Genomic DNA, 57,671 nt, shown 5'->3' with positions numbered 1-57,671 from the left:
CGCCGGAGAAGGGTGTTAAAGCGCAGGAAGCGGGTTAAAAAGTTTTCGTTTTCAGACATAGTTAAGATCCTCTCAAATTAAGTTATCAAGTACTTGATTAAATTCACTTTAACGCTAGTCGAAAAAATAGTCAAGTACTTGATTAATCGGCTGAGGAATTACTTGAAACGATGGCACCAGTAGGCGATTAGTCCGATAATCAATAAGATGAGAACGAGGCGAATTACCCAGAGGATGACCCATTTGTGTATCGGTCTGGTCGGCAGCGATATTAGGATATTTAAGCTTAGCCGAGTTGGGACAGTGGCCATTGTAGGGGTGCAAACAAGAACGCGGTCAAGAAAACTTGCTAATAGCGGACTCGTTGTTTGCCCGATATTCCTTGCGATAAGATGTTTAGTAACGACCTAATGCATCTTAAATTTAATGTTAATAAAGGACGCCTCAAGATTGGAATTTGTGTCCAGCCTTGGGGCGTCTTTTACGTTGAATTGTCTAGAGTTGTTTAACTAAAATTAGCGTTCATTTCTTGAATGTAGTGGTTACCATTAGCTTTGCGTCGCCGTCTGAAAATCTACCGGGTCACCCGGTAACCGCAGTAATTCTGGCCGGCCGTAGTAGTAACCCTGTTGGAGGTTAATTTCAAAGTCATTGCTCAGTTGAGCGTCGGCTTCGTCCTCGATGCCTTCTAAAATGAGGCGTAGACCGTATTCGTTACTGATTGCCCGCCAGAAATGTAGTTTTTGTTGGATTTGTGGATCCTGAATGCCGGTCCGAAAGTTTTGTAAGGCGAATTTAAGTTCGGATGCCAGTGGCAAGAATTCTTGAATACTCTTAAAGTCATTGATGCCGGTTCCCACGTCGTCCAGCGAAATCTGCATACCGTGTTCGATAAAGTGCCGAAGGTGGGGGATCAGTTTCGTATCGGGATAGCAACCCGGGCCAGTTTCTTCGGTGAGCTCCACGATTAGTTTAGCCGGGTATAGTTGCGTCTGACTTTGAATAATGGCCTTAGCAACGTCAGTGTCGACCAATTGTTCGCGGCTCACGTTGACGGAACAGTACTGAACTTTAAGGCCGAGAATTTTAGTCGTCGCCACTAATAGCTTGGACATGATTTTAGGGTCGATACTGGCAAATGATTCCGGTAAACGCCAACCGGCGGGAGTGAGTTGTTTAATCAGAAGCTCGTAGCCGTAAACGGTGTGCGTACGAACGTCTAGTTGGGGTTGTACAAAATAGCGATAAGTTGGTTGCATATTACCATCACCTTTTACTATGATAATTTAAATAAGTTTACTTTTTTTACAATCGCAGTATACTCATAGTATACTTCAAAATGAGGGGATAGCGATATTACGAATAGGAAAAAATTTATCATGTTATTGAAAGCTGTGAATGAACGATGAAAGTAGCCATTATTGGATGTACCCACGCAGGAATCGCCGCGATGCGGCAGATTCTCAAATATTACCCCGACACTGAAATCACGGTATACGAACGTCACGCTGAGATTTCCTACTTGTCTTGTGCCACTTATTTACACTTGGGTGGGACGGTCAAGAACTTAGACGATGTTTTTTATGCCAATCCGGAAGAATTTAAGCGCCAGGGTGTTCAAATGAACATGCAATTTGATGTCATTCGAATTGATGCGCACGCACACGAGATTATGGCCCAAAATCTGCAAACTAAGGAACTCGTCCATGACCAGTATGATAAATTGATTGTCGCAACTGGTTCAATGACGGCAATTCCCGCAATTTCTGGGATTGAAAGTCCGAAAGTAATGCTCTGTAAAACCTGTGATCAGGCGCGTGAATTATATAGCGCGGCGCAACACGGGCACCGCATTGGTATCGTCGGCGGCGGTTATGCCGGCGTTGAATTAGCGGAAGGGTACGTTAAGTCTGGCCATGAAGTGATTTTATTCCAACGAAACGCCCAGTTATTAGACGAATATATGGATCCGGTCATTGCCAATTCAGTTCAAACCGTTCTAGAGGCGCACGGTGTCGATGTCCATACGAACACGACCGTTACTAAGTTCACGGACCTTGGCGAGGCCGGGCTTCAAATTGGGACCACGGCTGGTGATTTTCAAGTTGACATGGTTGCCATTTGTCCGGGCGTTCTTCCACAAACGGACCTCTTAAAGGGGCAAGTTAACCTAGCTAAAAACGGTGCAATCATTACCGACCCCTACATGGGGACTTCGGATCCTGATATTTTTGCGGCTGGTGATGCGACCGAAGTGCACTATAACCCGACGATGAGTCAGGCGTACATTCCGTTAGCCTCACACGCTGTTCGGCAGGGCACCTTGGCCGGGATTAACGTGCTCGAACGTCGCTTAAAATCAATTGGTAGTCAGGCGACGACCGGGATGCTTGTTTTTGGTCAGACGGTTGCTTGTACCGGTTTAACCATGGCGGCAGCCAAGGCAGCGCACATGAATGCCAAAAGCGTGGTTTATGAAGGAAACTATCGACCCGATTTCATGCCGGCGACCCAGAAAGTTAAAATTGAACTCGTTTATGATCAAAATAGTCGTAAGGTGCTGGGTGGTCAACTCATTAGTGCCCACGAAGTGTCGCAATCTGCCAACACTTTATCGGTTATTATTCAAAATGGGAATACGATTGATGAGCTCGCGTTTATGGATATGTTATTTTCACCTAATTTTGATGAACCGTTCAATTACCTGAATTTAGTTGCCCAAAAAGCCGTTGATCAAGAACACGGTTATTGGCGGACTAATTAATTAAATGCTTATAAGACGACCCCACGAAACTAATCGTGGGGCTTTTTTGCGAGTGTGCCAAAAGTTGATTAGTTGGTGACTTTTGACGCCCGTTTTGACTATTAAGATTCGGCGACACAAGGGAGGCTGTGACTAATACCACAGGCCCCTTTTTTGACGATAGTAGCCGAATATTAATTAAAGGTGGCCGTGTTAATCGGCGAAATCATTCGGGTCGGCCGCTAGCGGCTCGTAGGCGTCCATGTCCGCGTCACGGTAATCCCACCATTCGTTCACGTAGCCCACGAAGCCGGCGGCCGTCATCGCCGCATCAAGAATTTGATAGTAGTATTCTTGTTCCGGGGTCTTAGCGGCGTTGCGGTGTGCCTGGGGGCTAAAATCGTCAAAGCCGGTCGGTAACGGACAGTCTTGTCCCGCGGGGGTCGCTAGCGTTAAATCCAACGTGACGCCCTTCTGGTGACTAAAATTGGGGTTCGGGGGTGCGACAAAATCGGGGTCGGGATAAACTTCGAATAGGCGTCGTTGTGCACTAACGGGGCGGTAAGCATCCCAAACTTTGAGCCGGTAGCCTTGGGCTTGGACGGCCTGACTCGCCGCCGCCAATTTTTGGGCGGTACCCGTGCGAACGATGGCGGTCGTGAAGTCGTAAATCACCTGGTGGGTAAAGTTATTAGTGGTCGCGTAACGCAGGTCAATGAAGATGTTTGGGTCGATGCGCTGAATGGCAGAAAAGCCGGTTAATTGTGGATCCATGTGGGGAGCCCTCCTTAGTAAATTGGTAATTAATTTAATTGTACCGGATGACGGGTTAAATGGGGTTGAAAGCGCTCACCTTTAATCGGAATTTAAGCGGCCGTGTGGGCGCATCGTGGCCGTGGTCTACGCTAAGCTTTGTGCTAGCGTTTTAGGCGCAAGCTTGCTATGATGGACAGCAGTGTGCTAAAGCAACGGTAGCTGATTGCAGTGGTACGGAGAAGCATTACTGAGGTTGCGGTTCACGGTACTTCAATAAAAAAACTAATCGGGGTGATGACGATGGATCGGCAAACACGACGAGCCATTTTTATTTTAATCTTTAGTGAATTTTTAGTCTGTTTGGGAATTAGTCTGGTTATTCCAGTAATGCCGTTTATTAAAAATGACTTACACCTGAGTGCGACCGATATGGGGGTCATGAACGCGTTGTTTGCGTTTGCCCAGTTTGTCGCTTCACCAATTATCGGCCGGGTTTCTGATAAGGTCGGCCGCAAGCCCGTTTTAACGCTCGGTCTTTTCTTATTCATGGCGTCGGAAATTTTGTTTGCACTGACTAACCAGTTGGCCGTTTTTAACGTATCCCGGACGATTGGGGGCTTATCCGCTGCGATGGTCGTACCAACGGCCATGGCGCTGGCTTCTGATATTACGACGAAACATCAACGTGCTAAGGTGATTGGCTGGTTGTCGGCGGCCTTTAGTGGTGGCCTGATTTTAGGCCCCGGCATCGGTGGCATGTTGGCAGCCATTAGCTACAAAACCCCGTTCTGGGTGGCCGGAGCACTGGGCCTAATTAGTGCCATTGTTTTAATCGTGCTCTTGCCAAGTGATCAAGAAATTGACCCGAACCGGGAGGCCCAGGCGGCAGCGGCCCACCAGCAACACCACCCGTTAACGCGGGCGTTTTGGACGGTGCCAATCATCCTCCTCTTCGCGATGATTTTGGTCTCATCGTTTGGATTACAAGGCTTTGAAAGTATCTATAGTATTTACGTTAACGAAGTGTTCCACTTTAGTTTGAATAACATTGCACTCGTGCTGACGTTAAACGGCGTTATTTCACTCTTTTTGCAGGTTGCGTTATTCGATACTTTCGTTCAGCGGTGGGGTGAACAGCGCGTCATTCGGGTGTGCTTCGCGTTAGCTGCCATTTGCACCATTTGGATCACGCAAGCGCATTCCAAGGTGGCCGTCATGGTTGCGACTTTAGTTATTTTTTCGGCCTTCGACTTGCTCCGTCCCGCGATTACGACCTTACTGACGAAGGCGACCGAAGCCAATCAGGGATTGATCAACGGCTTAAACATGTCACTAACGAGTGTTGGGAACATCATCGGTCCAATTATGTCGGGAATGTTGTTAGATTTAAACTACCACTATCCTTACCTGGTGGTGGCTGGTTTCCTAATTGTTTCTTATTTAATGGCGTTTTTATTGAAACTGCCGCAGCGTTCACGCCGAGTCCGGCACTAAAGTTGCGTCTGCCGGGTGGCTTTGCTACACTGAGGTCAAATTGAAGTCTTCAAGGATGGTGATCGTTAATGGGAATGCATCAATATTTGCAAAGTTTGAGTAACTTAGAAACGATTCAGCGGGCCCCCGGGTTCTTTAAGTATCAAAACCATTCGGTCGCGGCCCATTCGTTTAAAGTGGCTGAAACCGCGCAGTTTTTAGGTGACGTCGAGGAAAACGCGGGTCAAACGGTTAATTGGCGGGCGCTGTATGAAAAGGCGCTTAACCATGACTATAATGAGCGGTTTATCGGTGACATTAAAACGCCGGTGAAGTACGCGACCCCGACGCTTCGTTCAATGTTAGCGGACGTGGAGCATAAGCTCTCCCAAAACTTTGTGGACAACGAAATTCCCGCGGAGTTTCGGGCGGCCTATTCCAGCCGGTTATCGGAGGGCAAGGACGATACCCTTGAAGGACGGATTCTTTCGGTAGCGGATAAAATTGACCTCCTTTACGAATCCTTTGGTGAAATTCAAAAGGGAAATCCGGAGCCAGTCTTTACCGATATTTACCAGGAAAGTTTGAAGACGATTCTGTCGTTTCAGCAGCTGGCTAGCGTTCAATATTTCTTGAAGGCGGTGCTACCAGAGATGTTGGCGGAACCGTTCACGAATCAGGACCAATTGCGAACGCTGACGCACCAAATTTTGGCGGCGCCCGGCCAATCCGATTAATAGCGAAAGTATGTTCGATGTGCTAAAATATAAGACGGTTTGAAAGTGATAGGGAAGCTTCGGCTTGCCTATTTTTTTCGAGTGAACGTGGCGGTAAAGCTGCGCGTAATGACGGTGATGGTTGTAGTTTTAACCTCGTCGAGTTTTAGTTGAGATAAGTTAAAAAAGGAGGCGGCGCGTTTGATTGATCGAGTCGATGATAATCACTTTGAATTAGTTTCGGATTACCAACCAACGGGTGACCAACCAGAAGCCATTCAAAAATTAACGGCTGGCGTTGAGGCCGGCGAAAAGGAACAAATTTTGATGGGGGCCACCGGGACCGGGAAGACCTTTACGATTTCAAACGTTATTCAGCAGGTTAATAAGCCAACCTTGATTTTGTCCCACAATAAGACCTTGGCCGGCCAGCTTTACGGGGAATTTAAAAAGTTTTTCCCGAACAACGCGGTCGAATACTTTGTGAGTTATTACGATTACTATCAGCCGGAAGCCTACGTGCCTTCGAGTGATACTTACATTGAAAAGGATTCCGCTATTAATGATGAAATCGATAAATTGCGGCACTCGGCTACCAGTTCGTTACTGGAACGTAACGACGTAATCGTAGTGGCGTCCGTTTCGAGTATCTTCGGGTTAGGGGATCCGCACGAATACCAGGACCACGTGGTTTCGCTACGGGTCGGTATGACGATTGAACGCAACGACCTCTTGCGAAAACTGGTCGATATTCAATTTGACCGCAATGACATTGATTTTCAACGGGGGCGCTTCCGGGTTCACGGTGACGTGGTTGAAATTTTCCCAGCTTCCCGGGACGACCACGCGTTACGGGTGGAGTTTTTTGGTGACGAAATTGACCGAATTCGTGAAATTGACGCTTTGACGGGTGAAGTTGTCGGTGACCGCGACCACGTTGCTATTTTCCCAGCGACCCACTTTATGACGAACGACGCTATTATGGAACGGGCCATCAATGGGATTGAAACTGAATTGGACGGGCGCTTAAAGGAGCTGACCAATGATGGTAAGTTACTGGAAGCCCAACGGCTCAAGCAACGGACGACCTATGATATTGAAATGCTGAAGGAAATGGGGTATACCAGCGGGATTGAAAACTATTCTCGCTTTATGGACGGCCGTAAACCGGGCGAACCACCGTACACCTTGCTCGACTTCTTCCCCAAGGACTTTTTAATGGTCGTCGACGAATCACACGTGACGATGCCGCAAGTGCGCGGGATGTATAACGGTGACCGGGCGCGGAAACAGATGTTAGTGGATTACGGTTTTCGGTTACCAAGTGCGCTGGATAACCGGCCGCTTAAGTTAGCGGAAGTTGAACAACACATTAATCAGGTCATTTACATGTCCGCTACTCCCGGCCCCTATGAGATGGACCGGACGAAGCACGTGGTGCAACAAATTATTCGGCCGACCGGCTTACTGGATCCCACCATTGAGGTCCGGCCCATCATGGGGCAAATTGATGACTTGGTCGGTGAAATTAACAAGCGGATTGAGCGTAATGAACGCGTCTTCGTGACCACTTTAACCAAGAAGATGGCGGAAGACTTAACCGATTACATGAAGGATCTAGGTATTAAGGTCCGGTACCTACACAGTGACATTAAAACGCTTGAACGGACTAAGATTATCCGGGACTTGCGCTTAGGTAAGTTTGACGTTCTCGTGGGGATCAACCTCTTACGGGAAGGGATTGACGTGCCAGAAGTGTCGTTAGTTGCAATCTTGGATGCCGATAAGGAAGGCTTCTTACGTAATGAACGGTCACTGATTCAAACAATCGGCCGGGCTGCCCGTAATGAAAACGGGGCGGTCATCATGTATGCCGATACGACGACGGCGTCGATGCAGGCGGCGATTGACGAAACTGCCCGGCGGCGTGAGATTCAGCAGAAGTATAACGAAGTGCATCACATTACGCCGAAGACGATCAAGAAGGCCATCCCAGAACTGATTGCTTCGACCAAGGTTGCTGAAGACAGTGGTAAGAAGGACGACTTCTTAGAAACGGACTTCGACGACATGACGCACGAACAACAATTAGACATGATTGCAAAACTGGAAGAACAAATGAAGACCGCTGCCAAGAAGCTCGACTTTGAACAGGCCGCTACTTTGCGGGATACGGTCATGGAATTAAAAGCACAGATTAGCTAGGAGGCCTTTTTGTGGCAAACGATAAAATTGTAATCCACGGGGCGCGGGCCCATAATTTAAAGAATATTGACGTGACCATTCCGCGTAACAAGTTAGTGGTCATTACGGGGTTGTCTGGTTCTGGAAAAAGTTCCCTCGCGTTTGATACGTTATACGCAGAAGGGCAGCGGCGCTACGTTGAAAGTTTGTCCGCCTACGCGCGTCAATTTTTAGGCCAAATGCAAAAACCGGATGTTGATTCGATTGACGGGTTAAGTCCCGCCATTTCGATTGATCAAAAAACGACTTCTAAGAACCCCCGCTCAACGGTCGGGACCGTTACCGAAATTAACGACTATTTACGGCTCTTATGGGCGCGGGTGGGCGAACCCATTTGTCCAAATGACGGAACGCCGATTGCCAGTCAAACGGTTGAACAAATGGTAAACCGGGTTCAAAGTTTGCCCGAACGGACTAAGCTCCAAATCTTGTCGCCGATTGTTCGTCAAAAGAAGGGCGAACATAAGAAAATTTTTGAAAAAATTAAGCGGGAAGGCTTTGTGCGTGTCCGGGTCGATGGTGAGATTCATGATATCGGGGAAACCTTTGACCTCAATAAAAATCAGCGCCACAAGATTGAAATCGTGATTGACCGGATCGTGGTTAAGTCCGGCATTCGGTCGCGGCTCTTCGATTCCTTTGAAGCCGCGTTACGGTTAAGTGGCGGTTACGCGATTGCCGACGTAATCGGCGGCGACCCGATTTTGTTTTCTGAACATTACGCCTGCCCGGTTTGTGGCTTTACGGTTGGTGAATTGGAGCCGCGGCTCTTTTCATTCAACGCACCGCAGGGAGCTTGTCCGGATTGTGAAGGGCTCGGTGTTAAGCTCGAAGTAGACGAAGATTTAGTGGTCCCCGATAAGCAATTGACGCTTGAAGAGGGGGCGTTATTACCGTGGAATCCGATCAGTTCGCAGTACTATCCTGAAATGCTGAAGCAAGCTTGTGAGCAATTGAAAATTCCGATGGACGTACCTTACGAAAATTTAACCAAGGCGCAACGGCAAACGTTATTGTACGGGTCTGATGGTCAGAAGTTCCACTTCCATTATCAAAATGACTTTGGGGGCATTCGCGACGTAGACGCCGTCTTTGAAGGGGTCATTAATAACGTGGATCGCCGCTATCACGAAACGAGTAGTGACTTTACTCGCGACGTCATGCGGAAGTACATGACCGAATTAACTTGTCAAACCTGTCACGGTTACCGGCTTAACCGCAAGGCGTTAGCCGTTAAGGTTGGCGGGGAACACATTGGTGCGGTTTCCGATTTGGCAATTGGTAAGGAACTCGCTTTCTTCAACGACCTGCAATTATCGGAACAGGACTTGGTGATTGCGAAGCCAATCCTAAAGGAAATTCGCGACCGGCTGACCTTCTTGCAAAACGTTGGTTTGGCTTATTTAACACTGAGTCGGGCGGCCCGGACGTTGTCCGGTGGGGAAGCGCAACGGATTCGGTTAGCGACCCAAATTGGGTCAAACTTATCCGGAGTGCTCTACATTCTGGACGAACCATCAATCGGTCTGCACCAACGGGATAATGACCGACTAATTGATTCGTTGAAAAAGATGCGTGATTTGGGTAATACCCTGATCGTCGTTGAACACGATGAAGATACGATGCGGGCGGCCGATTACATTGTTGACATTGGACCCGGTGCGGGCGAAAACGGTGGTGAAGTCATGGCCGCCGGAACCCCTAAACAGGTTGCCCGGTCACGGAAATCACTAACCGGCCAATATTTGGCGGGCAAGCGGTTTATTCCGGTGCCCGAAACACGCCGTGAAGGTAACGGTAAGAAGATTCGGGTGACTGGCGCCGCTGAAAACAACCTGAAAAATATCACGGTCGATTTCCCACTCGGGGAGTTTGTAGTGGTGACCGGGGTGTCGGGTTCTGGTAAGTCGACACTCGTTAACGACATTTTGAAGCGGGCGTTAGCTCAAAAGCTGAATCATAATTCTGAAAAACCCGGGAAATATAAGTCAATCAGTGGCGTTAAAAACATTGAGCGGCTCGTTAACATTGATCAAAGCCCGATTGGCCGGACGCCGCGGAGTAACCCGGCGACTTATACCGGTGTCTTTGACAATATCCGGGAATTATTTGCTCAGACGAACGAAGCTAAATTACGCGGGTATCAAAAGGGCCGCTTTAGTTTCAATATCAAGGGCGGTCGCTGTGAGGCTTGTCATGGTGACGGGATTTTGAAGATCGAAATGAACTTCTTGCCGGACGTGTTCGTTCCGTGTGAAGTTTGTCATGGAAAGCAGTATAATTCTGAGACTTTGGAAGTTGAATACAAGGGTAAAAACATTGCGGACGTTCTCCAAATGACCGCTTCGGAAGCCCTTGATTTTTTCAAACCGATTCCGAAGATTCGCCGAAAATTACAAACGTTAGTGGACGTTGGCTTGGGCTACGTGAAGCTTGGTCAAGCCGCCACAACGCTATCTGGTGGGGAAGCGCAGCGGATGAAGTTAGCCGCTGAATTGCACAAGCAACAGTCCGGGAAGAACTTTTACATCTTGGATGAACCAACGACGGGGCTGCATAGTGAAGATATTCGCCGCTTGATTGGGGTTCTACAACGGCTCGTAGATGCGGGTAATACGGTTCTGATTATTGAACATAATTTAGACGTCGTTAAGTCGGCGGATTACTTGATCGACTTAGGCCCAGAAGGTGGCGAAGGCGGTGGTACGGTCGTTGCGACCGGGACCCCGGAAGCCGTTTCAGCCGTACCGGCAAGCTATACTGGCCAGTACTTAAAGCCCGTATTGGCGCGTGACCGGGCCCTTCAAGCGCAGCCAAGCAAATAGTTGACCGAGTGTGCTACACTAGGCATGTAATGCAATTTTTTGACAAGAGGAGTGTTCAGATTGGCTAAAGTAGAGAGTTTTACATTAGATCATACGAAAGTACTCGCACCCTACGTGCGGAAAATTACGGTGGAACACGGTCCTAACGGTGACGCCATCACTAACTTTGATTTACGGTTAGTTCAACCTAACAAGGCAGCAATTGATACCGCTGGTTTGCATACGATTGAACACATGCTAGCCGGGTTGTTACGTGACCGGATGGACGGCGTGATTGACTGTTCACCATTTGGCTGCCGGACTGGTTTCCACTTGATTACTTGGGGTGAACACGATACGGTTGAAGTTGCCAAGGCGTTGAAGTCATCCCTTGAATTCATTGCCGGCCCAGCTAAGTGGGAAGACGTGCAGGGGACGACCATTGACAGCTGTGGGAACTACAAAGACCACTCCCTGTTCTCTGCTAAGGAATGGGCTAAGTTAATTCTCTCCCAGGGAATTTCTTCCGACCCATTTGTCCGCAAAGTCGTTGAATAAAATTATTTGAAACGCAATCAATAGACCGCGATTATCTTGCCGATGATCACGGTCTTTTTGATTGCGCTGATTTCCGAGTGCGGTTTGACTAGCAGTAGATGGCGGTGAAATTGGAATTATTATCAGTTTAAGATTAAAAAATAATACATAAAGTTTTGAATAAATGTATAAATATCCGTAAAACGTGTGAATATTTAGCTAATAAAGAATATTTTATAAAAATCATTGCATAAAGTTAAAATGGGTGCTACGATACTGTCATTGAGAAATTCATCAGCAAACATTGACGGAGGTAATGAGAAATGGTTGAACAAAACAAAAAAATTATTTTGGCATATTCTGGCGGGTTAGATACTTCGGTTGCCATTAGTTGGCTAAAGGATAAGGGCTACGACGTGGTTGCTTGTGGAATTGATGTCGGTGAAGGTAAGGACATGGACGCCATCAAGGAAAAGGCGCTAAAGTTGGGCGCCGTTTCGTCCTACATGATCGATGCTAACCAGGAATTTGCCGAAGAGTACGCGTTAATCGCGCTGCAAGGCCACGCCCTATATGAGGGAGAATATCCGTTGGTTTCGGCCCTCTCACGGCCGTTGATTGCTAAGAAATTAGTTACCTTAGCTAAGAAGGAACACGCGGTCGCAATCGCGCACGGTTGTACCGGTAAGGGGAACGACCAGGTCCGGTTTGAAGTTGCGATCCACGCGTTAGCACCTGACATTAAAATTGAAGCGCCGGTTCGGGATTGGCACTGGTCACGGGAAGAAGAAATTGACTACGCTAAGCAACACAACATTCCCGTTCCGATTAATCTTGATAGCCCGTATTCCATCGATGAAAACTTATGGGGCCGGGCCAACGAATGTGGCGTCCTTGAAGATCCATGGGCGGGTGCGCCTGCGGATGCGTTTGACCGGACGAAGGCCTTGGCGGACACGCCGGACCAACCAACGACGTTAGAGATTACGTTTGAGGCGGGCGTTCCGGTGGCGTTGGATGGCGAAGCCATGGACCTGGCTAGCTTGATTATCAAGTTAGATAAAATTGCGGGTGAACACGGAATTGGCCGGATCGACCACATTGAAAACCGATTAGTCGGGATTAAATCGCGGGAAGTGTACGAAGCACCGGCCGCGACCGTCCTACTCAAGGCCCATAAGGATTTGGAAGACTTAACGTTCGAACGGGAATTAGCGCACTTCAAACCATTAATTGAACAGAAACTTGCGGATACGATCTATAACGGCCTCTGGTTCTCACCTTTAATGGACGCGATGGTTGCCTTTATCAAGCAAACCCAACAAGTCGTTAACGGAGTCGTTCGGGTGCAACTCTTCAAGGGGAACGTCATCACTGAAGGTCGGAAGTCACCTAACTCACTGTACGATGAAAACTTGGCAACCTACACGGCGGCTGACTCCTTCGATCAACAAGCGGCCGTTGGTTTTATTAAATTATGGGGGCTCCCAACCCAGGTCAACGCCCAGGTTCAGGCGAAGGTCGCTGCCGATCAAAAGGCTCAAACGACTAAGGAACACGCCTAATGAGTACGCAAAAGTTATGGGGTGGTCGGTTTACGGAAACCGTCGCCAAGTACGTTGATGAATTTGGTGCGTCAATTGGCTTTGATCAGTTACTGGCCGCCGAAGACATTACCGGTTCGTTAGCGCACGTTAAGATGCTTAAAAAGACGGGGATTTTGCCCGCTGAGGATGTTGATCAAATTGTGGCGGGATTAGAAACGCTTGAAAAGCGGCTTCAAGCTGGTCAGTTAGAATTTTCAACCGTTAACGAAGATATTCATATGAATATTGAAGCGTTGTTAACGGCGGAAATTGGACCAGTCGCCGGGAAACTGCATACCGCGCGTTCCCGAAATGACCAGGTCGCCACGGATTTTCACCTGTACTTGAAACACCAACTGCCTAAAATTTTAGCGCGCTTACAGGCGCTTGAAGAAGTACTGGTTGAAAAGGCCGCGGCCAACGTTACAACGGTGATGCCGGGGTATACGCACTTGCAACACGCGCAACCGATTTCTTACGCGCACTATTTATTGGCATATTATCAAATGTTTCGACGCGATATTGAACGGTTCAAGTTCAATATACAGCATACCGATATTTCACCGTTGGGCGCGGCAGCGCTAGCGGGAACGACCTTTCCAATTGACCGTGAATATAGTGCCCAATTATTAGGTTTTAGTCAGGTTTACCATAATAGTTTAGACGCCGTTTCGGACCGGGATTTCGTATTGGAGTTCCTTAGTAACGCGGCAATCCTGATGATGCACTTATCACGTTTTTGTGAAGAACTTGTTAGCTGGAGTAGTTATGAATTTAACTACATTAGTCTAAGTGACCAATTTTCAACTGGCAGTTCAATCATGCCCCAGAAAAAGAATCCAGATATGGCTGAACTGATTCGGGGCAAAGCTGGTCGGGTTTATGGCAACTTGATGGGCCTGTTAACGGTCATGAAAGCGATCCCGCTAGCCTATAATAAGGACTTACAAGAAGATAAGGAGGGGGCCTTTGATACCGTCACGACGGTACTGACGAGTTTGCACGTCTTTACGGGCATGCTGGCAACGCTGACGGTTAATAAGGCGCAAATGGCGCACGCAACCACGAACGATTTCTCAAACGCGACGGAATTGGCGGACTACTTAGCCAATAAGGGCATGCCGTTCCGGGAAGCCCACGCGATTGTGGGCAAGCTGGTCTTAGAAGGCATTCAAAAACACCGGCCGTTGCAGGACATTCCGTTGAGTGAATTTCAGGAAATTTCGCCATTAATTGAAGCGGATGTCTATCACGATTTAGACGCCAAGGTAGCGGTTGAACGGCGGCATTCTCTTGGGGGAACCGGCTTTGACCAAATTCGTCAGGAATTAAAACGCGCACAGGCGCAACTGGCAAAGGACGCTCAGGATTAATGAGGCCAACCATTCTCAAATTAAATAGCTGATGATGAAAAGTGGGGCGTGGAAACGCACCCACTTTTTGGGATCCTATGATATGCGGTGTTGATTTGCTACCAAAGGTGCCGGTTGAGTTTTCAAAAAAATTCATTGTGCTTGTCGGAATGGGGGGACAAGGTTGCGTTTGATTTAGTGAACGTTCAGCAGGACCAGTCTCACCAATTGAGATTTACTAAATTCAACCGATGTATTAAGGCAAGACTAGCCAGTAGCGGGTGTAACTATGGCTCAACTGCGAAATTATTCTTAGTCGGAAGTGAAGTTCTTCCGGCTTAGAATAAGGCTCGAATTTGAGATTGCTCAGTGGTATCCTGAGTGAGCTCAAATCGATGCCCGCAGTGTTCCAGCCAACCGGTTACACCCGCTGCTGGCGGCAGAACAACACCAATTGGTACAGTCCTCCTTTTTTGCACTAGTGCCGTCCGTAACAAGTTGGAAACTCTTACATCAACTGGTATGATGGAGTTAAAGCGGATAGGAGATGTGGTTCAAAATGTTTAATGATCATCGCTGGGGATTTGATTGGACGGAATTTATTACCGGGGTTGTCTTCTTAGTGGCGGCCTACTTTGTGATGAAACAACCGCAGGCAGCGCTATTGAGTTTGGTTTTCTTATTTGCAATTGCGGCCATTATTAGTGGGATTACCACCTTAGCGGGCTACACTAAGTTGAGACGGGAGACCGGCTTGCGAGCCAACGTAGCCCTAGGATTAGCAATTATTGATATTTTGGTTGGTTTGCTGTTTCTATTTAAGGCACCAACCGGAATTTTAGTGTTGGGTTACGTCTTTGCGTTCTGGTTCTTAATTGACTCAATTGAGCGTTTGACGGTCGTTTCACACTTACGGTTTTTCGGTACTGGGTACTTCGTGATTTCACTCATTTTAGACTTACTGAGTTTGGCGCTGGGCGTCATGTTACTCTTTAGCCCGGTCGTGGCGGCACTGACCTTTAACGTACTGGTAGCCGTTTACTTTGCCATTTTCGGCATCAACGCGATTTTAATCGCCTTTGCTCGACGTAATTAGGGGGGCGGTTCAGCGTCCTTTATTCAGTTACTGGGCAAACCAACGCCTGAATTACTAGCCTTGGCGCGTTGTTGAAAAGTCGTTAGTAGCGATGACACGCCCGGTATGTTATACTACCAACAATATGGATTAGAGGGAGAAAACATGGCAGACGCATTACAACTTGTAATTATTTCTGGAATGAGCGGGGCCGGTAAAACGGTCGCGGTTCAGAGTTTTGAAGACCTGGGGTATTTTTGTATTGATAACATGCCACCAGCCTTGCTACCAAAATTTTCTGAATTAGTTGAGGAGTCCGGCAAAATTAAAAAGGTCGCGTTGGTGATCGACTTACGCTCACGAGCTTTTTACGATGAAATCATCGATATGTTGGCAAACCTGGATAATACCGACTTTGTTTCGACGCGGATTCTTTTCTTGGACGCGTCCAATGAAGAACTGGTCTCCCGTTATAAGGAAACGCGTCGCTCCCACCCGTTAGCGATGGAAGGTCGGATTATGGATGGGGTTGTCAAGGAACGAGAATTGTTGATTCCGTTGAAGGACCGGGCGTCCTACGTCATTGATACGTCGGCGTTAACGCCCCGGGAACTTCGGGAATCGATTTTTGATAAGTTTGAAACGAGTCCGGACGAAACCTTCCACATTGAAATGTTATCGTTTGGATTCAAATATGGTTTACCAATTGATGCGGATATCGTGATGGATGTGCGCTTCTTGCCCAACCCGTACTATTTGCCAGAATTAAAGCCGTTAACTGGTTTGGACAAACCGGTGGCCGATTACGTGATGCAACAACCGGCAACTGAATCGTTCTATCAACAGTTCTTACAACTACTGCAAAACATTATGCCGGGGTATGAGGCTGAAGGTAAAACGAGTTTGACGATTGCGATTGGTTGTACGGGGGGCCAACACCGCTCGGTTGCTTTAACGCAACGGATTGGTGAAGCCCTGGCAAAGGACTATAAAGTCCATATTAGCCACCGCGATATTGGTAAACGAAAGGAAACGGTCAATCGCTCATGAGAAAATATACGTTTAAAACGCAGCGACCTAAGATCGTGGTCATTGGCGGGGGCACCGGCTTACCCGTAATCTTAAATGGATTACGGCGGCAGGCCGTCGACATTACCGCAATTGTGACGGTCGCTGATGATGGTGGGTCTTCCGGCATTATTCGCAACTACGTTAACGTGGTACCACCTGGTGATATCCGCAACGTAATGGTCGCGTTGTCGAACTGGCCCGATTTGTATAAGAACGTCTTTCAATACCGTTTCCAAGGTAACGACCAGTTCTTTGCCGGCCACGCTATCGGTAACCTGATTATTGCCGCTTTGACGGAAATGAAATCCGGGGTGTTCGACGCGGTCCAGGAACTTTCCGATATGATGCAGGTGGACGGTCACGTCTACCCGGCAGCAAACGAAGCGTTAACCTTGCACGGCCGGTTTAAAGACGGGACCGAACTCGTTGGTGAAGCGGAAATTACTGCCGCGCACAAGTCGTTGGAACGCGTTTGGGTTACGGACCGCGACGGTAAGGAACCGGAAGCGGTTCAGCCGGTTATTGATGCCATTATGCAGGCGGACCAGATTGTGCTCGGACCAGGGAGCTTGTTCACCAGTATTTTACCGAACTTAACGATTAATAATATTGGCCGGGCCGTTTGTGAGTCGGACGCGGAAGTCGTCTATATTTGCAATATTATGACGCAAAAAGGAGAAACGGATCGCTTCTCCGACGCTGACCACGTCCGGGTCCTCAACCGGCACTTGGGTCAAAACTTTATTAATACGGTCCTCGTGAACACTGAGAAGGTACCCGAGGACTACATGGATTTCCACAAGTTTAACGAAGTGTCACGCCAAGTTAGTCACGATTTTCGGGGCTTACGTGACCAGAATTGCCGGGTAATCTCCTCTAACTTCTTGAAGTTGCGGGATAACGGGGCCTTTCACGATGGCGACCAGGTCGTTGCGGAGTTAATGAACTTAGTCGGCCATTCCGACATTTCAAGATAGGAGGGGTAACCTTTGTCATACGCCAGTGAAGTTAAGAAAGAACTTACCAACCTCGCTGTCCATCGCGAGAATGCCAAAGCCGAGTTAATGGCTTTGATTCGGATGAACGGGACGATTAGCCTTGCTAATCATCATTTTATTTTAAATATTCAGACAGAAAATCCGGCCATCGCGCGGCGTATTTACCGATTACTCAAACAATTTTATGACGTGGCGAGTGAACTGATCGTGCGGCGTAAAATGAAACTGAACAAAAATAACCTGTACATTGTGCGCTTAAAAACGGGAACCGACATGGTGCTCGCTGATTTAGGAATTTTAAAAGATTACCAAATTGTCGAGGTTGCACCGACCGAAGTGTTGACGGATGACGCCGCGGTGCGCTCCTATTTACGGGGGGCGTTTTTAGCGGGAGGGTCCGTTAATAACCCGGAAACGTCCCGCTACCATTTGGAAATTTATTCACTGTACGAAGAGCACAACCGAATGATTTCTGAAATGATGAATAAGTACGGTTTGAATTCGCGGACGACCGATCGTCGCGGGGGCTTCATCACCTACATCAAGGAAGCTGAAAAAATTGCGGACTTTTTGTCGCTGATTGGCGCCACGACCGGGATGTTAAAGTTTGAAGACGTTCGAATCATGCGGGATATGCGTAATTCGGTTAACCGGCTGGTTAATTGCGAAAACGCCAATATGGATAAAGTGGCGAACGCCTCAAGTAAACAAATTGAAAATATTTTGTTGATTGATTCCACGGTCGGTTTAAAGCAGTTACCGCCGAAATTACAAGAAGTTGCGGTGACGCGGCTTGCACACCGGGAAGTGAGTCTCAAGGAACTTGGCACCCTTGTTCCGGGCGGCCCGATTTCCAAGTCGGGGATTAACCACCGGCTTAGAAAAATTAATCAATTTGCGGAACGCTTACAGCAAGACGCCTAAGTTTATTCCGTTCAAGTCACGACTGGTGTCGCTTATACGCGGACTGGCCGGGACTTTTTTTGATTAAGACTTTCTAAAGAAAATTACTTGACAAAAGTAAGTACCAATCTTTATACTTAACTCATCCTAAAAGATCGGAGAGACGTAATCATGCAAATTTCAGCTAACCAAATGATGATGTGCTGCCCATGTTGTGAAACGAACAACATGGTTATTTGCGTTGAATTACAAGCGTCTCTAGTGCATCAAAATTAACGGCATTGAGCTCAAACGTTATTTTTGAAACGCCTGCTTGGAATCTGACGAGATTCTAAGCAGGCGTTTTTTGTTTCCGGTTGGAGTTAGGGTAATTCAGAGGGTCAATAAAGGGGCGAGAATATTGAAAAAGCGATCAGTGTTAACGGTTATTTTTAGTTTGTTATTAGTCACGGTGTTGACCGCCTGTGGAAAACAGAACGGCCAATCAGTTGGCAGCGGTAAGTACGCGAGTGATCAAGTTTTAAATTTATCCTATCAAAGTCCACTAGATTCAATCGATATTTCTAATATGTCCGGTTATGGTAGCACGGGGAACATTTTTGAGAGCCTTTACCGGCTAGGTAAGAACGGCAGTATTACGCCGGGCTTGGCCAAGCAAACACGAGTTTCAAAGGATGGTAAGACGTATACCTTTACGATTCGGGACGCCAAGTGGAGTGACGGGTCAAAAATTACGGCGCAAGACTTTGTTTATTCGTGGAAGCGCACGGTAACGCCGGCAACGAAGTCCCAGTACGCATACCTGTTTTCTGGGGTTCAAAACGCGGACGCGATTGTAGCCGGTAAGAAGGATCCAAGTACCTTGGGCGTTAAGGCTGAAGGGGACCATACCTTTATCGTTACGCTCGAAAAACCAATTACTTATTTTAAAAAATTAATGACGTACCCGCTCTTTGGACCGATTAGTGAAAAGGCGGTTAAGAAGTGGGGCGATAAGTACGCAACCAAGTCCCAATACATGCTGTATAGCGGACCGTTCAAGTTAACTGGTTGGACGGGAACCAATAACAGTTGGCAATTCGTTAAGAACGATCAGTATTGGGATAAAAAGGCCGTTCACTTACAAAAGATCAACTATACGGTTAATGCAAGTACGACAACGACGTTAAACCTTTATCAGGAAAAGAAGTTGGACTTAACCCAGCTTGCGAGTGAACAAGTTAAAAACTTAAAGCACAACGCGGACTATAAAACTTATCCATATTCCATTACGAGCTTTCTAGTTTATAACTTCCAAGATAGTGACGCGACGGTTAAAAAGGCGCTGAATAACCAAAAAATTCGGCAGGCAATTTCCTTATCAATTAACCGGCAAACGCTAGTTAAGAACGTTATCGGGGACGCGTCAACGGTTGCTAAGGGCTTCGTTCCGCAAGACTTAGCTGAAGATCCAAAGACTGGCAAAGATTTTGCGGACCAGGCGGTCGTTAAAAATTCGACGGACTATAATCAAAAATTGGCTAAGCAACTTTGGCAGGAAGGTCTGAAAGAAACGGGATTGAAAAAGCTGACGCTCCGGTTTCTAACTTCCAACGACGAGCCGAATAAGCCCATTTCACAATACTTAAAGTCTGCGCTTGAGAAGAATTTATCCGGCCTGACGATTGATTTATCAAATATTCCGTCAAAAGTGGCCTCAAACCGCGCCCAGTCGGGTGATTTCGACCTGTACTTGAGTATGTGGGGCGCCGATTTTAACGATCCAATTTCACACTTGCAAATTATGACGACTAACAGTGGTTATAATTATGGTAAATATAATAGTAGTGCTTATAATAATTTGGTCTCACAAGCGACGAACCGCGATGCCAACGACGTGAACGCGCGTTGGCAAGATATGTTGAAGGCGGAACGGACAATTATGCAGGATCAAGGAATTACGCCACTTTATCAAACCGTTTATTCTTACCTTGAAAACCCGAAGGTCAAAGGAATCGTTCATAATACGGCTGGAACTCAGTGGAATTACAAGTACGCCTATTTAGCAAAGTAACCACCCTAACATTATATAGTAGAAAAAAGTTTCGCTGGGAACGTTGGTGACTTGAGAAGTGGTTGTTACCAGCACCAGCTAACGAATCAACGTAAATAGCAAAAAAGAAGCACTTAGAGCGGGAATCCGCTCTAGGTGCTTCTTTGGCGTCCGGCCTACAAGGAGGTCAATGATGACGCATTATTTTAAATTGTTGTTTTCCATAATATCGTCGATCAAACCATACTCTTTAGCTTCTTGAGCCGTTAAGTAGTTATCACGTTCAGTATCATGGTTCAGTTTTTCAACGGATTGACCGGAATTGTCGGCTAAAATCTGGTTGATCTTCTTACGAGTCTTCAAGATTTCTTCAGCGGCAATTTCAATTTCCGTCTGTTGACCTTGAGCACCACCGGATGGTTGGTGAATCAAGATTTCGGAGTTTGGTAATGCGAATCGCTTACCCTTCGTACCAGATGAAGCCAAAACGCTGGCCATTGATGCGGCCATCCCCATTACGATTGTTTGAACGTCAGATTTGATGAAGTTCATCGTATCGTAAATGGCTAAGCCGGCAGTGACAACCCCACCTGGGGAATTGATATAAAGGTAGATGTCCTTACCTGAATCTTGGGCATCCAAGAAGAGTAATTGGGCAATGATTGCATTAGCCATGTTGTCTTCAACGGGACCAGATAACATGATAATGCGATCCTTTAATAGTCGCGAATAAATGTCATAGGCACGTTCGCCACGTGATGACTGTTCGATAACTGTCGGAACTGGATACATAACTTGTTAGCCTCCTAAAGTTCAATTTTTATAAATTAGCTGCTTGCTAATATAAATGTAGTTTACCGCTAAGGTCAGTAAAGGTCAAAAGAAAAACCTCGGAATAGGAATTCCCCTTTGATAGAAGACGTGGTATACTTAGGTTTCTATCATATACGGCTAAAGATTGGGAAGGTTCCCAATCTTATTTTTTTGCCGTTGGCCAAACTAGACCGTTACGCTGAACCGCTACCATTATTATGAATGGTCTTTGGTCAAGCCGCAACCTTGTTCTTAAAGAAAAAGTTCGTTAAGATATTAAGTTGTATAAGTTAAAGCGCTTTACTTGAAATTTGGGTATAAAAAAAGCTGAGAATTATCTCAGCGAGTGATGCGCCCGGAGGGAATCGAACCCCCATTTCAAGAACCGGAATCTTACGTGCGATCCATTACACTACGGGCGCCTGAACAACATAAATAAGTGTACCGGATTATGGATAAAAACACAAGGGTTTTACATAAAAATTTATTTGGAGGGAATTATTTATGGCATTAGGACCAGGCTTTCGCCAACAACAGCGGCAATCACAAAAGCTCGCAATGACGCAACGACTGCAACAGTCAATTCAAATGTTACAGTTTAACGTTGAAGAGCTACGTGACTTTTTGACGCAAAAAGCCCTCGAGAACCCCTTGATCGATGTTGATACTAATTGGCGTGATAACCAAACCAGTTTAAGTGCTGCGGCCAACGTCACCACGCGGGCGGATTTTATTGAGCGGGTTTCCACATCTAATAAGCATTCATTATTTGAATACTTATTGGATCAAATTCACCTAACAATGCGGGCGACGCCGCTTCGTCAAATCGTTCTATATTTAATTGAATATGTTGACGTTAACGGTTATTTGAAAATTGATGAAGCGACAGCTCGAGCTGAAACCGGCGCTAGTCCAATTGAATTGCTAGATGCAATTACACTATTGCAGCAACTGGATCCACCGGGGGTTGGTGCCCGCAACCTACAAGAGGCGTTAATGCTCCAGACAGAAAATGATGACCATGCGCCGAACCTGGCTTACATTATATTAGAAGAAAATTTTGATGCGCTAGTTAATCGGCAATGGGAGCGCTTAGCGAAGCAATACGCCGTCGAGTTAGCGGATATTTCAAGTGTCTACGACTACGTCCGTACGTTAAGCCCGGTTCCTGGGGCCGCGGTTGGGCAAGAAACAACCGGTTATATTTTCCCAGATTTGATTGTTAAACGGGTTGGTGCGGAGCTGACGCTTAAAACGGCCTCGATGGCGCAACCGGTCGTCAAGTTTCAGGGGCAGTATTTCGACCAGCTAAGTCAACATGGTGATCAGGAAGTGACGCAGTATCTCAAAGAGAAGAAAGCGGAGTATGAATGGATTGCGACGAGTTTGCAGCAACGCGAAGCCACTATCTTCCGCGTTGGGACGGCAATTGTCCAACGGCAAGCGGACTTCTTTTTAGAAAAAACGACGAGTTTGAAGCCATTGTTGTTGCGCGACGTCGCTCAAAAACTACGGGTTCATGAGTCAACCATTAGCCGAAGTATTAATGGTAAATATATTCAAACTGACTTTGGGACTTTCGAATTGAAACGTTTCTTTTCGCAAGCGGTCACGAAGCGTCCCACCGGGGGTGAACTCGTTTCGGCGGATAGTGTCCAACACCGGATCAAGGCGTTAATTGAAGCGGAAGACAAAGAAAAACCGCTTTCAGACCAAAAAATACTTCAGATTCTTAAGTCGGAAAATGTCGAACTTTCTCGGCGCACAGTCGCAAAATATCGCGAAAAGATGAACATTCCGGGGTCGTCGAAGCGCAAACAGTACCTAAAACCTGAACGGTAATGGTTAGACCAATTTCTAGTAGTCGGGTATTCGTTCGGCTGTTGTTTCATTTGCAACCACTACATGAACCTGTTATAATTCTTGTTGTGGTAAGCGAGGTATGCAACTTCAAGTTCAAATTGAATTAGCGTTGTGTACTTTATTTTTTGAAGTCTTTGGGTCGTTATTCGACATAGCTGGACTGGACCCGTCCCACTAGAGAGCAGGTTGGATGCCATGCATTCAGATATTCAATGGATTGAGGCAATTGCCCCAGATATGGTGGACATGCTGAGTCGTCGTTACTTAGTACTGCGAACCATTAATTGGATGGCCCCGGTTGGGCGTCGATTGTTAGCTCAAACGTTAGGCTTTAGCGAGCGAACGTTACGGACCGAAACGGATACACTGCGTAAGCTTGACTTAATCATGACGAATAAGTCGGGTATGCAGGTTACCCAGCAAGGTCAGGATGTTTTGTTTGGACTAAGCCGCTTTATGGATGAGTTAATGGGAATTCGCCAAAAGGAACGCCAGTTGGCGCAACAGTTTAACATTAAACGTTGCATCATCGTTTCTGGCGATTCTGATCGACAGTTGAAAGTTATTGGGACCATGGGCGAAGAAGTCAATACACTTTTACAGCAATTATTGCCAGAAGGGCGTAATATTATTGCTGTAATGGGTGGACATACCATGGAACACGTAGCAAACCACCTCACGAGTCAATTAGCACATAAACGTGAGTTGCTATTTGTTCCGGCACGCGGTGGTGTTGGTGAATCGGTTGCGATTCAGGCCAATACAATTGCGTCACAAATGGCACAGCACACCGATGGTAAGTTTCGGTCATTGTTTGTGCCAGAGCAGGTCAGTGAACGAACGTATGAGCCGCTCCTCAAGGAACCTAGTATTCAAGAGGTCTTGGCAATCATACGGCAAGCCAACGTCGTTGTTCATAGTATTGGTGATGCCATTTCGATGGCTCACCGGCGGAACATGTCGGAGGATCAAATTAAGGTATTACGTCAGCGTCATGCGATTGGAGAAGCCTTTGGGTATTTCTTCGACCGGGAAGGCAACGTTGTTTACCGGATCCCACGGATTGGCTTGCAAATCGGAGAACTGGCCGACCGGGAGATTATACTCGCGATTGCGGGTGGTGCCTCTAAGGCCACTGCGATTGGCGCGTATATGAAGAACATCGCACCTAAACAGACGTGTCTGATCACGGATGAAGGTGCAGCAAACTTGATTTTAAAAAAGTAATCTTCTATAGTGAAGTTGCTTTTTAAAATAATATTATTTTTATTTCCACAAGGAGGAAATTCTAGTATGTCTGTAAAAATTGGTATTAATGGTTTCGGACGTATCGGTCGTTTAGCATTCCGTCGTATCTTAGAACTTGGTGCAAAGTCAAGTGATATCGAAGTTGTTGCTATTAACGATTTAACTTCACCTGCATTGTTGGCTCATCTTTTGAAGTATGACTCAACTCATGGTACTTTGGATGCTGACGTTTCAGCAACTGACGACTCAATCGTTGTCAACGGTAAGAACTACCGTGTTTACGCTGAACCACAAGCACAAAACATTCCTTGGGTTAAGAATGACGGCGTTGACTTCGTCCTCGAATGTACTGGTTTCTACACTTCAAAAGCTAAGTCACAAGCTCACTTGGATGCCGGCGCAAAGCGTGTCTTGATTTCTGCACCAGCTGGTTCAGACTTGAAGACGATCGTTTACAACGTTAACGATGACATCTTAACTTCAGATGACCGGATCGTTTCCGCTGGTTCATGTACCACTAACTGCCTTGCACCATTAGCATTCTTCGAAAACCAAGAATTTGGTATCAAGGTTGGTACGATGACTACTATCCATGCTTACACTTCAACTCAAATGTTGCTTGACGGCCCTGTTCGTGGTGGTAACTTCCGTGCTGCCCGTGCTGCCGGTGTAAACACGATTCCTCATTCAACTGGTGCTGCTAAGGCTCTTGGCTTAGTTATCCCAGAATTGAACGGTAAATTACAAGGCCATGCACAACGTGTTGGTGTTGTTGACGGTTCATTGACTGAATTAGTTGCTATCCTTGACAAGAAGGTTACTGCTGACGAAGTTAACGCTGCTATCAAGAAGCACACTGAAGGTAACGAATCATTCGGTTACAACGATGACGAAATCGTTTCATCTGATGTTATCGGTACTACTTTCGGTTCAATCTTCGATCCTACCCAAACTGAAGTTACGACTGATGGTGACAACCAATTAGTTAAGACTGTTGCTTGGTACGATAACGAATACGGCTTCACTTGCCAAATGGTACGTACTTTATTGAAGTTCGCTACTCTCTAATATTTGATTAGATAGCAAGAACTTTAAAACCGCATATGGTTTTGACGGCGGGGGGAGGCAAAACTCCTCTTGCCGTTTTTTTATTAAACGATGTCGGCGCTGGCATTTTGTCCGCTGACAATCCGCAACGGTTCTCAAAGTTTGGTCACATGACTGAATGGTTCAAATTTGAACGCACGAATTTTAGGAGGATTTAACATTGGCTAAATTAATCGTTTCAGATTTAGATGTTAAAGATAAAAAAGTTTTAATTCGTGTCGACTTTAATGTTCCTATTAAAGACGGCAAGATTGGTGATGACAACCGGATCGTGGCTGCTTTACCAACGATCAAGTATGTCAGCGAACATGATGGTAAGGCCATCTTGTTCTCCCACTTAGGTCGGATTAAGAGTGAAGACGATAAGAAGGGTTTGAGCTTACGTCCAGTTGCTGAACGGCTCTCAAACTTATTAAACAAGCCAGTGACTTTCGTACCCGTTACGGAAGGCGAACAACTTGAAACGGCAATCAACAATATGAATGACGGTGACGTCTTAGTTGTTGAAAACACTCGTTTCGAAGACGTTGTAAACGGCGAACAAGTTAAGCGCGAATCTGGTAACGACCCTGAATTAGGGAAGTACTGGGCTTCACTTGGTGACGTTTACGTCAACGACGCCTTCGGTACTGCTCACCGTAAGCACGCTTCCAATGTTGGGATTGCTTCTAACATGGACCAAGTTGCTGCTGGTTTCTTAATGGAAAAGGAAATCAAATTCTTAGGTGACGCCGTTGATAACCCACAACACCCATTCGTTGCCATCTTAGGTGGTGCGAAGGTTTCTGATAAGATCGGTGTTATTGATCACTTAATCAGCAAAGCTGATAAGATCATCATCGGTGGTGGGATGACTTACACGTTCTATGCTGCTAAGGGCATGGGTATTGGTAATTCCCTTGTTGAAAAAGACAAGATCGAATTAGCTAAGTCAATCATCGAAAAGGCTGGCGACAAGTTAGTCTTACCTAGTGACTCAGTTGTTGCTGAAAAGTTTGACAACGATGTGGCTCACAAGGTTGTTGAAGGTTCAATTCCTGATGGCTACATGGCCTTAGATATTGGTCCTAAGTCAGTTGAAGAATTCGAAGACGTTTTAAAGGACGCTAAGACCGTTGTTTGGAACGGACCAATGGGTGTCTTTGAAATGAGCAACTACGCCAAGGGTACGCTTGAAGTTGGTAAGTTCTTAGGAACCTTATCCGACGCAACGACGATCGTTGGTGGTGGTGACTCCACTGCTGCTGTTAAGCAATTGGGTGTTGGCGACAAGTTGACCCACATCTCAACTGGTGGTGGCGCTTCACTTGAATACCTTGAAGGTAAGGAATTACCTGGTATCGCTGCTATTTCTAACAAATAATCTGTTCTTCGAAAGGAAGGTTTATTGTGCGTACACCAATTATTGCCGGTAACTGGAAAATGAACAAAACTGCTAGCGAAGCTTTAGCTTTCGTTAACGCGGTTAAGGATCAATTACCAGATCCTAACAAAGTTGAATCCGTTGTTGCTGCTCCAGCCCTTTTCTTACAAGAAATGGTCGAAGCTGCTAAGGGTTCTGACTTAAAGATTGCTGCTGAAAATGCTTATTTTGAAGACGCTGGTGCGTTTACTGGTGAAACTTCACCAGCCGCTTTAGCTGATTTAGGCGTTGACTACGTTGTTATTGGTCATTCAGAACGTCGGGGCTACTTCCACGAAACTGATGAAGATATCAACAAGAAAGCACACGCCATCTTCAAAAACGGTATGAAGCCAATCATTTGCTGTGGCGAATCATTGGAACAACGTGAAGCTGGCCAAGCTGAAGACTGGGTTGCTGGTCAAATCAAGGCTGCTTTGAAGGGCTTATCTGCTGACCAAGTAAGTTCATTAGTAATTGCTTATGAACCAATCTGGGCCATCGGTACTGGTAAGACTGCATCGAGTGACCAAGCTGAAGAAATTTGTGCGGTTGTTCGGAAGACGGTTGCTGGTCTTTATTCACAAGACGTTGCCGACAAAGTTCGGATTCAATACGGTGGTAGCGTTAAACCTGCCAACGTTAACGAATTAATGGCTAAAGCTGACATTGATGGCGGCTTAGTCGGTGGTGCTTCATTACAAGCTGATTCGTTCTTGGAATTAGTTAACTACCAAAATAACTAATTAATTATTGCAAGTTGTTATCTAAACTTCTACAATAAATGTGAACCAACACTAGCAAATTTTTAAGGAGAGAAATTAATGTCTATTATTACAGATATTTATGCTCGCGAAGTCTTAGACTCACGTGGTAACCCAACTGTTGAAGTTGAACTTTATACTGAAAGCGGCGCATTTGGTCGCGGTATCGTTCCTTCAGGTGCCTCAACTGGTGAACATGAAGCCGTTGAATTACGTGACGGTGACAAGAGCCGTTTCATGGGCAAGGGTGTTACTAAGGCCGTTGACAACGTTAACAAGATTATTGCTAAGGAAATTGTCGGCTACGATGTTACTGACCAACGTGCCATTGACCAAGCTATGATCAAGTTAGACGGTACGCCAAACAAGGCTAAGTTAGGTGCTAACGCCATTTTAGGTGTGTCAATTGCCGCTGCTCGTGCAGCTGCTGACGAACTTGAAATGCCATTGTACAACTACCTTGGCGGTTTCAACGCGCACGTCTTACCAACACCAATGATGAACGTTATCAATGGTGGGGCCCACGCCAACAACGACGTTGACTTCCAAGAATTCATGATCATGCCTGTTGGTGCTTCTTCCGTTAAGGAAGCTGTTCGGATGGGTTCAGAAACTTTCCACAACTTGAAAGCGATCTTGAACGAACGCGGCTACTCCACTGCCGTTGGTGATGAAGGTGGTTTCGCACCTGACTTGAAGAACAACGAAGAACCATTCGAAGTCTTAGTTGAAGCAATTGAACGTGCCGGCTACAAGCCTGGTAAGGACATTTCAATTGCCTTTGACTGTGCCGCTTCAGAATTCTACAATACTGAAACTGGCAAGTACGATTTGAAGGGTGAAGGCGAAAACGGTAAGTCATTTACTGCCGAAGAATTCGTTGACTTACTTGACAGCATTGTTGACAAGTACCCAATCGTTTCCATCGAAGATCCTTTGGATGAAAACAACTGGGAAGACTGGCAAATGGCCACTGAAAAGCTTGGCAAGAAGGTTCAAATCGTTGGTGACGACTTATTCGTTACGAACACTGACTACCTTGCTAAGGGGATCAAGATGGGCGTTGCTAACTCAATCTTAATCAAGGTTAACCAAATTGGTACTTTGACTGAAACTGTTGAAGCTATCGAAATGGCTAAAGAAGCTGGCTACACTGCCATCGTTTCTCACCGTTCAGGTGAAACCGAAGACACGACCATTGCTGACTTAGTTGTCGCAATGAACGCTGGCCAAATCAAGACTGGTTCAATGAGCCGTACTGAACGGATTGCTAAATACAATCAATTAATGCGGATCGAAGACCAACTTGAAAGCACTTCAGAATACAAAGGGATCCACGGCTTCTACAACTTAGACGAAGCTGCTCGTGATGCCATTACTAACAAGTAATTAATTCTGAGTTTTCAGTGAAAACGTCGCTCTTTGAGCGGCGTTTTTGCGTACATAGCCAAATCGGTAGCTCGCCAAACAATCAATTCGAAATAATTGAACATAAGCGGGGGAATTACGCCGATTGCTTTCAGTAATTTGCAGTCGGAAATGAATCCACGTGGTAGAATGGAAATACGAGTTTAACATGGGAGGTTAATATGGACGATTTTCAACAGGTCATTAAGGATTGGTCGGCGTGGCGCGCGGTGGCGCAGAATACGACGGCGTTTACGCCCTTAATTCAACGGATTTATTCTAGTGAAAATGAACCGTTTAAGACCCCCGCAGCGGTTGCTAATCCTTATTTAGCCGTGTTTACGGTTGGGACGAGTCAAATCGCTATTTTTCCACCTAGTGAGATTGCGACTGCCACCCGGGATGTCTATCAGACTGAACGGTTTAGTTTGATTAGAATGGCACGTCAGCGGGTAATGGCACCGCAACTAATGCACGCAGGTTTCGTCTTTGACGCGTATCAGTTTTATTATTTAATTTATAAGCCGTTAGCGGGGGTCACGTTGCGTGCCTTTTGCCAAACAGCTGAACCAATTGCTAAAACCACGCTGGGCCGTCAGATTGGCACCATCTTTAATCAGTTGGCTGGGCCGGTTGCTGCTTTTAACCAGCGCGTTAATACGCCTGCTGCTGATGATGCTTGGGCCGCACTGGCCCCGAATTTACCAGCTGAACGGCAACGGTGGTTAGCAGCACACCCAGTAGCAACGGACTGTTTTGTTCACGGCACGCTCAGTGGGGATAACCTCATTGTGACGAGTGGCCAGGTTGGGCTCCAGCGATTTGAGCGCGCCCTTCAAGGTCCCCGGGAGGTTGAGCTGGTTGCGTTGATTGCTAACGTTTTTAATTGGGATGCCGATTTGTTAGCTGGTTTTCAAGCAACTTACAGTGGTGGTCCATTAGTGCCTGCGTTAGTAACGGGAATTTTACTCAGCCCGGACGGACCAGCGTGTTGGCAGCGGCTTTGGCCGCAACAAACGAGCTCGTTAGCTGAATTGAGTGCGCAGTTAAAGTTAAAATTATGTCGTAAGGAGTGAGTCGTCTTGGATAAACAGCCGCAAGCACGTCAGCGGCGAATTGACCTGACGCGCTTGAGCGCGATTGGCCGGGGTCTGCTAGTTGGATTATTAGCTGGAATCGTGGTCAGTATCTTTCGGTTTTGTATTCAACGGGGCGTTCAGTTCGTCCAGTGGGTATATGGGCAAATTTTAGCAACGCCGTGGTTAGTAATCCCGTGGATTGTACTTAGTATTGGCGTTGCCATCCTAGTGGGGCTGTTCGTGAAGCAACAGCCCGATATTAAGGGCTCTGGGATTCCGCAAGTTGAGGGCCAGTTGGCCGGTGAGTTGGATTATCAATGGTGGCCCGTTTTGTGGCGTAAATTTGTTGGGGGGATATTAGGGATCGGTTCCGGGCTGTTCCTAGGTCGGGAAGGACCTTCTATTCAATTAGGTGCGACCATTGGTCAGGGGGTCGCGGAGAAAATGAAGCAATCTGGTGCTGACCGGCGTTCGCTGATTGCTGGTGGCGCGGCCGCCGGACTATCGGCCGCCTTCAATGCCCCGATTGCTAGTACGTTATTCGTATTGGAAGAAGTTTACCATAATTTTTCGCCAATCATTTGGACCACCGCTCTAGCGAGTGCAATTGCTAGTAATTTTATTTCGCTAAATTTCTTTGGGTTGGTACCAGTGTTGCACATCCCATACGGTGAAAACCTTCCTTTAAGCCAGTACGGTAACTTGATTGGTTTGGGGATTTTCTTAGGGATTTTTGGTTACCTGTATCAAAATGTGACCCTTAGTATGCCTAATTGGTACGCGCATTTGCGGTTACCTAGCTGGTTGGACGGCCTAGTACCGTTTTTATTGGTCATTCCAATTGGGCTCCTGTGGCCGCAGTTGTTAGGTGGCGGGAACGACGTCATTTTGAACATTGCGGCGGCGTCCCCAGCGTTGCTTGCGTTAATCGGGATTTTTGTCTTGCGCTTTGTTTTTTCAACGATTTCGTACGGATCGGGCCTTCCCGGTGGGATTTTCTTGCCAATTCTGTCACTGGGGGCAATTCTTGGGGCGATTTACGCCCAAGCAATGGTCGCGCTTGGCTGGATGCCAGCGCACTTTGTTGCGAACTTTATTATTTTTGCCATGGCCGGGTACTTTGCGGGAATCGGGAAGGCGCCGTTTACTGCGATTCTGCTAATTACCGAAATGGTGGGGACGTTGCATCACCTGATGCCCCTGGCGGTAGTCTCAATGACTGCGTTTCTAGTAGTTGATTTGTTAGGCGGGGCCCCCATTTATGAAGCCTTATTAGAAAAACTAATCAAACCGCGCCAAATTAAAATGAGCGGAATTCAGGACCAGCTAGAGGTGCCAATTTTTGAGGGATCGAAGTTAGAAGGCCACCAGGTCCGGGACTTTAAGTGGCCGACGGATTCCTTATTAATTGCCATCCGGCGCGGGGAGCGGCAAGTGATTCCGCATGGTGATACGCTGATGCGGGCTGGCGATACACTGATTATTATGGTTGATCATAATCGGCGCGCCGAAATTCGCCACGCGATTGACCACTTGCTGGTTGCGACACCGTGAAACTTCTGAAAGTAAGGAATTAGTGCCGAGGCTGGAAAAAACTAGTGAAATATGTTAAATTGTTATAGACATAGCGGACTCTTTTAGGAGGCACTTTTATTGTATAATTTACTAATGACGTTAATCTTGATCGTTTCCGTCGTGATTATCATTGCGGTAATGATGCAACCATCTAAAACTAATGATGCCATGTCTTCATTAACCGGTGGTGCGGACGATTTATTCGCCAAACAAAAGCCCCGGGGATTTGAAGCCTTTATGCAAAAAGTCACCGTAGTGTTAGGAACGATTTTCTTCCTGCTGGCGTTAGCTTTAGCATGGTATTCATCGAAGTAACCAACCGTCCTCCTGTGATTTTCAGGAGGCTTTTTTTTAAGGTGGTGTGAATGTGTTTAAGAAACCCGAACCATTTTTGTTTGAAGCGGGTCCAAACGCGGTCATTTTATTACACGCGTATTCCGGGAGCGCAAACGATGTGCGGCTACTCGGTCGGGCGTTGCAACGCGCTGGCTATACGGTTTACGCGCCCCAGTTGACGGGACACGCGACCGGTGATCCCCGCGACATTGTCTTGCAAGGCTCACCAGCAAACTGGTGGCGTGATACGCAACAAGCAATATCATTTATGCGCGAAAAAGGCTATACTAAAATTAGTATCTTTGGCCTGTCGTTAGGTGGTATTTTTGCGACCGCCGCGTTGGAACAAGATCAGCAGCTAGTTGGTGGTGGCACCTTTAGTTCACCACTGTTTCCGAGTGATAAGCAGCGGGTGGCTGAAATGTTTATTAAATTAAGTCGGCAACAGCTAGCGACCAGCGCACTTACGGTTCCAGAACGGCAAGCGGTTTTAGCCGCGCTACCGACGCAGGTCGCCGACCAAATGGCCGCAATCAGTCAGTATACGGCCGCGGTGGTCACCGCCCAATTGTCGCGGTTGACGCGTCCTTTTTTCATTGCTCAGGGGGGCCAAGATGAGTTGATTGATCCGCAAGTTGCCGTTCAGCTCCGGGATCAACTGCAAGCCCAGCAATTACCAGTTAGTTTTCACTGGTATTCGGACAGTGGCCACGTGGTGACCGTTAACACTGCTCACCATCAATTAGAACAAGACGTCTTAACGTATTTAAAAACTATTTATAAATGAGGTAAATAATGTCAGAAATAAACTTACAAGAACAAATCCTGACTTTTCTGCAGGCTCATCCCGACCGCAGCTACAGCGTTGAACAGCTGACGGATGAATTGCACTACACGGGGGCGACCGCGTTCACCTTCTTAGTTAAGGAATTAGCAAATATGGAACGTAAGAAGCTGGTTAGCACCGACGACCACGATCATTTTAAGATCGTTCAGGAAGCTAAAACCGTCGAAGGGTCGTTCCATGGTAATGATAAGGGCTTCGGATTCGTACGCTACGATCCAGATTTGCCTGATATTTACATTAATCCTGATAACACCATGTTCGCCTTTACCGGTGACGACGTTGCGGTGCAAATTATTCGCCCAGCGAAGCCGGGTTCCGACCGCGGTCCCGAGGGAAAGATTACCAAAATTGTTAAGCGCAATTATTCGCAAATTGTGGGCGCCTTTACGCCTTCAACGGAAGTTCCTGGGATGATTGGGACGGTTGAAATCAAGGAAAAGAAACTTTCCAAGTATCAACTTTTTGTGACTGATCAAGGGATTCACCCAACCGAGGGCGAAGTGATCATTGCTGAAATTGCGGCTTACCCGGATGCAGCGCACCCAACCCGAATTGTTGGGATTGCGAAGCAAGTGATCGGGAGCGTTGATGATCCTGGGATGGACGTGCTTCAAGTTGTTTATCAACACGAAGTCCCATCCGTTTTCCCCGAAGAGGTTACGGATCAAGCAAACCGCATTCCGGACTACGTTACCGAGGAAGAAAAGCAGGGACGGGTCGATTTGACCGACCAACCATTAGTGACGATTGACGGCGCTGAATCGAAAGACTTAGACGATGCGGTCGTTGCTTGGAAGTTACCGAACGGTAATTATCACCTTGGCGTCCACATTGCCGACGTGAGCCATTACGTGCCCGAAAACTCCGACTTGGATCGCGAAGCGTTTAAGCGTGGAACCTCGGTTTATTTAACCGACCGGGTAATTCCAATGCTCCCACGGCGGTTATCCAACGGAATCTGTTCATTGAATCCAGACGTTGAACGGCTCGCGATGAGTTGTGAAATGGAAATTACACCAGCTGGGGAAATTATTAATCATAAGATTTTCCAAAGTGTGATTAAATCGCACGCGCGGATGACCTATGATGCGGTCAACCAAATTTTGGAAGCGCACGACCCCAAGACCCGCGAAAAGTATGCCGACTTAGTTGATATGTTTGATACGATGGGTGACTTACACCGGATTCTGTACAAGCACCGCCGGCACCGCGGGGCAATCGATTTTGATGATAATGAAGCTAAGATTATCGTGGACGAAACTGGCCACCCAATTGATATTCAGTTACGGGTGCGTGGGTTAGCTGAACGGATGATTGAAAGTTTCATGTTAGCTGCCAACGAAACGGTTGCTAAGCACTATAGTTTACTAAAAGTTCCGTTTATCTACCGGGTGCACGAAACGCCTGATAGTGACCGGATGCTCAGTTTCTTCGAATTCGTGACGACTTTTGGTGTGAACGTTACTGGGAGTTCTAAGGACGTTAAACCGAAGATGCTCCAAGACGTCTTGAAGAAGGTTGCGGGTAAGCCGGAAGAGGCCATGGTTTCCGTGATGATGTTGCGGAGTATGAAGCAGGCTCACTACGCGGATCAGTCCCTCGGGCACTTCGGCTTAGCGGCACCGTACTACACCCACTTTACGTCCCCAATTCGGCGTTACCCGGATATGATGGTTCACCGTCTGATTCGACACTACGCTGAAAACGGGACCGGTGAAACGGCGCGGGAACGCTACCGGGATGAACTCCCAACGATTGCGGAAACGACGTCGGATAACGAACGTCGTGGAATCGATACTGAACGGGAAGTTGACTCGATGAAGAAGGCCGAATACATGGCCGACCACGTTGGCGAAAAGTTCGATGCCGTGATCGACTCCGTAATGAAATTTGGGCTCTTCGTTGAATTGGAAAATACGGTTGAAGGGCTTGTCCACATTAGTGTGATGGACGATGACTACTACGAATACGTTGAAAAACAACTCGCCTTAGTCGGCCGGCGCACGAAACGGACCTTCCGGATTGGCCAACCCGTTAAAGTGGAATTAATGCGGGTTGATAAGGACCAACGAGAAATTGATTTCAAGTTGTTAAATCCAGAAGAAGCGCCGAAGACGGACTTGTTGCCTAAACGGGAACACCATGATAACTACCGGGGCAATAACCGCCGTGGTGGTAATGGTAACTACCATCGAAACGGGAATAACAATAATCGACGCAATAATGATAATCATCGCAATGGCGGTGGTAATCGTAACGGTAACCGCAATGGCAACCGGAATCACGGGAACAATAACGGTCACCGGAATAATAATAACCAGCATTCGCAAAACAATGGCAATAACCAACGGCGTCACAACAACGACAACCGGCGGTAAAGCTTAATCAAAGGGGGTGGATGCAATGGCTAAACGACATGCGAAACACCCAAATGATGCGCTCGCGCAGAACCGGAAGGCCCGCCACGATTACGCGGTTGAAAGTACCTATGAGGCTGGAATCGCGTTAACTGGGACTGAAATTAAGTCGGTCCGTGATCGACGGGTCAACTTAAAGGACGGCTTCGTCCAAATCCGCAATGGTGAAGCGTGGATGCAAAATGTGCACATTAGTCCGTTTAAGGAGGGCAATCGATTTAACGTTGATCCCCTACGGAACCGGAAACTATTACTGCATAAAAAGGAAATTCAAAAGCTTGGTCTGGAGACCCAAACCAAAGGGGTCACGATCATTCCGTTGAAAATGTACCTGAAACACGGGTTTGCGAAAGTCCTGATTGGTGTTGCCCATGGGAAACGGGAATACGATAAGCGCCAAGACATTAAAAAGCGCGAACAGCAACGGCAAATTGACCGGGTTATGAAGCATTATTAAGCCTTATTAACCAAACGCCTGGATAACTTTTAACAAAGTTACCAGGCGTTTTTGCGTGACTTGGCGCACCAGCACTGGACGGTAACGCTGTCAATTATTGTGACTTGGGAACGCTTGCGGTGAAAAAATTTAAAAATCGCAATAATTTCAATATTTCTTTAGATTCTTTGACGAGATGACGTATCAGCTTAATAAAATTAAGTAAAAAGCAAATGATACCGCAAACATTAAATTTAAATTAGAGTTGCCTTATAATCTGCGTTGGTTTGCTGGCAGAAATTATGTTATATTTTATGACATACCATTTAGGTAGAATGAATGAGGAGGTCTCATCAATGAAAAAATGGCAAGTTGCGGTTGTCATGTTGTTAGCTGCGTTGGGAAGCTGGTTTGCGGTCGGTACCCAGGCGCAGGCGAAAACTTACACCATTGCAACCGACACCACCTTTGCGCCGTTTGAATTTCAGGCCAAGGGCGGTAAGTATAAGGGAATTGATATTGATATTTTAAAGGCAATTTCCAAAAAAGAAAACTTCAATTATAAATTAAAAGCAATTAGCTTTGGGGCCGCCGTTCAGCAGCTTAGTGCGAACCAGGTCGACGGGGTTATCGCTGGGATGAACGTTACCGACGAACGGAAAAAGACCTTTGATTTTTCCAACGCTTACTACACGTCCGGGGTTGTAATGGCGGTTGCCAAGGACAGCAACGTTAAGAAATTCAGCCAGTTACGTGGTAAGACGGTCGCGTTAAAGACCGGGACGGCTGGCTCGGCCTATGCGAAATCGATTCAAAATAAATACGGTTTCAAGATTAAGTATTTCAATGATTCCAATAACATGTATAACGATGTCAAAGTCGGTAACTCGGTGGCTTGTTTCGAAGATTATCCGGTTATGTCTTACGGGATTAAAAACGGGATTGCGTTGAAGATTGTTTCGAAGCAATATGATGCCGGCGATTATGGTTTTGCCGTTAAAAAGGGCAAAAACGCGGAACTACTTAAAAAATTCAACGCGGGTCTGAAAGCGATTAAGGCTGACGGGACCTACGATAAAATTATCAACAAGTACTTAAAGTCCGATCAAGCGAGCTTGACGGGTGAAACCGCGAAGAGCCGGACGTTTGTCGGCTTGTTCACCCAAAACATCGGGACGATTGGAACTGGGTTGTGGATGACCCTGGAATTAACGGTCATTTCCATTATTTTAGCAACTATCCTGGGGTTAGCGCTTGGCGTACTTGGCGTAATGCCAGGGAAGGTTGGCCCCGCCATTTCAAGTACCATTATTTACATTTTCCGTGGGATGCCACTGATGGTGTTGGCGTTCTTCATCTATATCGGGTTCCCAGATTTAATTGGGCACGGCTTTAAGATTCCCGCCTTCATAGCCGGGATGATAACCCTGATGCTGAACGAAGGGGCCTATACCGGGGCGTTCGTTAAAGGGGGCTTTGCCGCCGTTGATGAAGGTCAGATGGAAGCGGCCCGTTCATTAGGGTTGCCATACTGGACCGCGATGCGGAAAGTCATTATGCCACAAGGAATTCGGATTATGATTCCGTCATTTATTAACCAATTTATTATCACGTTAAAGGATACCTCAATTCTTTCCGTTATCGGAATCGTTGAATTGACCCAAACTGGGACGTTGATTATTGCCCGGAACTTCGAAGGGTTCAAGATTTGGTTAATGATTGCGATTATTTACCTGATTATTATTACGTTATTAACGTGGTTATCGAACTGGGTTCAAAGGAGGATTAACTAAGTATGGCTAAGGTGATTGTCAAAGATTTACACAAAAGTTACGGTGACAATGAAGTTTTAAAGGGCCTCAACTTAGAAGTCCAAGAAAACGAAGTGGTTTGCATGATCGGTCCGTCCGGTTCCGGGAAGAGTACCTTCTTGCGGTGCTTAAATGACCTGGAAGTGCCAACGCAGGGGCAGGTCATTGTTAATGGTCACGATTTATCTGATAAGGCAACCAACATTAACTTGGTGCGTGAAAACATCGGGATGGTGTTCCAACACTTTAACCTCTTTCCCCACTTATCCGTGTTACAAAATGTAACGTTAGCACCGGTTGAGTTAAAAAAGGAAACGCAAGCGCAAGCCGAAAAGACCGCGCTGGAATTGTTAGAGACGGTCGGGCTCTCCGATAAGGCTAACGCGATGCCTAAGTCGTTGTCCGGGGGACAAAAGCAACGGGTTGCCATTGCGCGGGCGCTGGCAATGCACCCACAGATCATGTTGTTTGATGAACCAACGTCAGCGTTGGACCCTGAAATGGTTGGCGACGTGTTGGACGTTATGAAGAAGCTGGCCGCCCAAGGGATGACCATGATCGTGGTTACCCACGAAATGGGCTTTGCTAAGGAAGTGGCCGACCGGGTCGTCTTCATGGCGGATGGCTTGATTCAAGAAAACGGCAAACCGGAAGACGTTTTTGAACATCCGAAGAGTCCCCGGCTGCAAGATTTCCTACAAAAAGTCATTAACGTTTAAAGGAGTGCGTCCCGGCTAAGTTACACCGGACTTGGCGCATCAGAAAAGGATTTCCAAACCTAATTTTGATTAGGCTTGGAAATCCTTTTTAGCTTGCGGTTAACTCTGCGGCACTTTATGACGGGGGGTTAAGGTGTAATTACTTTCACCGAAATTAACCCGCATATTACCCTTTGTAACCCGGGTGCGGTTCCGGTTGGTTGGCTTTTGCCAATGGTCTAAGATGGCGGCGATACAAATACAAATTGGTTCAAGTTGCTGATCGCTAATGCTCAGTTCAAAGGCTTCACCATTCGTAGTGACGACCGGGCGCATCGTCATAATCAGGGTCGTCCCGTGATAGATGCGGTAATGTTCGGCACTGAGACTCCCCATAATGATCCACCGTAATTTACGAACGTAGAGCATTTCGTGCCAGAAACCAAATGTCTTACTAATTGAGCCGACGTTTTGCCGATTGTAATATAAATCAAACTTCGGTAATAGACCGAGTGAAGTTTGACGAATTTCGGCAAGTAGCTCGCCTTGAATGGCGTATAGGCTCAGTGCATCCTGTCGGCGTCCCCAGCGACCGACGAGCAGGTAATGCGACTGTTTGTGCGCGTCGCGAACGACCCGCGCCCCCTCGGCGAAACTATTCCGGCTGAAATATAATTGACGCATTTTCAACCCTCGTTTCTTGGAAAACTATTGTTGCGCGAGCACCTCTAAAATGGCCTTACCGACCCCGTCGTTGACGTTCGTATCGGTATTGCGTTGGGCAAGTTGTTTAACTTCGGTGGTGGCGTTACCCATCGCGTAGCTGACCCCCGCCAATTTAAGCATCGAGACGTCGTTATTATTATCACCGATGGCCATCACGTTGCTCATCGGCGTGTTGAGCATGTTAGCGTAGCGTTCGACCGCAATCCCTTTCTGGGCGTTAACGTTGTTGATTTCAATGTTTGAGGCCGAAGAAGAGGTAATTTTAATTGACGAATGTTTAGCCAGCAATTCCGTGCTTAACGGTTTGAGCTTTGCGGGCCCGGCCTGACTAAACGCAATTATCTTCATAATGTGCATTTTAGGATCGTCCAGGAGGTCGTTATAGTGTTCGACGTAGTTAATATCCATTAATTCCAGGCGCGCCGAAGCTAGCGTAACCGCCACTTTGAACGACGTGTCTGGATTTAAGTTAGTGAGTAGATGGGCGATTTGTTCGATTCGCTTGGCCTTACTATTAGAATAAATTCCATCAGTGGCGACCACTTCAAAGTAGTAGCCCTGTGAATTTAAGGTATGGAAAATGGTTCGGGCAACACTCTTGGTAATTGGTACCATGTCGAGCATTTTACCCGAGGCATCGTACACTTCAGCACCGTTTAGCGTAATCAGTGGTGCCGTGATCCCTTGAGCAGCCAAGAGTGGTTGGGCTTCAGAGTAACGACGACCCGTTGAAACGATAAAGTGGACGCCCCGTTGTTGCGCTTGGCGGATGGCGTTCGCGTTAAAGTCAGAAACGACCATTTCGTTGTTGAGCAGCGTACCGTCCATGTCAGAAGCGATAATCGAAATCATGTTGTCACATCCTTAATAGTCTTAATAGGTACATTTTAACATGTTTGGTAGTGAATACAGAATTATTATCATTAGTGGTTTTTAGTATGCTACAATAAACCTAGAGGTGTTAAGGATGAAAGCGTTTATTCATACGGACTGGTGGGACGTTTTAAAGCCCCAATTTGAACAACCATACTACCATCAGCTACACGAGTTTTTAAAAGCAGAGTACCGCACGAAAAATATTCACCCAGATATGTATAATATTTTTCAGGCCTTTGAATGGACGCCGTTTGCTGACACGAAGGTCGTCATTTTAGGTCAGGATCCGTACCACGGCCCGCATCAGGCGCACGGACTGAGTTTTTCCGTGTTGCCGGGGGTCCCGGTACCGCCTTCCCTAGTCAATATTTATAAGGAATTACAAGACGACGTTGGCTGCACACCGGTCCAACATGGTTACTTAGAAAGCTGGGCAAAGCAGGGCGTGTTACTGCTGAACTCGGTTCTGACCGTTCAAAATGGGATTGCTTTTTCCCATGCGGGTAAGGGCTGGGAACGGTTAACGGATTACGCCATTCAGCAGTTATCCGAACGGGCTACCCCGGTGGTCTTTATTTTATGGGGGAAAGCGGCCCGTTCGAAGATTAAGCTGATCAATACGGACACGAACGTGGTGCTCCAAGCACCGCATCCGAGTCCGTTATCCGCTTACCGCGGCTTTTTTGGGTCGAAACCATTTTCCAAGACCAACATCGCGCTGGAATCGTTTGGTGAGCAACCAATCAATTGGCAGCTTCCGGAACACGTCGAACTTAAAAATTAATTTTTTATTGGAGGGTCATCACATGGATCTATTTACATCATTGGCACAAAAAATTACTGGTAAGAATCAAACCATCGTTCTCCCCGAAGGGACCGAACCCCGCATTGTCGGTGCCGCGGCCCGGCTAGCTCACGACGGGTTGGTTAAGCCAATCGTCATTGGTGCGACCGATAAAGTGCAAGCGGTTGCGAAAGACTTAAACGCTGATTTAACTGGTGTTCAAATTTTGGATCCCGTTACATATCCGGAAGCTGATAAGCAGGCCATGCTGGACGCACTGGTTGAACGCCGGAAGGGCAAGAACACTCCGGAACAAGCTGCCAAGATGCTCGAAGACGAAAACTACTTCGGGACGATGCTCGTTTACATGGGTAAGGCTGACGGGATGGTTTCAGGTGCCGTGCATGCCACTGGTGATACGGTTCGACCAGCCCTTCAAATTATTAAAACGAAGCCGGGTTCGCACCGGATTTCTGGGGCCTTCATCATGCAAAAGGGTGACGAACGCTACGTCTTTGCGGATTGCGCCATTAACATTGATCCAGATGCCGATACGTTAGCTGAAATCGCAACTCAGAGTGCCCACACGGCCAAGATTTTTGATATTGACCCGAAGGTTGCGATGCTCAGCTTTTCAACGAAGGGGTCTGCTAAGGGTGACATGGTCACGAAGGTGCAAGAAGCCACTAAGAAAGCGCAAGCGGCTGCTCCTGAGTTAGCCATTGACGGGGAAATGCAATTTGATGCAGCCTTTGTTGAAAAGGTTGGTTTACAAAAGGCCCCCGGCTCAAAAGTCGCGGGACACGCAAACGTCTTTGTCTTCCCTGAACTCCAATCCGGGAACATTGGGTACAAGATTGCGCAACGCTTCGGTAAGTTTGAGGCGGTTGGCCCAATCTTACAAGGCTTAAACAAGCCGGTTTCCGATTTGTCACGCGGATGCAGCGAAGAAGATGTTTATAAGGTTTCAATTATTACGGCAGCCCAAGCGCTTGCTCAAGATTAAGATCAATAACTGATTGCGGTTATGCGCCGGGGGAAACTTCAAGGCTTGTGCTTTGAAGTTTCCCCCGTTTTTTTTATAATGAGAACAAGTAATGAATGGAGTTGGAGATACGGATGAATAAAACGATAACTGTAACGTCACCGGAAGCAACCATGCAACTGGGGGCTAAACTGGGCCCACTCTTAAAACCGAGTGACCTAATTTTGCTAGACGGCGACCTCGGGGCGGGGAAAACGACCTTTACGAAGGGCTTAGCCGCGAGCTTAGGCATTAAAAATAACGTTAAGAGCCCGACCTTTACCCTAATTCGCGAATACCACCAGGGCCGCTTGCCACTTTATCACATGGACGTTTACCGGCTAGAAGACGGTGGCGCGGAGGACCTTGGTTTAGATGAATACTTCGATGGCGACGGCGTCAGCGTGGTTGAATGGTCGGAGTTTATTGCCGATTTACTGCCCACAACCTACTTGCGGATCACACTGCAACGGAGTGGAACGGCGGATGATCAACGAACCATTCGACTGGATCCGGTTGGCGAGCGCTACCAGCAATTGGTCGCACAATTAGGGGAGTGAGTTAGATGGCAGAAGACGTCGTTTCAATTCGGCCGGCTGAGCCGGAAGACGCCGCACGGTTATTGGCCCTAGTTCGAGCGCTGACGCAGCAGTCGGATACCTTTACGGTTGACGAGGGTCTGGGCCAGCTTACTGAGGCCCGTGAGCGTGAACAAATCGAGCAGATTACGCGTACAACTACCAATATTATTTTGGTGGCCACCTTGGGCGAGCAATTAATTGGGATTGCAACCGTGCAGGCGACGGCGGACATTACCGCTGCGGAAGGCGAAGTGGGAGTCGCCGTTTTGAAGGCTTATTGGGGGCAAGGGCTGGGAACGGCCTTAGTGGAAGAATTAATTCGCTGGGCGCAGGACTTTAGTACGTTGAAGCGCTTGATTTTGACGGTTCAATGCCGTAACCAGCGGGCAACCCAACTGTACTTGCATCAGGGCTTTCAACCGCAAGCCCCCGAACCCCACCCGGTTTTGGATTTAAACGGTGAGCAGGTACCGGCGGTCGACATGGTGTTGACCATTAATGCGGATTAACGTAAAAAATGGGCGCCCCCAAGTTGGCTGACTTTTGGGGCTCGATACCAATTGATGTTGAGGTTGCCGCCAGCAGCGGGTGCAACCGGGTGGCTGGAACACTGCGGGCATCGATTTGAGCTCACTCAGAAAAACCACTGAGCAATCTCAAATTCGAGCCTTATTCTAAGCCGGAAGCAGCCCACTTCCGGCCAAGAATAATTTCGCAGTTGAGCCATGGTTACACACGCTGCTGGCTAGACTGGCTTTTATATTGAGTCTCACGGGTGACTCTGATAAGTCTTAATTGATGAAGTTGATTCCGCAGAACGATTACTAAATTTAACGTAATCTTGCTTGCTATTTTGCTAGTCACAACGAATTGATTGAAAATTCAATTGGCAGTCTTCATAGCAAATCAACACTAAATATCATAGACCCACTTTTGGGGCACGTTTTGGCTATTAACATGCGGGAACACAAAAGCGACCGTGACGTGGGTCACGGTCGCTCAGTGATGCGGATTAAATAAATGGTTTCCAAATTATCATTAGCCCTGAACGCGGACAAATGGCTTGAGCGGTGCGGTACCAAATTCAGCCGCCTCGGCAAGCAAAATGTTGGCACAGGCTAAACTATCATCAAGGGCGTTGTGATGGTGTTGGAGCTCAATGTCCAGCGCCCGGCACAACGTATCCAGTTTGTGGTTTGGTAACTGGGGGTAGAATTGTTTACTCGTTTTAACCGTGTCTAATGATAAGTATTCCGGGACTTGGATCCCGTAGTGGGCGAGCGTTTGGCGCAGAACGCCAACGTCGAACGGCGCGTTGTGTGCGACCACTAGGCGGTCGCGCTGGAAGAAGGGCGCGATATGGCCCCAAACTTCTGGAAATTTAGGGGCGTCCGCGACGTCCTTTTCGTGAATGCCGTGAATCTGAACGTTGCGCCAGAAAAAATCGCCCTCGGGTTTGATGAGGGTATAAAATTCGTCCGCGACCTGACTATTGCGCACCACCGTTAGCGCGAGCGAACAGGCGCTATCACGTTTAGGGTTTGCGGTTTCAAAGTCCATTGCGACAAAGTTCAAAGGGGTCACCACCGTTTCTTAAAGATACGTTTATGGTACAAATTTTTACCGGTACACGCAAGCTTGCGGTTCGGGTTAGAGCCGGATATCCAGTTCAACTGGACAGTGATCGGACCCGTGGATGGTCGTCAGGATGCGCGCATTTAGTAGCCGGTCGACGAGGCGTTTGGACGTAATGAAGTAGTCGATCCGCCAGCCGGAGTTGTTATCACGGGCGTGCCCCCGGTAACTCCACCAGGAATAGATTTCGGTTTGATCCGGGTAAAAGTGGCGGAAGGTATCGAGGTAGCCGTTGGCCAGCAATGTGTTGAACTTGCCGCGTTCTTCGTCGGTAAAGCCCGCGCTGTGGTGGTTACTACGCCAGTTCTTTAAATCGATATTTTCGTGGGCGACGTTGAGGTCGCCGCAGAAAATAACCGGTTTCGTGGCGTCTAACTGGTTAACGTACGCAAGAAAGGCGTCCTCCCAGGTTTGGCGGTAATCCAGCCGTTTTAGCTCACCACCAGAGTTGGGGGTGTAGCAGGTCAGTAAGTAGTAGTTCGGGTATTCCAGTGTGATGACGCGCCCCTCGGTATCGTGTTCGGGGACCCCAATGCCGTAAGTGACGTTCAGGGGTTTGTGTTTAGTGAAGATGGCCGTCCCGGAATACCCCTTGCGTTCAGCGTAATTCCAGTATTGGTAGTAGCCGGGAAAGTCGATGTCGATTTGACCGGCCTGGAGCTTGGTTTCCTGAATGCAAAACGCATCCGCATCCAAGGTCTTAAAAATATCAGCAAAACCGTGTTTAACGGCGGCCCGTAAGCCGTTCACGTTCCAAGAAATAAATTTCACGTGCGTTTCAACCCTTTCAATGGCGGCCTGCGCCGCCTAAATTACTTTTGAAGTTACTTCAATTGTACCGCATTCGCACGCTTAAAATGGAGGGAACCACATGTTAAAAATTGGTGTCATTGGTTTAGGAAAGATTGCTCAGAAGGCCTATTTGCCCGTAATGGCGGCGATGCAAGACCAGTATGAGTTCCATCTGACGACCCGGAATTCTGAAAAACGGGCCCGGTTAGCGGCCATGTATGGCTTTACGCATACGCACGCGACCGTTGATGAGTTGATTGCCGCGCAACCGGACGCCGCGTTCGTGCATACGCCGACTGCCACCCACGCCGCGATTATCAAACAGTTGTTACTGGCCGGAATCAACGTGTACGTTGATAAGCCGGTGGCGACTGATATCGCGACCGTCCAATCATTATATGATTTAGCTGCCGCGCGGCACTTGCTGTTGACCTGTGGCTTTAATCGGCGGTTTGCGCCCCTGAATCAACAACTCAAAGCGCTCCCAGATAAACGGTTGATTGTTTCGGAAAAGGTGCGTGAAAATGGCCAGCAGGACGCGGAAACCGCGGTCTTTGATTTAATGATCCACACCGTCGATACCGGCCTGTACCTTTTGGATGAACCGCTAGTCGCAACCCACGGGCGACTCGTACCACAGGCCGACGGAAACTTTGGCCAGGGCTACGTCACGGTCGAAACCGCCCACCAACAATTACAGTTGGTGACGGACATGCAGGGGGGCGTCAACTTAGAGCAGACCACCGTTCAGGCGTTGACGACCCGGGCCACGGTCACCGATTTACAAACGCTGACGCGTTATCAGACCGCTGCGCACCAAACGCAAACTTTCCCAGACTGGGAACCGACCCTTGAAAAGCGGGGCTTTGCACCGTTGATCCGGGCGTTTTTACAAGCAGTGCAAACTCACGGAATAAACCCAGTCGATCCAACGAGCGTAATTACGAGTCACGCGGTGTGCCGTCATTTATTAAGTGATTAAAAAGTGCTAAAATTAAAGAACGGATAGCTAGTCGAGTGAGCTAGCTAACGCTCGACGGGGGCGGTTTCGCGACCGTTCCGTCGGGATGAATCGGGGGCTTGCAGTGGGGAACCAATCTAATTGGCAACCGCACGCCCCGAATATGAAAGGAACTTCTAACATGACTCAGGATGTCCTGGCCGCATTTCCAGCCATCGAAATCAAAAAAAACGAATCACTTAGTCACTATACCAATACGAAAACGGGGGGGCCGGCCGATTACGTTGCTTTTCCAAAAACAATCGCGGAAACGCAAGCCTTGGTTAAGTATGCGCAGGCTGCGCAACTACCGTTAACGGTAATTGGGAACGCTAGTAATTTGATCGTCAAGGATGGCGGCATCCGCGGCTTGACGATTATTTTAACCGCTATGAAGCGCATTCAAACGGATGGTCAGCGGGTCACGGCGGAGGCCGGTGCGGCCCTGATTGCCGCGACCAAGGTCGCTTGTCAGGCCAGTTTGACTGGCTTGGAATTTGCAGCGGGGATCCCCGGTAGTGTCGGCGGTGCAATCTTTATGAACGCGGGGGCTTACGGTGGTGAAATCAGCGAAGTTGTTGAAAGTGTCACCGTTTTAACGGCGGCTGGTGAATTAAAAACGCTGACTAACGCAGAACTCGACTTTGGCTACCGACACAGTACCGTGCAGGACTATCACGACACCGTGGTGACGGCGACATTCCGGCTTAAGGCGGGCAACCAGAAAAAGATTCAGGCCCGGATGGATGAACTAAATACGTTACGGGCGGCTAAGCAACCGCTCGAATGGCCATCTTGTGGGAGTGTTTTTAAGCGCCCAACCGGGTACTTTACTGGTAAACTAATTCATGACGCCGGGTTACAGGGTCACCGTATCGGTGGTGCTGAAGTTTCGAAAAAACACGCAGGCTTTATTATTAACGTGGATCACGCAACCGCCACGGACTATATGGATATGATCCACTTCGTCCAAAAGGTTGTGTTTGAAAAATTTGGCGTCCATCTTCAAACGGAAGTCCGGATTATTGGTGAGGATGTCGACGCATAATTAATTTAATTGAACAAAGGGGGCAACCACGTGCCGATTATTGAACTCGTTATTTTATTGGCATGTCTTGTCCTGCTGTCGAACGTTTTGAGCCACTATCTAGTCGCAATCCCGGTCAGTTTAATTCAAGTCGGGCTGGGTCTAGGAGTGGCTTTATTATTAAACGTTCAGGTTAAGTTGCAAACGGACTGGTTTATGCTCGTCTTTATTGCACCGATGCTGTACAACGACGGCAGGCAATTTCCAAAACAAGAACTCTGGGAATTACGCGGGGCGATTTTTGCCAATGCAATCGTCCTCGTTTTCATCACCACGATTCTCGGGGGCTTTTTGATTCACGTTCTGATACCGACCATTCCAATTGCGGTTGCGATTGCGTTAGCGGCAATTTTGTCGCCCACCGATCCAGTCGCAGTTCAGTCAATCTCAGAAGGGGTCAAGTTACCTAAGGAAGTTTTACACTTAGTTAGTGGTGAAAGTCTGATCAACGATGCCAGTGGCTTGATCGGCTTCAAGTACGCACTGGCGGCCGCGGTGACCGGGACGTTCGTTCTCGGGAAAGCGGTTGGCGATTTCTTTTACATTAGTTTGGTGGGGTTAGCCGTTGGGTTAGCCCTTATGACGATTATTCAGCTTATCCGTGACGTTCTGCGCCGCGAAGGCATCAACGACACCGTCTTCAACGTCGTTCTCCAAATTTTAACGCCGTTTGCGATTTACTTCGTCGCCGAAGAATGGTTCCACGCGTCCGGGGTAGTTGCCGTGGTGGCGGCCGGCGTTTTGGAGCACATTCAAAATTCACACGAAGCTGAAGACGCGCCGGAACTCCGGCTGGTCACGGAAAAAGTGTGGAACGTGATCGTCTACCTCCTCAACGGCATTGTTTTTTTGATTTTAGGAATCGAACTACCAGTTGCGACCCAGTCAACGATTCAAGGTTCCCACACCAACACGTTCCACGCGATTTTTGACGTGCTGATCGTGTGGGCAATCCTGCTGTTGATTCGGGTGGCCTGGACCTACGTTTACATGCTCTTCGGCTGGTTAAAAGACCGCCAGAAAGCGCGCCCGAGTGTTCGAATCGCAACCTTGTCTGGTCTGTCCGGCGTTCGGGGAGCGATTACGATGGCCGGGGTCTTCACGATCCCGACGGTCATTGCGACCGGGGAAGCTTTTCCAGAGCGAGCGCTCGTGCTGTTCATTGCGGCCGGCGTGATTATTGTTAGTTTAGTCGCTGCGGCGGGTATCCTGCCGTTAATGGCGGCGCAATCGATGTCCTTTATGACCCGGGGTTCTAGTATTGATAGTGATGATACGATTATTGGGCCTACGGACGATGAGGACGAAGACGACGGGCGACCGCGACAGGTGACCTATAAGCAAGCGCGAATTTACATTCTACAATTAGCAGTTCGTAATATTGAGGAACACCGGCGTGCCGAAAATCAGCGAGCCGCTTACGACTTGATTTTGGACCAACAATTTCAAATTCGGCGGCTAGAAGTGGCCTCCCAAACGGCGGACGAACTGGCCCCAATGTTTAGTGATGAGATGCAGTTGCGGTTGGTTGCGCTTCAGGGCGAACGGGAAGCCGTTAAGGCCATGATTGCGGCGCACGAAACGTCTAAAATTGCGGGTCAAGCCTATCTACGACGGATTGATCACCGTGAGCGGCGGTTAGAGCAACTCAATCGGCATCACGGATTACCGACGTTGCGGTCGTTGCGAGCAATGCTCAGTCGCGGCATGCAGGGCTTACGCGTTTGGTTGGCACCCGCTGACAGTGATAAATTGCGGGCGGACCAGTTGGAAATTCAACGGGTCGCGTCTAAAGCGGCGATTAAATCCCTTTCGGGTTATTTAAAGCAGGCGAACGTTGACGAGCAACAAATTGACCGGCAGGCGCTTTACCATTTAATTGTGCACTACCGCAACCGTATTGAAAGTGCCAAGCCGGATCACAGCCTTTCGCGCGCCGATTATGAGAAGCAACTGCGCGCCTTACGAATTAAAAGCTTAGGGGCGGAACGAGCTGGCGTGCAACACTTGCTTGAAAGTGGCCAGATTAATTTACGAACCGCTTCGCAGTTACGGCAGTTTATCAATTATTCGGAAAACTTATTAATGTTGAATGATATTGATTCGGATGAGGATTAATTATTTTTATGTGTTGTAAGTAAGTAGTTCTAGGTTATAATAAACTTATAGCAAGCCCGAACAGTATATGGTTGCAATAGCGAAAGAAGACCGTTTTCTAGGGGACTGATTAGGGACAACAATAAGCGGGGGATTTCATATGACTGAATCTGAAATTCACGAACAATTCGTGGAAACTTATATGCACATACTAAAATATATTGGCGATTTTGTATCGGTGCCGACCCGACCCTATAAAATCACGTTTGAGGCTTACACGGTCATGCGGTTGATTGCAACGAGTGAGGAATCGTTGACCCTCGTTAAAATCGCTAATGAACAGCGGGTTTCACGGAGTGCAATTGCCCGCCAAATTAACGTCCTCCTAGAGTTACAATACATTGAGCAAACGACAAACCCGAATGATCGGCGGATCAAGTATTTGTCGTTAACAGAAACCGGGAAGCGGGTCGAACAAGAGATTACGGCGGCTTCCAAGCAACGCTTCCACCAATGGATGGAAGTTTATGGCTTACAACGGGCCCGCGATACGTTACAATACATCAACGATGCGGAGCATCAAGCTACTAAGCTAGGCTTCAGCGGTTTCAGCGGTCTCCATGATAAGCGGAATAGTCCGAGCGGTTATAGTGATCCAAAAATATCATAAAATAAGCTAAAATAAAGCCCTCATTAACGACAGCTTACGTTAATGAGGGCTTTTTGTGCATTTTTACTAAACTGGGCGCAATTGAAATTAACAATGTGTTCGTCCTAAGCCGCCCTTCAGGCCCCCCAGCTTAATGCTGGAACGCGATGGACACGGGTTTGAGCCGACAGCCCGCGTCTCAAACACCGGTCTTACACTAACCAAGCAAACAACGCTTGCTAAGTGTAACGACACCGCTGAGCATTTGCTGGGAAACCTGAAGGGCTCGACTAGCATTTAGGCAGTGATCGTGGCACCCAACGGTAATAATGAGTTATGTGGTTCGCGACAGATTACTGAGCTATCAGTCGGGAGGGTTCTCCTCGTGAGCTCAAATCGATGTCCATCGGGTTTCAGTCAATCGGTTGCCCCGCCAACATCACTAATCATCATCAACAGTGGCCGTAAAGCGCCACGCCGCGTAGATGATGAGTTGGAGGCCCCACATGATGAGGACGAAGGCCAGCATTTTGAGGGACCACATTTGAACGAGTTGCTTGACGATGTACTGGGGCGTAATCAATAGGTAAATTGAGTGTAACCGCATGAAACGGCCGACGTAGACGCCAATGCTTGCAAACAGTAGCAAGGCGGCCGCGGCGATTGAACGGCCGCCGGGAAGCCGCGTTAGTCGCAAGCGTTTCAAGCTATTTTTAGCCACTTGGTCAACGCCCCAGGTACCGACGAGGATTGAAACGAGCATCGGGCCTACCAGATAGGCGAAGTCTCGCCACATGGCTAAGTTGAACCGCAACAAGCCGTTAACCGCGTATGGTTTCAATAAGCTGAGATGGAATAAATCGGTCATCAGGTAGGGCGCGTTGGGATAAAAGAGGAGCCAGAGTACGGCCAAACACCAAAATGCCGGGGCCGAGCGCCGGGGCGTCAGCCAGAAACTTAGTTCAATTGGAATGTACGCTAAGAGCGTATTCAGGAGTAAGAACCGAAACGAATCGTGGAAATTCAGCGCGGCAAACACGATAAATGCCCAGTATGCGAAACGAATCAGCCAGCGTTGTGTCCGAGTCATGTGCGTCCCACCTTTCGCCCTCATTTTAACAGAAATATTAATTAAGCTATATTAAACAAACGTTAAATTCATACTTGGGACAGACGCCGAATTAAAAGGACCAAGAACGCGGTCCGCAGTGTGGGAACTACCGGCTTTGTTTGCTGAGTAATCGAAGGGGGAAAACCGGGTTCGGGCAAGTGAACACTAGGCGCAAGCAAATTGAAAGTTGAGAAATCCACCGACCAGCCGAAATGGACCAGCCGGAGGAGTAGGCGCCGTGCTATAATGTGAAGGTAAATAATTTTCATAAGGAGGGGGAACATGACTTTTAACTGGAGCGGTTTACTGACAGTGCAAAACTTTGTCCGGCTCCTTGATATTTTAGCAGTTTGGTTCGTCATTTATGAGTTGATCGTACTGTTACGTGGTACGAAGGCGGTCCAGTTGTTCCGGGGGATTGTGGTCATTGCAGTCATCAAATTCCTGAGTGTGATTATTGGTCTGGATACCGTTTCGTGGATTATGGACCAAATCATTAATTGGGCTGTGATTGCAATGGTGATCATCTTTCAACCAGAAATTCGGCGGGGCCTCGAACACCTCGGCCGGGGTTCAATGTTTACGCGTGGTAAGCGCCAAAACGAGGACGAGGAACGGATGATCACCGAGCTTGATAAGGCGATTCAATACATGGCGAAACGCCGGATTGGGGCCTTAATGTCCATTAAAATGGACACTGGTTTGGAAGACTACATTGAAACTGGAATTGCCCTGGATGCGGATATTTCGGGAGAATTGTTAATCAACATTTTTATTCCTAATACGCCGTTGCATGATGGTGCCGTTATTATTCAGGATAATCAGATCAAGGTGGCGGCCGCCTACTTACCGTTATCCGAAAGTAACCTAATTCCAAAGGAACTGGGGACGCGACACCGGGCCGCCGTTGGGATCAGTGAAGTAACTGACGCCCTAACGATCGTTATCTCGGAAGAAACTGGGGAAGTTTCAATTACAAAGGATAATGAATTAATGCGCGGCATGACGCGCGAAAATTATTTACGCTACTTCCGGCAAGTACTGCTAACGCCTGAGGACCCGAGTCATCAAAATAAGGTCCAGGATTGGTTTAGCCGCATCTTTGGAGGGGGGCCGCGTAAATGAAACGCTTCATGAATAGTCCTTGGGCGATGCGTTTGTTGGCCCTACTATGCGCGCTCGTTTTGTTCGCGTACGTTAGTTCCATGAAAACGTCGCATAATACGAGCATTTTAACGAACAGTGCGTCGAAAACGACCCTTACGTCGAATCGAAAAGTGACCATCAGCGCTCCCCTAGAACTCAACGTTAATAGCACGAAGTACTTCGTGACCGGCTATCCGGAAAACGTGAAGGTGACCATTGAAGGACCGGCTGCGTTGGTGACCACAACCGCCAACACCCAGAACTTTAAGGTGTATGCGAATCTGTCAGACTTATCGGTGGGGCGGCATAGCGTTAAAGTGCAAGTCGATGGTTTGAATAAGGAATTAAGCTATTCGCTGAATCAAAAGTACATTCATATTAATATTCAACCCCGGCGAACGGCGACCTATAAGGTGCACACGGACTTTAATAAGCAAAACGTTGCTTCCGGCTATGAGGTTGGCACGGCGCGGTTAGGAACCTCGTCGGTCAAAGTGACTGGTGCGGTGAGTGAAGTGAGCAAGGTCGCCAAGGTCGTTGCGGTGGTGAATACCGAAAAGAATTTAAAAAAATCGGTGAACCAACAAGCGATGATCGAGGCCCTCGATGCGAACGGCCAAACTTTAAACGTTGTGTTGACACCGTCCACCACGTCGGTTTACATTCCGATTAGTCAGGCGACAACTACGAAGGACGTTGGGCTGGATCTCAAAGCGAGTGGGAAGACCACCGCGGATACGAGTTATTCGTTCTCGACGGATACTAAGTCGGTGACGGTGACCGGAACGAAGGCGGCCCTAGCTAAGTTATCGTCATTACCAATTGATGTGGACGTAACCGACGTTAAGTCCAGTACTGAAAAAACGGTTAAAATTACGACGAGTGATGATGATGGTATCTTGTCAGTCAGTCCTAAGTCGATTAAAGTAAAAATTACAGTTAAAGCTAATAGTGAAGCAAGCGAAAATTGAAATGAGGTAAAGAAATCATGAAATATTTTGGTACCGATGGGGTTCGGGGTATTGCGAACTCTGGTTTAACACCCGAATTGGCCTTCCGTTTAGGACGGGCCGGGGGCTACGTTTTAACACAACATGCTGAAAATAAGGACAGTCAACCACGGGTCTTAGTCGCACGCGATACCCGGATTTCCGGTCAAATGCTGGAAGAATCCCTGATTGCTGGGTTGCTTTCCGCTGGGATCGAAGTATTGCGTTTAGGCGTAATTACCACCCCAGGGGTTGCTTACTTAGTTCGAATTCAGGATGCTGATGCCGGGGTAATGATTTCAGCTTCCCATAACCCGGTTGAAGACAACGGCATTAAATTCTTTGGCGGTGACGGCTTTAAGCTGTCCGATGCCAAGGAAGAAGAAATTGAAGCCTTATTGGAACAACCCACCGACGACTTGCCACGGCCAGCTGCTGAAGGTCTCGGAACGGTTGCCGACTTCCCAGAAGGCAACTTGAAGTACTCCCAGTTCTTGGAACAAACCATTCCCGACGACCTTAGTGGCATTCACTTGGCCGTTGACGGGGCCAACGGTTCGACCAGCAACCTCGTTTCGCGGATCTTTGCCGACTTAAACGTTGATTTTGATACGATGGCAACTTCGCCCGATGGTTTGAACATCAATAAGGGTGTGGGTTCAACCCATCCCAACGCTTTAGCAAAGTTTGTCGTTGAAAAGGGTGCTCAGGTTGGGTTAGCCTTTGATGGTGACGGTGACCGGTGTATTGCGGTTGATGAATTGGGGAACGTCATTGACGGTGATAAGATCATGTACATTTGCGGGAAATTCTTGAGCGAACGCGGCAAGTTGAAGAAGGATACGGTCGTCACAACGGTGATGAGTAACCTCGGCTTATACAAGGCGCTTGAAGCGGCTGGTCTACACAGCCAACAAACCAAAGTTGGGGACCGGTACGTCGTTGAAGAAATGCTGAAAGACGGTTATAACCTCGGTGGTGAACAGTCTGGTCACGTGGTCTTCTTAGACTTTAATACGACCGGTGACGGGATGTTGACCGGGATTCAATTACTTCACGTCATGAAGGAAACGGGGAAGAAGTTATCCGAATTGGCTGCGGAAGTCACAACTTACCCACAAGAGTTGGTCAACGTTAAGGTTCAAGACAAGCAGGCCGCTTTAAATAACGCACAAATTCAAGCCGTTATTAAGGAAGTTGAAACGGAAATGGCTGGCGAAGGGCGCGTCCTTGTCCGTCCTTCTGGGACGCAGGACTTGTTACGGGTCATGGCCGAAGCGAAGACTGACGAATTGGTTGGCGCTTACGTTGATCGAATCGTTACGGTGGTTAAAAATGAAGTTGGCGTCGACTAACGATAAGCCACTTCGTTAAGTTCAGTTTAATTTTAAAAAATCATTTAACCGCACCCACCAATGTTCGTCACTGGTGGGTGCGGTTTTTGGCAATTCAGAAAGTGATGAAAATCATCTCCGCTGACGGTCACGAATTACCAATTGGGCCTAGACCAATTTGAAAGTTAGCGTTTAGGCGTCCTTAACTGAAAATTTGTTACTAAAAAGTTGAAAAGAATTTACATTAGCGCTACCACGTGAAAACGCCGTCATGCCAATATTTCAGATTGGTATAATGGTTAACTAACACGTAGACCAATGAAAGTGATTGTTGACATTTACCGGTTACAAAGGTAAAGTTGACTTGTTTCTAGGAAATATACCAATCGGAGGTGAATGGTGGCCAATTCTTAATTGGTAAAAGCGGAATAGCGCCAGGACTTTAGATATTAAAGTTGACGAGGACGACGTTTATCGACAATCGACGGGTGACGTCAGGGACTGCACTCTACAGGTCAAATACAAACGCTAATCGTGAGGTTAGTAACAGACATTTTGACCACGCAGCTAGAAACAATTCAAAAATGCAAAGGAAGATTATCTTATGTGTGGAATTGTTGGAGTTACAGGTAAAGATAGTGCGGTATCGATTTTATTAAATGGTTTGGAAAAATTGGAATATCGTGGTTACGATTCAGCTGGCATTTACGTCAACGATCAAAGTGGCCACGACTATTTAGTTAAAGAGAAGGGTCGCATTGATGACCTGCGTAAGGAAGTGGGCGCAAACGTTCACGGTTCGACCGGGATTGGGCATACCCGCTGGGCAACCCATGGTGAACCAAGTGTCGCAAACGCGCACCCCCAAGTTTCAGCCGATGGGCGGTTCTACCTTGTTCATAACGGTGTGATCGAAAACTTCTTGGATTTAAAGCAGGACTACCTGAGTGACGTCACCTTTAAGTCACAAACGGATACCGAAGTCATTGTTCAATTAGTTGACCGCTTCGTCACGACTGAACACTTATCCACCTTAGATGCCTTCCGGAAGACGTTAGGGCTTTTGGGTCATTCATCATACGGGTTCTTATTGATGGATAAGGAAAACCCAGACACGCTATACGTGGCTAAGAACAAGAGTCCCCTCTTGATTGGGGTCGGCGACGGTTTCAACGTCGTTTGCTCCGACAGTTTAGCAATGCTGGATCAAACCAAGGACTTCTTGGAATTACACGATGGCGAAATCGTGGTTGTTAAACCCGATGAAATCAAAATCACGAATCAACAGGGGCAACCCGTTGAACGCAAGCCGTTCCACGTTGACATTGACGCCGCACAAGCGGATAAGGGGACTTACCCATTCTACATGTTGAAGGAAATTGATGAACAACCAAACGTTATGCGCAAGCTTTCCCAAGTTTACTTGAACGATGCTGGCAATCCAGTAATCAATGAAGACTTGTTGGCTACTTTGAAGCAGGCTGATCGGTTGTACATCGTGGCGGCCGGAACGAGTTACCACGCCGGGTTGGTCGGTGCCAAGCTATTTGAAAGCTTAGCCAACGTGCCAACGGAAGTCCACGTTTCATCAGAATTTGCTTATAACCAACCGTTGTTATCAGCACACCCATTCTTCATCTTCTTAACGCAGTCTGGGGAAACCGCTGATAGCCGGGAAGTGCTGTTGAACGTCAACGAACAAAAATTCCCAAGTTTAACGATTACCAACGTACCAAACTCAACGTTATCACGGGAAGCAACTTATACCCTATTGCTCCATGCTGGTCCTGAAATTGCGGTTGCTTCAACGAAGGCTTACACGGCCCAAATTGCGTTGGAAGCAATCTTAGCTAAGGCAATCGGTATGGTGGATGGTCAAGCAGCTGCCAAAGACTTTGACGTTAAACAACAATTAGCGTTAGTTGCGAACGGCATGCAAGCCCTCGTTGATGAAAAAGATACTTTTGAAGCGCTAGCGAAGGATGCGCTGTTGCATACACCGAACGCGTTCTACATTGGGCGTGGGTTAGACTACGACGTTTCACTGGAAACGGCTTTGAAGCTCAAGGAAATTTCGTACGTTCAAGCGGAAGGCTTTGCTTCCGGCGAATTGAAGCACGGAACGATTGCCTTGATTGAAAAGGATACGCCAGTAATTGGGATTATTACCCAAAAGAACACCGCTGGGTTAACCCGTTCTAACTTGCAAGAAGTTGCCGCTCGGGGTGCTAAGACGATTACGATCGTCACGGACGATTTAGCTAAGCCAGAAGATACGATCGTGTTACCAGCCGTAGACGAACGGATGACCGCGCTTCTAAGCGTCGTTCCTGGTCAACTACTCGCTTACTACACGAGTTTAAACAAGGGCTTAGACGTGGATAAGCCACGGAACCTGGCCAAGAGTGTCACGGTTGAATAAATAAGAATTAAACGGTTAAGCAGTGAGTGCTTAAGTGTGGGCGGGAAGCAACCAATTTGGTTGCTTCCTTTTTTGGAAGCGTGGGCTCAAAGTCGGTTAAGCGGAGCCAGCTGGTTTTGGGTGCGCGTTTCGGCAATTGATACGAGGTGACACCCATTCTTTTGTGAGGATTGAGAAAAATGGCCTGCATCGGTGCTTGCGGTTACGCGCCGTTCAATTTACGCGTATAATATAAAACACACTGCGTTTAACAACGCGAATTCGAATTAAAGGAGCTTTTATTCGTGACAATTAAGCTAATCGCAACCGATTTAAACGGGACCTTACTGCGAAACGACCAAACCTTTGATCAGGACCGCTTTAAGGCCGTTTTAAGCGCCTTACGCGACCGGGGAATCACCCTGGCATTAGTCTCTGGTAACCAATACGCCCACCTTAAAAACCTGTTTAAGGATGTCATGGCGGATAACCTGGTGGTTGTTGCCGAAAACGGGGCGTCGATTTATACTAATCAGTGCCAATTATTTGATGGCAGCCTTTCGCCGCAGCAGTTACGTCAATTTGTGACCGTTGATCGGTACCAAGACCTATTTAAAAAGGCTTATTTGATTCTGGTCGGTAGTCAGGGCTCGTATACTGAAAAAGGAGCGCCCGCTAAATTAGTAGCGATGGCGCGACAATTTTATGACAACTTACAGTTGGTGGATGATTTGAAAGCCGTTCATGATCAAGTTAAGAAGATTAGTGTGTCGACGCTTCCAGACCACGCGGCGCGGCTCGTCGCGGATGCAAATCACTATTTTAAGGGTGCGTTACGGGCACACGATAGTGGTTACGGGGTCGTCGACCTAGTCGACCAACGGGTGGGCAAGTTGCCAGCCGTTCAACTATTAGCGAACCAGTTCGGTTTAACGAACGACCAGTTGATGGTCTTTGGGGATGGCGCTAACGATTTACCCCTCTTGCAAAGCGTACCGCATAGTTTCGCGATGGCAAATGCGGATGCGGTGGTTCAACAAGCGGCGGCGCACGTAACGGCGCTAGACAATGAACATGCCGGAGTATTGGCAACCATTGAGCAGGAATTACTCGCAAAGTAACTAAAAAAGCCGAGCGTGTGCCAAAAGTCGGTTAATGCTCACCAGCTGATTTTTGGTGCACGTTTCGGCTATTAATATTTGGAAACCCAACGAGGCTATGACTAATGTCACGGCCTCGTTTCTAGGGTTAGTCAAGCCCGGATAGTGGAAACTTGTCGCCTTACCGGTTGGTCCTAAAGCGGCTGGAAACATACTAATATAAGTGGTGAAAGAGATAGTTTGACG

The 57,671-nt window shown here is 47.5% G+C and carries 49 protein-coding genes and 1 tRNA gene (1 of these 50 running past the window's edge); 40 read left to right on the top strand and 10 right to left on the bottom strand.

Annotated elements, in window-relative coordinates; all coding sequences use genetic code 11:
- Both FFM79_RS07230 and FFM79_RS07225 read right to left on the bottom strand, forming a co-directional pair.
- Positions 1 to 59, bottom strand: the 5' end (the start) of a protein-coding gene (locus FFM79_RS07230) for a MarR family winged helix-turn-helix transcriptional regulator (RefSeq protein ID WP_137642805.1). It extends 532 nt beyond the left edge of the window; 59 of the gene's 591 nt are visible here — the first part of the coding sequence; the start codon lies at positions 57 to 59; its stop codon lies beyond the left edge, outside the window.
- 489 nt (positions 60 to 548) lie between these two features.
- Positions 549 to 1,259 carry an EAL domain-containing protein gene (locus FFM79_RS07225; RefSeq protein WP_137642804.1) on the bottom strand — a complete coding sequence of 237 codons (711 nt, stop codon included), beginning with the start codon at positions 1,257 to 1,259 and terminating at the stop codon, positions 549 to 551.
- Between the two features lie 146 nt (positions 1,260 to 1,405).
- On the opposite strand from FFM79_RS07225, the gene FFM79_RS07220 reads away from it, so the two are divergent.
- The gene (locus FFM79_RS07220; protein WP_137642803.1) at positions 1,406 to 2,764 is read left to right on the top strand and encodes an FAD-dependent oxidoreductase; all 1,359 of its coding nucleotides are present in this window, start codon (positions 1,406 to 1,408) and stop codon (positions 2,762 to 2,764) included.
- Between the two features lie 192 nt (positions 2,765 to 2,956).
- Here FFM79_RS07220 and FFM79_RS07215 read toward each other — a convergent pair whose 3' ends face one another.
- Positions 2,957 to 3,517, bottom strand: coding sequence for a M15 family metallopeptidase (locus tag FFM79_RS07215; RefSeq protein WP_137642802.1), 561 nt, complete (start codon positions 3,515 to 3,517; stop codon positions 2,957 to 2,959).
- Positions 3,518 to 3,799: 282 nt separating this feature from the next.
- Here FFM79_RS07215 and FFM79_RS07210 point away from each other — a divergent pair, with 282 nt between their 5' ends.
- The 12 genes from FFM79_RS07210 to FFM79_RS07155 all read left to right on the top strand — a co-directional run bounded on the left by FFM79_RS07210 (position 3,800) and on the right by FFM79_RS07155 (position 20,311).
- Entirely contained in the window at positions 3,800 to 4,993 is a 1,194-nt protein-coding gene (locus FFM79_RS07210; protein WP_137642801.1) for an MFS transporter, read from the top strand.
- A 68-nt stretch (positions 4,994 to 5,061) separates the two neighbouring features.
- Positions 5,062 to 5,709: an HD domain-containing protein gene (locus FFM79_RS07205; protein WP_137642800.1), complete on the top strand. Its 648-nt coding sequence runs from the start codon at positions 5,062 to 5,064 to the stop codon at positions 5,707 to 5,709.
- Positions 5,710 to 5,889: 180 nt separating this feature from the next.
- Entirely contained in the window at positions 5,890 to 7,893 is a 2,004-nt protein-coding gene (uvrB, locus tag FFM79_RS07200; protein ID WP_137642799.1) for an excinuclease ABC subunit UvrB, read from the top strand.
- Positions 7,894 to 7,904: 11 nt separating this feature from the next.
- Positions 7,905 to 10,757: an excinuclease ABC subunit UvrA gene (gene uvrA, locus FFM79_RS07195; RefSeq protein ID WP_137642798.1), complete on the top strand. Its 2,853-nt coding sequence runs from the start codon at positions 7,905 to 7,907 to the stop codon at positions 10,755 to 10,757.
- A 60-nt stretch (positions 10,758 to 10,817) separates the two neighbouring features.
- Positions 10,818 to 11,294, top strand: coding sequence for an S-ribosylhomocysteine lyase (locus FFM79_RS07190; protein ID WP_137642797.1), 477 nt, complete (start codon positions 10,818 to 10,820; stop codon positions 11,292 to 11,294).
- Between the two features lie 302 nt (positions 11,295 to 11,596).
- Positions 11,597 to 12,838 carry an argininosuccinate synthase gene (locus tag FFM79_RS07185; protein WP_137642796.1) on the top strand — a complete coding sequence of 414 codons (1,242 nt, stop codon included), beginning with the start codon at positions 11,597 to 11,599 and terminating at the stop codon, positions 12,836 to 12,838.
- The gene (gene argH, locus FFM79_RS07180; RefSeq protein ID WP_137642795.1) at positions 12,838 to 14,232 is read left to right on the top strand and encodes an argininosuccinate lyase; all 1,395 of its coding nucleotides are present in this window, start codon (positions 12,838 to 12,840) and stop codon (positions 14,230 to 14,232) included. Before FFM79_RS07185 ends, argH begins: the two co-directional genes overlap by 1 nt.
- Positions 14,233 to 14,770: 538 nt before the next feature.
- Positions 14,771 to 15,307 carry an HdeD family acid-resistance protein gene (locus FFM79_RS07175; protein ID WP_137642794.1) on the top strand — a complete coding sequence of 179 codons (537 nt, stop codon included), beginning with the start codon at positions 14,771 to 14,773 and terminating at the stop codon, positions 15,305 to 15,307.
- 144 nt (positions 15,308 to 15,451) lie between these two features.
- Positions 15,452 to 16,336, top strand: a complete 885-nt coding sequence (gene rapZ / locus FFM79_RS07170; RefSeq protein WP_137642793.1) for an RNase adapter RapZ — start codon at positions 15,452 to 15,454, stop codon at positions 16,334 to 16,336.
- The gene (gene mgfK / locus FFM79_RS07165) at positions 16,333 to 17,334 is read left to right on the top strand and encodes a gluconeogenesis morphogenetic factor MgfK (RefSeq protein ID WP_137642792.1); all 1,002 of its coding nucleotides are present in this window, start codon (positions 16,333 to 16,335) and stop codon (positions 17,332 to 17,334) included. The genes rapZ and mgfK overlap by 4 nt, the downstream gene beginning before the upstream one ends.
- Positions 17,335 to 17,346: 12 nt before the next feature.
- Positions 17,347 to 18,279 carry a DNA-binding protein WhiA gene (whiA, locus tag FFM79_RS07160; RefSeq protein WP_137642791.1) on the top strand — a complete coding sequence of 311 codons (933 nt, stop codon included), beginning with the start codon at positions 17,347 to 17,349 and terminating at the stop codon, positions 18,277 to 18,279.
- 379 nt (positions 18,280 to 18,658) lie between these two features.
- The gene (locus FFM79_RS07155) at positions 18,659 to 20,311 is read left to right on the top strand and encodes a peptide ABC transporter substrate-binding protein (protein WP_137642790.1); all 1,653 of its coding nucleotides are present in this window, start codon (positions 18,659 to 18,661) and stop codon (positions 20,309 to 20,311) included.
- Positions 20,312 to 20,491: 180 nt separating this feature from the next.
- Here the strand turns inward: FFM79_RS07155 and clpP are convergent, their stop codons facing one another.
- Both clpP and FFM79_RS07145 read right to left on the bottom strand, forming a co-directional pair.
- Positions 20,492 to 21,082, bottom strand: coding sequence for an ATP-dependent Clp endopeptidase proteolytic subunit ClpP (gene clpP / locus FFM79_RS07150; protein WP_137642789.1), 591 nt, complete (start codon positions 21,080 to 21,082; stop codon positions 20,492 to 20,494).
- Between the two features lie 371 nt (positions 21,083 to 21,453).
- A tRNA-Arg gene (locus tag FFM79_RS07145) sits at positions 21,454 to 21,525 on the bottom strand.
- An 82-nt stretch (positions 21,526 to 21,607) separates the two neighbouring features.
- Here FFM79_RS07145 and rpoN point away from each other — a divergent pair.
- The 14 genes from rpoN to FFM79_RS07075 all read left to right on the top strand — a co-directional run bounded on the left by rpoN (position 21,608) and on the right by FFM79_RS07075 (position 38,114).
- Positions 21,608 to 22,945: an RNA polymerase factor sigma-54 gene (gene rpoN / locus FFM79_RS07140; protein ID WP_137642788.1), complete on the top strand. Its 1,338-nt coding sequence runs from the start codon at positions 21,608 to 21,610 to the stop codon at positions 22,943 to 22,945.
- Between the two features lie 216 nt (positions 22,946 to 23,161).
- Positions 23,162 to 24,193: a sugar-binding transcriptional regulator gene (locus tag FFM79_RS07135; RefSeq protein WP_137642787.1), complete on the top strand. Its 1,032-nt coding sequence runs from the start codon at positions 23,162 to 23,164 to the stop codon at positions 24,191 to 24,193.
- A 66-nt stretch (positions 24,194 to 24,259) separates the two neighbouring features.
- A complete protein-coding gene (gene gap, locus FFM79_RS07130) occupies positions 24,260 to 25,282 on the top strand; it encodes a type I glyceraldehyde-3-phosphate dehydrogenase (protein WP_137642786.1) in 1,023 nt (340 codons plus the stop codon).
- A gap of 199 nt (positions 25,283 to 25,481) precedes the next feature.
- Entirely contained in the window at positions 25,482 to 26,684 is a 1,203-nt protein-coding gene (locus tag FFM79_RS07125) for a phosphoglycerate kinase (protein WP_137642785.1), read from the top strand.
- 26 nt (positions 26,685 to 26,710) lie between these two features.
- Positions 26,711 to 27,469, top strand: a complete 759-nt coding sequence (tpiA, locus tag FFM79_RS07120; protein ID WP_137642784.1) for a triose-phosphate isomerase — start codon at positions 26,711 to 26,713, stop codon at positions 27,467 to 27,469.
- 78 nt (positions 27,470 to 27,547) lie between these two features.
- Positions 27,548 to 28,876, top strand: a complete 1,329-nt coding sequence (gene eno / locus FFM79_RS07115; protein ID WP_137642783.1) for a phosphopyruvate hydratase — start codon at positions 27,548 to 27,550, stop codon at positions 28,874 to 28,876.
- 200 nt (positions 28,877 to 29,076) lie between these two features.
- Positions 29,077 to 29,970 carry a phosphotransferase gene (locus FFM79_RS07110; RefSeq protein ID WP_137642782.1) on the top strand — a complete coding sequence of 298 codons (894 nt, stop codon included), beginning with the start codon at positions 29,077 to 29,079 and terminating at the stop codon, positions 29,968 to 29,970.
- A 6-nt stretch (positions 29,971 to 29,976) separates the two neighbouring features.
- On the top strand, positions 29,977 to 31,527 hold the full coding sequence (locus FFM79_RS07105; RefSeq protein WP_137642781.1) for a ClC family H(+)/Cl(-) exchange transporter: 1,551 nt from the start codon (positions 29,977 to 29,979) through the stop codon (positions 31,525 to 31,527).
- Between the two features lie 99 nt (positions 31,528 to 31,626).
- Positions 31,627 to 31,863 (top strand): preprotein translocase subunit SecG, encoded by a 237-nt coding sequence (gene secG / locus FFM79_RS07100; protein WP_137642780.1) that lies wholly within the window; start codon positions 31,627 to 31,629, stop codon positions 31,861 to 31,863.
- A gap of 52 nt (positions 31,864 to 31,915) precedes the next feature.
- On the top strand, positions 31,916 to 32,671 hold the full coding sequence (locus FFM79_RS07095) for an alpha/beta hydrolase (RefSeq protein WP_137642779.1): 756 nt from the start codon (positions 31,916 to 31,918) through the stop codon (positions 32,669 to 32,671).
- Positions 32,672 to 32,679: 8 nt separating this feature from the next.
- A complete protein-coding gene (rnr, locus tag FFM79_RS07090) occupies positions 32,680 to 35,109 on the top strand; it encodes a ribonuclease R (RefSeq protein WP_137642778.1) in 2,430 nt (809 codons plus the stop codon).
- Between the two features lie 25 nt (positions 35,110 to 35,134).
- Entirely contained in the window at positions 35,135 to 35,605 is a 471-nt protein-coding gene (gene smpB / locus FFM79_RS07085) for an SsrA-binding protein SmpB (protein ID WP_137642777.1), read from the top strand.
- A 335-nt stretch (positions 35,606 to 35,940) separates the two neighbouring features.
- On the top strand, positions 35,941 to 37,377 hold the full coding sequence (locus FFM79_RS07080; protein WP_137642776.1) for an amino acid ABC transporter substrate-binding protein/permease: 1,437 nt from the start codon (positions 35,941 to 35,943) through the stop codon (positions 37,375 to 37,377).
- 2 nt (positions 37,378 to 37,379) lie between these two features.
- Entirely contained in the window at positions 37,380 to 38,114 is a 735-nt protein-coding gene (locus FFM79_RS07075) for an amino acid ABC transporter ATP-binding protein (protein WP_137642775.1), read from the top strand.
- Positions 38,115 to 38,213: 99 nt separating this feature from the next.
- Here FFM79_RS07075 and FFM79_RS07070 read toward each other — a convergent pair whose 3' ends face one another.
- The gene (locus tag FFM79_RS07070) at positions 38,214 to 38,777 is read right to left on the bottom strand and encodes an LURP-one-related/scramblase family protein (RefSeq protein ID WP_137642774.1); all 564 of its coding nucleotides are present in this window, start codon (positions 38,775 to 38,777) and stop codon (positions 38,214 to 38,216) included.
- A gap of 24 nt (positions 38,778 to 38,801) precedes the next feature.
- On the bottom strand, positions 38,802 to 39,671 hold the full coding sequence (locus FFM79_RS07065) for a Cof-type HAD-IIB family hydrolase (protein ID WP_137642773.1): 870 nt from the start codon (positions 39,669 to 39,671) through the stop codon (positions 38,802 to 38,804).
- A gap of 115 nt (positions 39,672 to 39,786) precedes the next feature.
- Between FFM79_RS07065 and FFM79_RS07060 the strand changes: the two genes are divergently transcribed.
- From FFM79_RS07060 to FFM79_RS07045, 4 genes are all read left to right on the top strand, one after another.
- Positions 39,787 to 40,479 carry a uracil-DNA glycosylase gene (locus FFM79_RS07060; RefSeq protein ID WP_137642772.1) on the top strand — a complete coding sequence of 231 codons (693 nt, stop codon included), beginning with the start codon at positions 39,787 to 39,789 and terminating at the stop codon, positions 40,477 to 40,479.
- Between the two features lie 22 nt (positions 40,480 to 40,501).
- On the top strand, positions 40,502 to 41,485 hold the full coding sequence (gene pta, locus FFM79_RS07055; RefSeq protein WP_137642771.1) for a phosphate acetyltransferase: 984 nt from the start codon (positions 40,502 to 40,504) through the stop codon (positions 41,483 to 41,485).
- 113 nt (positions 41,486 to 41,598) lie between these two features.
- A complete protein-coding gene (gene tsaE / locus FFM79_RS07050) occupies positions 41,599 to 42,063 on the top strand; it encodes a tRNA (adenosine(37)-N6)-threonylcarbamoyltransferase complex ATPase subunit type 1 TsaE (RefSeq protein WP_137642770.1) in 465 nt (154 codons plus the stop codon).
- A gap of 5 nt (positions 42,064 to 42,068) precedes the next feature.
- Positions 42,069 to 42,593, top strand: coding sequence for a GNAT family N-acetyltransferase (locus tag FFM79_RS07045; RefSeq protein ID WP_137642769.1), 525 nt, complete (start codon positions 42,069 to 42,071; stop codon positions 42,591 to 42,593).
- A 529-nt stretch (positions 42,594 to 43,122) separates the two neighbouring features.
- On the opposite strand, the gene FFM79_RS07040 is transcribed toward FFM79_RS07045, so the two are convergent.
- Positions 43,123 to 43,659, bottom strand: coding sequence for a 3'-5' exonuclease (locus FFM79_RS07040; protein WP_137642768.1), 537 nt, complete (start codon positions 43,657 to 43,659; stop codon positions 43,123 to 43,125).
- A gap of 75 nt (positions 43,660 to 43,734) precedes the next feature.
- On the bottom strand, positions 43,735 to 44,490 hold the full coding sequence (locus tag FFM79_RS07035; RefSeq protein WP_137642767.1) for an exodeoxyribonuclease III: 756 nt from the start codon (positions 44,488 to 44,490) through the stop codon (positions 43,735 to 43,737).
- Between the two features lie 100 nt (positions 44,491 to 44,590).
- Here FFM79_RS07035 and FFM79_RS07030 point away from each other — a divergent pair, with 100 nt between their 5' ends.
- From FFM79_RS07030 to FFM79_RS07015, 4 genes are all read left to right on the top strand, one after another.
- Positions 44,591 to 45,493, top strand: coding sequence for a Gfo/Idh/MocA family protein (locus FFM79_RS07030; RefSeq protein WP_137642766.1), 903 nt, complete (start codon positions 44,591 to 44,593; stop codon positions 45,491 to 45,493).
- Between the two features lie 160 nt (positions 45,494 to 45,653).
- Positions 45,654 to 46,559, top strand: a complete 906-nt coding sequence (gene murB / locus FFM79_RS07025; protein WP_137642765.1) for a UDP-N-acetylmuramate dehydrogenase — start codon at positions 45,654 to 45,656, stop codon at positions 46,557 to 46,559.
- Between the two features lie 30 nt (positions 46,560 to 46,589).
- The gene (locus tag FFM79_RS07020) at positions 46,590 to 48,716 is read left to right on the top strand and encodes a cation:proton antiporter (protein WP_137642764.1); all 2,127 of its coding nucleotides are present in this window, start codon (positions 46,590 to 46,592) and stop codon (positions 48,714 to 48,716) included.
- A 139-nt stretch (positions 48,717 to 48,855) separates the two neighbouring features.
- Positions 48,856 to 49,365, top strand: coding sequence for a MarR family transcriptional regulator (locus tag FFM79_RS07015; protein ID WP_137642763.1), 510 nt, complete (start codon positions 48,856 to 48,858; stop codon positions 49,363 to 49,365).
- 421 nt (positions 49,366 to 49,786) lie between these two features.
- On the opposite strand, the gene FFM79_RS07010 is transcribed toward FFM79_RS07015, so the two are convergent.
- Positions 49,787 to 50,434 carry a DUF1361 domain-containing protein gene (locus tag FFM79_RS07010; RefSeq protein ID WP_137642762.1) on the bottom strand — a complete coding sequence of 216 codons (648 nt, stop codon included), beginning with the start codon at positions 50,432 to 50,434 and terminating at the stop codon, positions 49,787 to 49,789.
- A gap of 303 nt (positions 50,435 to 50,737) precedes the next feature.
- On the opposite strand from FFM79_RS07010, the gene cdaA reads away from it, so the two are divergent.
- The 5 genes from cdaA (at position 50,738) to FFM79_RS06985 (ending at position 57,446) form a co-directional block, all read left to right on the top strand.
- The gene (cdaA, locus tag FFM79_RS07005; protein ID WP_137642761.1) at positions 50,738 to 51,580 is read left to right on the top strand and encodes a diadenylate cyclase CdaA; all 843 of its coding nucleotides are present in this window, start codon (positions 50,738 to 50,740) and stop codon (positions 51,578 to 51,580) included.
- On the top strand, positions 51,577 to 52,572 hold the full coding sequence (locus FFM79_RS07000; protein WP_137642760.1) for a CdaR family protein: 996 nt from the start codon (positions 51,577 to 51,579) through the stop codon (positions 52,570 to 52,572). The genes cdaA and FFM79_RS07000 overlap by 4 nt, the downstream gene beginning before the upstream one ends.
- 17 nt (positions 52,573 to 52,589) lie before the next feature.
- Entirely contained in the window at positions 52,590 to 53,945 is a 1,356-nt protein-coding gene (gene glmM, locus FFM79_RS06995; protein WP_137642759.1) for a phosphoglucosamine mutase, read from the top strand.
- Positions 53,946 to 54,528: 583 nt separating this feature from the next.
- On the top strand, positions 54,529 to 56,346 hold the full coding sequence (gene glmS, locus FFM79_RS06990) for a glutamine--fructose-6-phosphate transaminase (isomerizing) (RefSeq protein ID WP_137642758.1): 1,818 nt from the start codon (positions 54,529 to 54,531) through the stop codon (positions 56,344 to 56,346).
- A 284-nt stretch (positions 56,347 to 56,630) separates the two neighbouring features.
- The gene (locus FFM79_RS06985) at positions 56,631 to 57,446 is read left to right on the top strand and encodes a Cof-type HAD-IIB family hydrolase (protein WP_137642757.1); all 816 of its coding nucleotides are present in this window, start codon (positions 56,631 to 56,633) and stop codon (positions 57,444 to 57,446) included.
- Positions 57,447 to 57,671: the final 225 nt, after the last annotated feature.

Source organism: Lactiplantibacillus modestisalitolerans, from assembly GCF_005405425.1.
Taxonomy (GTDB): Bacteria; Bacillota; Bacilli; order Lactobacillales; family Lactobacillaceae; genus Lactiplantibacillus; species Lactiplantibacillus modestisalitolerans.
The sequence above is the reverse complement of the archived record's forward strand: the minus strand, read 5'-3'. Positions and strand labels throughout refer to the sequence as shown.

Coding starts and splice junctions, on each gene's coding strand:
- FFM79_RS07225 (WP_137642804.1), bottom strand. CDS start 1,259: ATGCAACCAACTTATCGCTATTTTGTACAACCCCAACTAGACGTTCGT.
- FFM79_RS07220 (WP_137642803.1), top strand. CDS start 1,406: ATGAAAGTAGCCATTATTGGATGTACCCACGCAGGAATCGCCGCGATG.
- FFM79_RS07215 (WP_137642802.1), bottom strand. CDS start 3,517: ATGGATCCACAATTAACCGGCTTTTCTGCCATTCAGCGCATCGACCCA.
- FFM79_RS07210 (WP_137642801.1), top strand. CDS start 3,800: ATGGATCGGCAAACACGACGAGCCATTTTTATTTTAATCTTTAGTGAA.
- FFM79_RS07205 (WP_137642800.1), top strand. CDS start 5,062: ATGGGAATGCATCAATATTTGCAAAGTTTGAGTAACTTAGAAACGATT.
- FFM79_RS07185 (WP_137642796.1), top strand. CDS start 11,597: ATGGTTGAACAAAACAAAAAAATTATTTTGGCATATTCTGGCGGGTTA.
- argH (WP_137642795.1), top strand. CDS start 12,838: ATGAGTACGCAAAAGTTATGGGGTGGTCGGTTTACGGAAACCGTCGCC.
- FFM79_RS07175 (WP_137642794.1), top strand. CDS start 14,771: ATGTTTAATGATCATCGCTGGGGATTTGATTGGACGGAATTTATTACC.
- rapZ (WP_137642793.1), top strand. CDS start 15,452: ATGGCAGACGCATTACAACTTGTAATTATTTCTGGAATGAGCGGGGCC.
- mgfK (WP_137642792.1), top strand. CDS start 16,333: ATGAGAAAATATACGTTTAAAACGCAGCGACCTAAGATCGTGGTCATT.
- clpP (WP_137642789.1), bottom strand. CDS start 21,082: ATGTATCCAGTTCCGACAGTTATCGAACAGTCATCACGTGGCGAACGT.
- rpoN (WP_137642788.1), top strand. CDS start 21,608: ATGGCATTAGGACCAGGCTTTCGCCAACAACAGCGGCAATCACAAAAG.
- FFM79_RS07135 (WP_137642787.1), top strand. CDS start 23,162: ATGCATTCAGATATTCAATGGATTGAGGCAATTGCCCCAGATATGGTG.
- gap (WP_137642786.1), top strand. CDS start 24,260: ATGTCTGTAAAAATTGGTATTAATGGTTTCGGACGTATCGGTCGTTTA.
- eno (WP_137642783.1), top strand. CDS start 27,548: ATGTCTATTATTACAGATATTTATGCTCGCGAAGTCTTAGACTCACGT.
- FFM79_RS07110 (WP_137642782.1), top strand. CDS start 29,077: ATGGACGATTTTCAACAGGTCATTAAGGATTGGTCGGCGTGGCGCGCG.
- rnr (WP_137642778.1), top strand. CDS start 32,680: ATGTCAGAAATAAACTTACAAGAACAAATCCTGACTTTTCTGCAGGCT.
- smpB (WP_137642777.1), top strand. CDS start 35,135: ATGGCTAAACGACATGCGAAACACCCAAATGATGCGCTCGCGCAGAAC.
- FFM79_RS07080 (WP_137642776.1), top strand. CDS start 35,941: ATGAAAAAATGGCAAGTTGCGGTTGTCATGTTGTTAGCTGCGTTGGGA.
- FFM79_RS07075 (WP_137642775.1), top strand. CDS start 37,380: ATGGCTAAGGTGATTGTCAAAGATTTACACAAAAGTTACGGTGACAAT.
- FFM79_RS07070 (WP_137642774.1), bottom strand. CDS start 38,777: ATGCGTCAATTATATTTCAGCCGGAATAGTTTCGCCGAGGGGGCGCGG.
- FFM79_RS07065 (WP_137642773.1), bottom strand. CDS start 39,671: ATGATTTCGATTATCGCTTCTGACATGGACGGTACGCTGCTCAACAAC.
- FFM79_RS07060 (WP_137642772.1), top strand. CDS start 39,787: ATGAAAGCGTTTATTCATACGGACTGGTGGGACGTTTTAAAGCCCCAA.
- pta (WP_137642771.1), top strand. CDS start 40,502: ATGGATCTATTTACATCATTGGCACAAAAAATTACTGGTAAGAATCAA.
- tsaE (WP_137642770.1), top strand. CDS start 41,599: ATGAATAAAACGATAACTGTAACGTCACCGGAAGCAACCATGCAACTG.
- FFM79_RS07045 (WP_137642769.1), top strand. CDS start 42,069: ATGGCAGAAGACGTCGTTTCAATTCGGCCGGCTGAGCCGGAAGACGCC.
- FFM79_RS07030 (WP_137642766.1), top strand. CDS start 44,591: ATGTTAAAAATTGGTGTCATTGGTTTAGGAAAGATTGCTCAGAAGGCC.
- murB (WP_137642765.1), top strand. CDS start 45,654: ATGACTCAGGATGTCCTGGCCGCATTTCCAGCCATCGAAATCAAAAAA.
- FFM79_RS07015 (WP_137642763.1), top strand. CDS start 48,856: ATGACTGAATCTGAAATTCACGAACAATTCGTGGAAACTTATATGCAC.
- FFM79_RS07010 (WP_137642762.1), bottom strand. CDS start 50,434: ATGACTCGGACACAACGCTGGCTGATTCGTTTCGCATACTGGGCATTT.
- cdaA (WP_137642761.1), top strand. CDS start 50,738: ATGACTTTTAACTGGAGCGGTTTACTGACAGTGCAAAACTTTGTCCGG.
- FFM79_RS07000 (WP_137642760.1), top strand. CDS start 51,577: ATGAAACGCTTCATGAATAGTCCTTGGGCGATGCGTTTGTTGGCCCTA.
- glmM (WP_137642759.1), top strand. CDS start 52,590: ATGAAATATTTTGGTACCGATGGGGTTCGGGGTATTGCGAACTCTGGT.
- glmS (WP_137642758.1), top strand. CDS start 54,529: ATGTGTGGAATTGTTGGAGTTACAGGTAAAGATAGTGCGGTATCGATT.